Below are 49660 nucleotides of genomic sequence, written 5' to 3'. Positions count from 1 at the left end.
GGGCGGGGCCGGTGGCCGGGCCGGTTACCTGTTGGGCACCGGGGGTAACGGTGGTGCCGGCGGCGAGGGCGCTACGACCGGCGGGGCCGGCGGCGCCGGCGGCAATGCGGTGTTCATCGGCACCGGCGGCAACGGCGGCAACGGCGGCTTTGGCCCGGTCATCGGCAAGGCGGGCGCAGCTGGATCCGGCGGACCACTGCAACCGTTATATGACATCGTCAACGCGCCCACCCAAGCCCTGCTGGGGCGTCCGCTGATCGGCAACGGCATCAATGGCGATCCGGGCAGTGGGCACAGCGGCACGGCCGGCGGGATATTGCTCGGCAACGGTGGCGCGGGCGGGTCCGGCCCCGCCGGCGCGGCCGGTGGCGCCGGCGGGGCCGCCGGGTTGATGGGCACCGGCGGCGCCGGTGGTGCCGGTGGCAACGCGTCGGCCGGTGGCACGGCCGGAGCCGGCGGACTCGGCGGGGCCGGCGGCTACCTGTCGGGTAGCGGCGGCAACGGTGGCGGTGGCGGCATTGCGACCGGCCCGGCCTCCGGCGACGGCGGCCTCGGCGGCAACGGCGGAGCCGGCGGACTGTTCGGCGCCGGCGGTGGTGGCGGGGCAGGCGGGGCCAGCAATGCCGCTGCCGCCGGGATGGGCGGGCGCGGCGGGAACGCCGGGCTGCTCAGCGGCTTCGTCGGCGCCGGCGGCGGCGACGGTGGCGCCGGCGGAACGGGTGGCACCGCAGGCGGCGGTGTCGGTGGCGCCGGCGGCAACGGCGGCATGCTTGCGGGGTCCGGAGGTGCCGGCGGGGTCGGCGGATTCAACCTGGGCGCCGGCGTCGGCTCGGCCGGTGGAGCCGGCGGCAACGCCGGTGCACTGTTCGGTACCGGTGGCTCCGGTGGTGACGGCGGCGCCGGCGGTATCGGTGGTATCGGCGGCAATGGCGGTGCCGGCGGCACCGGCGGCTACCTGTTCTCGGGCGGCGGGGTCGGCGGGACCGGCGGATTCGGCGCCAACGGCGGCGGGATGGGCGGCGCCGGCGGCGATGCCTTGTTCCTCGGCAACGGCGGCAGCGGCGGAGCCGGCGGAACCAGCATTGGCAAGGGCGGTGGCATCGGCGGGGCCGGCGGCAAGGGCGGTCAGCTGCTGGGCACCGGCGGCGCCGGCGGCGCCGGCGGTGAGGGCGTCACCGCCGGCGGCGAAGGCGGCCGCGGCGGCGACGCCGTAATGATCGGCGACGGCGGCAACGGGGGCAACGGCGGCAACGGCGGTACCGGTGCCGGCGGCAAGGGTGGCGCCCCAGGCGTGCTCTTGGGCCAGCCCGGAAACGACGGCTTGGCTTAAGGCGCGTACCGGCGGACGGTTAGCGCGCTTTCCAGACCGGCTCGCGTTTCTCGGCAAAAGCCAGCGGTCCCTCTGTGGCGTCCTCGGAGCGGATCAGGGTGCGCATTTCGCGTACCGTGCGGTCCCAGCCCGCTTCCTCGTCGGCGATGACGCCATCGTCCACGCCGTAGGCGATGCGCTTGCTGGCCTGCACCGACAGCGGCGCGTTCACCGTCACGCGGGCGGCCAGCGCCACCGCCGCGTCCAGCACCGAACCGTCGGTGACCACCTGGTTGATCAGGCCCCACTCCAAGGCGTCGGACGCGGTGAGCGGCTCGCCGGTCAGCAGCAGCTCCAGGGCCACTTTGCGGGGCAGCTGGTTCATGATCCGGAAAACACCGCCGGCCGCGGCGATCAAACCGCGTTTGACTTCTGGCAGACCGAATTTGGCGCGCTCGCCGGCCACCACCAGATCGCTGGCCAGCGCCAGTTCGGTACCGCCGCCCAGGGCCGTGCCGTTGACCGCTGCGATGGTGGGCTTGTCGACGAAGTGGTGCACGTAACCGGCGAAACCCCACTCGCTGTGCTCGGGGTGGTAGATGTTCTCCCGCCGGGATATGGCCTTGAGGTCGGCCCCGGCGCAGAACGACTTGTCGCCGGCGCCGGTGATCACCACCGCCCGCACCTCGGGGTCGTTCTGCCCTTCTTCCAGCGCATCCCCCACCGCGATGCTGACGGCTGCGTTGACCGCGTTGCGCGCCTCCGGCCGGTTGATGGTGATGACCATGACATTGCCGCGGCGCTCGACGAGCGCCGCGGGCTGACCGTCACCGCTTGCTGTCACAGCAGCTCCAGGATGGTGGCGTTGGCCTGACCGCCGCCCTCACACATGGTCTGCAGTCCGTAGCGAATTCCCTTGTCCCGCATGTGATACAGCAGCGTGGTCATCAGCCGCGCGCCCGAGCCGCCCAGCGGGTGCCCGAGCGCGATCGCGCCGCCGTTGGGGTTGAGCTTCTTCTCGTCGGCTCCGATGTCCTTGAGCCAGGCCAGCGGAACCGGCGCGAACGCCTCGTTGACTTCGTAGGCCCCGATGTCGCCGATGCTCAGGCCGGACCGCTTGAGCACCTTCTGAGTCGCCGGGATGGGCGCGGTCAGCATGATCACCGGGTCGGCGCCGGCCAGGGTTGCGGTGTGCACCTTGGCGATTGGGTTGAGCCCCAACGACTTCGCCTTCTCGGCGGACATGAACAGCAGCGCGGCCGAGCCGTCGGAGATCTGCGAGGAGTTACCCGCGTGGATCACCCCGTCCTCCTTGAAGGCGGGCTTGAGCGAGGCCATCTTCTCCATCGGGGTGCCGCGGCGAATGCCCTCGTCTTTGAGAATCATGTTGCCGTCTTGATCCTTGATGCCCACGATCTGGTCGTCGAAGGCACCGGAATCCTGTGCAGCCGCGGCCTTTTCGTGAGATGCCAGCGAGAACTCATCCAGCGCGAGCCGATCCAGTCCCCACTGCTCGGCGATCATCTCCGCCCCCAGACCCTGGTTGGGAATCCGGCCTTCGTAACGGGTCAGGAACCGCTCCGGATACGGGCGCCCGCCGTTGGCCAGCGACGCACCCATCGGCGTACGTGACATCGACTCCACACCACCGGCGACCACGACGTCGTAGTGCCCGGCGACCACGCCGGCCGCGGCGAAGTGCACCGACTGCTGGCTCGAACCACACTGGCGGTCCACGGTCACGCCCGGCACGGTCTCCGGCCAGCCGGCCGTCAGCAGCGCGGTGCGGCCGATATCGAGGGCCTGTTCGCCGGCCTGCATGACGCAGCCCCAGATGACGTCGTCGACGATCTCAGGGTCGATGCCGGCCTTGTCGGCCAGCCCGTTCAGTACCTGTGCGGACAGCTCCGCCGGGTGTACGCCGGACAATCCGCCGTTGCGCTTGCCGATCGGGGAACGCACTGCCTCGACGATGACGGCTTCAGCCATGACGATGTCTCCTTTGACATTTGTTTGGGCTTCGAACGAAGCGACCTTGCCTCGATTGTCAACCAACGCGTTGGGCGGTCGCCTAGCGGGGGGTGGTTCGGCCTGGTCAGCGGGCGGATCCGGCGCGCGCGCCCCGGTTGACGTCCGCGGTGACGTCGCCGCGGACGATCCGCTCGGCCAGCCGTGACGCCAGCGCCATGATGGTCAGCGCCGGGTTGGCGCTGCCCTGGGTGGGACACACCGAACCGTCGGTCAAAAACAGGTTGGGCACCGCCCAGGTGCGCTGATCGGAGTCGACGACGCTGGTCTCGGGGTCGCTGCCCATCCGGGCACCGCCGATCAGGTGGGCGAAGCGCTGAATGGTGAGCACGTCCTGGGCTTCGGCGGCATGCAGGATGTTGGTGATCACCTTGGTGGAGTACTCGATGTTGGCCTTGTCGTTGTCCGACAGTGCGTAGTCGAATCGGGCGACGGGAATGCCGTAGGGGTCGGTTTCCTCGGCGAGGCTGACCCGGTTTTCCGGGTGTGGCAGGAGCTCGTTGAGGACGCCGATGGTGGCCCAGTGGTTGTAATCGCGCATGTATTCGCGCAGTGCGGCACCCCAATGCCCGTCGGCGAGTACATGTTCGGCCCAGCCGATAGGCAACGGTGAAACGGTCTGGAGGGAGAAGCCGCGCGCGAACCCGCGATCGTGATCGGTTTCGTAGAACTGTTCGGACGAGACCTCCGGTGGCGGCGCCTTGTACATCCGGATCTCTTCGGGCCAGCGCCCCGCGGTTTGCGATGCGCCTTGGACCATCACATAGCGGCCGACCTGATCGTTGTCGTTGCACAATCCGTTGGGAAACTGGCGGCTCTGCGAATTGAGCAGCAGCCGGGGCGTTTCTATCGAATAGCACGCTACCGCAACCACTTTCGCGTGCTGATGGCGTTCCTTGCCGTCGCCTTCCGCGAAATAGGTGACGCCCGTGGCGTTTCCGGATTCGTCGAGTTCGACGCGGCTGGCCATGGAGTTGGCCCGGATCTCCACGCCGTGAGCCAGCGCGTCGGGCAGATGAGTGACGTACGGGCTGGCCTTGGCGTTGACCTTGCAGCCTTGCAAGCAGTAGCCGCGATAGATGCAATGCGGCCGATTCCCGAAGGTGCCGTTGACGATTCCCACCGGGCCGACCTTCATTTCGATGCCCAGCTTGATGGCGCCTTCCCACAGTTTCATCGCGGCACCCGACACCGGATGTGGAGCGAACGGATACTTGTGCGGATAGCCCCACGGCCAATCCTGGCCGGCCACCGGCAGTTCGGCCTCCAGCCGCTCGTAGTGCGGCCGCAGATCGGCGTAGCTGATCGGCCAGTCGGCCCCGACCCGGTCGCGGGTGAAGGTCTCGAAATCGCTGGGGTGGAAACGCGGTGTGTATCCGGCGTAGTGCACCATGGAGCCGCCCACCCCGCGACCGGAGTTGTTCTTGCCCAGCTCGATTGGGTCAGAGCCGCCGATGATGCGTTTCTGGGTCCAGTACAGCTGATGGGAGCCGGCCTCGTCGGAAACCCAGTCCTGGTCGGGATGCCAGAACGGGCCGGCCTCGAGAATGACGATTCGCCAGCCGGCCCGCGCCAGTCGTTGGGCCAGTACCGAACCGCCCGCGCCGGCGCCGACGACAACCAGGTCGACCTCCTCGTCGTGGTAGCGGCGCATCGTTGCCTCACCCGGCAGGTCACGGGAGTGCACGTCGAGCAGGAACCGCGAATCGTTGTCGGGTGGTCCCACTGCCCCTTTGAGCAGTCCGCGCCAGAAGTCACCCATCGATGTGTTCCTTCTCGACGGTCTGGACCGGATCTTCGTCTGTGGCGCCGGGCTTTTCGAACGGCTCCCGAGAGCCGACACCGCCGAGGCGCATGAAACCGCGCGGATACGCCGGGCCACCGAAACCGATTTCGTTCCAAGACCACGGGTGACTGTAGAACGCGCTCAGAACCATCCTCATCACCACCGACCAGGCGCGCGAAACGTTCAACCGATCCCAGCTGCCGCCGGACAGTTCGGAGTTCGCGAATCGCCCGACGATGGCTTCGCAGGTTTTGGCGTCGGCGTCGGCGAAGGACCCCACCCCGGCTTCCCGGGCCGCCTCGTCCAAACCACGCAGCACCAGGTGCCAGGTGTCTCTGTCGTCGGGCATGTCGGCGTATTGGTATCCGTCCAGCTGGGCGTCGGCGAGCTTGCCGTCGACGACCTCGGGCACCGGGATCCGCGGCTCGGCATCCTGGGCCAGCACGGTGTCGCAGAACAACCGCAACGTCGGCTCCTCGGCGGAATCGAAAAAGCGCAACGGTCCCGGCTTTTCCAGCCGCGCCAGCACCACGCTCTTCGTTGCGTCGTCCCAACTGTCGGAGGTGGACAGTACGTCGTAGTCCGGGTAGCGCCCGATCATCTGCGGGGTGACCCCGCGACGTTGCCGCGGCAACCATGAGGGGTGTAGCGGCTTGCCGTCGGGGCGCAATTTCGGCAGATGCTCGCCGCGGGACATATCCGGCATTGCGATCCGGCTCACTTCTCGCGGCGCAGGACCGCGGCCAGCAAGCCCATGCCGCCGACGATGCTCATCAGGCCGGGGGCGGCGATGGGCGGGCCCATCGGCACGTTATAGCTGGCCAATCGCCAGCCGCCGGGCCGGCGGCTCACCCCGCGCGCATGCAGGTATTGGCCTAGTAGGCCATTGGCCGCGTAGACCGCTGAGGTGGCGGGCAGCCACCGCTTGGCCCAGCGCCGGGAGAAGACGCCGGCGACGCCGGCGACGACGACTGGCGGGGTGACCAGAATGGGGCTCCACATCAGCTTGTTGCCGAAGCTGGCGCGGTAGTGCTCCAGATAAATTTCCGCGGTCGTCACCAGCGCGGCGAACGCCGTCAGACCCGACAGCGACCGTTCGAACCGGCCGTGCGAGACGTTACGCAGCGCGTGGTCGACGAAGTGCTCCACCTCGCCTACCCACTCGCCATGGCTTCCCGAGTCGCCCGTCAACAACATCAGCCTTTTCCTTTCCCGCATGGGTCCCGAAGGGGTCCTGAGGGCGCATTCCCCGAAACCAGGCGGTACACACCTTTTCTTGCCCGCGAGCGTGCGCAGAATGCCGCTCGCGACGGCGTGTCACTGCACAGACACGCACGCTCGCGCCTAGGAGGTGGGGGGGTGGAAGAGGACGGGTAGGGAGGTGGGTGAGCGGAAGACTTGGCCGCGGATGTGGGGATCGTCGCCTTCGGGATCCAGCCGCAGGTTGGGCAGCCGGTCGAACAGCAGATTGAGCGCGACCCGCATCTCCAGCCGGGCCAGATGCATTCCCAGACAGACATGCACACCGTGACCGAAGCCGATATGCGCTCTGGCCGACCGGAAGACATCGAAGCGGTCCGGGTCGGGATAACGGTCCTCCTGCCGATTGGCAGAGCCCAGCATCGGCATCACCGACGAACCGGCCGGAATGGACACGCCCGCCAGTTCGGTGTCCCGGGTGGCGACGCGGGTGATAGTCAGCAGCGGCGGTTCCCAGCGCACCGCCTCCTCGATCGCCTGCGGCAGCAGCGTGCGGTCATCCCGGACCGCATCGAGTTGCATTGTGTCGCTGAGCAATCCGAACAGCATATTGCCCAAGGAGCGATAGGTGGTTTCCACGCCCGCCGGCAGCAACAGCCGCAGGAAGGAAAAGATCTCCTCATCGGAGAGCCGCTCGCCGTCGATCTCGGCCTGGGCCAGACCGCTGATCAGATCGTCGCGCGGCTCTTTTCGCCGGGCCGCGAGGATCGGCGCGAAGTACTCCTGCAACGCCTGCGAGGCCGCACGGCCGCGCTCGGGGTTGATGGTGAAACTCAGCAACGAGATCGACCAGCGCTGAAACTGCGGATAGTCCTCGCGCGGCAGACCAAGCAGCCCCGCGATGATCTGTGTCGGATAGGGGAAGGTGAACTCTTTGACCAGATCGGCGCTGCCGCGGGGGGCGAACTGGTCGATCAGCTCGTTGCCGACCCTGCCGACCAGTTCGTCCTCCCAACGCGCTAACGCCTTCTGCGAGAATGCCTTTGACACCAATGCGCGGTGCCGGCCGTGCTCGGGCTCATCCATGCCGAGCATGACGTGGCGGCCCAGCACGTCGCCGAACGCGTCGATGATGATCCCCGACGAAAAGGTCTCGTTGTCGCGCAGCATCTGCTGCACTTCTTCATGCCGGTAGACGATGAACACCGGCTTGGACTCCTCGTGCGGCAGAACCGACATGTCGATGCGCTGTACGGGTTCCTCACGCCGCAACCGGGCCAACTCGGTGTAGGGATCGCGGACGTCACCGGATACCACGTCGTCGAAGGCGCCGAAATCCTCCAGATCATCGAACAGCTGCACGCATGCCCCCTTCGTTAGCCAGCCGGGTAGGCCACCGACTTGATCTCGGTGTACTGGTCGAAGCCGGCCACTCCGTTCTGGCGTCCCACCCCGCTGTATTTGTAGCCGCCGAACGGTGTGTCGGCGCCGTACGGGGCGCCGCCGTTGACGCCCATGAAGCCGGCCCGGATCCGGCGGGCCACCGCCAGCGAACGCTCCAGCGAACCCGACATGACGTTGCCGGCCAAGCCGTACCTGCTGTCGTTGGCGATCCGGATCGCCTCCTCCTCGTCGTCGAACGGAATGACGGCCAGCACCGGCCCGAAGATCTCCTCCTGGGCGATCGTCATCGAGTTGTCGACGTCGACGAAAAGCGTTGGCCGCACGAAGAATCCCTTGTCGAAGCCGGTTTCGGCGTCGGGTCCGCCGACCAGCGCGGTGGCGCCCTCTTCGACGCCCTTGCGGATATAACCGAGCACCCGCTGGCGCTGCCGGTCGGAAATGACTGGGCCGCAAAGGGTTCCGGGGTCCTGAGGGTCGCCACACGTCACGTTGTCGTAGATGCTCTTGAGGATCGCCACCCCCTCGTCGTAGCGAGACCGCGGCAGCAGCATCCGCGTCGGGTTGGCGCAGCCCTGCCCGGCGTGCATGCAGGGCGCGATTCCGATTGCGCAGGCCAGCCCGAAGTCGGCGTCCTCCAAGACGATGGTGGCCGATTTGCCGCCGAGCTCCAGGAAGAGCCGCTTCATGGTCTGCGCGCCTTTTTCCATGATCCGCTGGCCGACCGCGGTGGATCCGGTGAACGAGATCAGGTCGACCTTCGGCGACAGCGTCAGCTCCTCGCCCACCAGGTGATCCGACGCGGTGACGACGTTGACGACACCCGGTGGGATGTCGGTCTTTTCGGCGATCAGCCGGCCCAGCCGGGTGGCGTTGAACGGGGTGTCCGGCGCCGGCTTGAGGACCACGGTGTTGCCGGTGGCCAGGGCCTGGCCGATCTTGTTAATGGTGACCTCGAACGGGAAGTTCCACGGCACGATCGCGCCCACCACACCGACCGGTTCCCGCCACACCTTGCGGGTGGTCAGCGTGCCGGTGAGGCTGATCACCTTGTCGCCCAGGTCGGTTTCCCAGGCGTACTCGTCGATCAGCCTGGCCGGGTAGCGCAGCCCGTCTTCCAGCGGCGCATCCAGCTGGGGACCGAAGGTGATCGCGCGCGGCGCGCCGACCTCCAGGATGAGCTCCTCGCGCAGCTCTTCGCGTTCGGCGTCGATGGCGTCGTGCAATTGCAGCAGGCAGCGCTTGCGCAACTCACGATTGGTGGACCAGTCGGTCTCGTCGAAGGCGCGGCGGGCGGCATCGATCGCGCGGTGCATGTCCTCTTTGGAAGCGTCGGCCACCTCACCCAGCGTCTCCTCGGTCGCCGGATTGATATTGGTGAAGCTGCCGGCCTGGCCGTCGACGAGCTTGCCGTCGATCATCATCCTCGGCTCGAACCGGACCTTTACAGTGTCAGCCATCTTTGTTCAGCTCTCTTTCGATGAAGCGCTGCTCAGAGCGCCATAGCGCGGAATGCCCATCGCCAGACGGGTCACCCTATGGAGAGCCTTACTGGAAAGTAGCCGGTTGGCAATAAGCAACATGCGCGCGTCAGGTCCGACGGCGTGGCGGGCATACGGCGCGTCGTCGTCGACGACCTTGACCAGGCGCCGGGCGAAGCGCTCGGGTGACGCGGCGAAGCGCATCGCGAAACGGCCCCGGCGGTCGACGCTGCTGTGCAGCCCGGCGTACGGCCCGGTGAAGTCGCGCAGGTCCGAGGTCCCGGCGTCGGTGATGATGTCGGTGTCGAACATTCCGGTGACCACGACCGTCACCCCCAGGCCGAATGGCGCCACCTCACCGGCCAGCGATTCGGCCCACCGTTCCAGCGCACCCTTGGCGGCCGAGTAGGCCGCCGTCTCCGGCATGCCGCGCACCCCGCCCTGGCTGGAGATCACCACGATGCGGCCCCGCCCCGCGGCGCGCATGCCGGGCAGCAAGGCCTGGGTCAGCCGTACCGGCCCGAAGACGCTGGTGGCAAACATCTGCTCCCACAGCTCCATCGGCGTCTCTTCCAGGGTTCCGGCCGCCGATATCCCCGCGTTGTGCACCAGCGCGTGCGGTGCGCCGACGGCCGCTTCGATGGCCTTGGCGGCCGCCGTCACCGACGCGGCGTCGGTAAGGTCGAGCGCAACGGCGATCAGTCGCGGATCATCCTCGGCTGCACCGGTTTTCGCGCGCAACAGAGCAAGCCCGGCTTCGGGTGCGCGCATGGCCGCCACCACCTGCCAGCCTTGCCGATACAGCTGCGTCGCTGACGCCAGCCCCAGCCCGCGCGACGCGCCGGTGATGACGATGCTGCGGGCCTGGGTCATGGGTTGGGTGCGCACCTATTGCCGTTCGCGCCCAGCTGGACGTCGGGGCGCCCGTTGGGCTGCGCGCTCATCCAGGTCGACCAGATGCCTACCGAGTAGGGTCCGGTTTGGCCATTGCGCTCGTAGAAGCCTTGCGGGTCATACACTTTGGCCTCCGGGTACGGCCACGCGCAGGCCACCGAGGTGGCGGTCCGAGTCCACTTGATGATCGCGAACCCGGTGCCGTAGGCGAAATACGCGAGGTTGATCAAGACGAACATCACCGCGAACATGCCCAGTGCCGGGCGGCGCGGGAAGATGCGCACCCGCTGGGCCAGTTTCTCGGCCACCGTGCGGCCGGTGTCGTCGCGGTACAGCAGCACCCCCGCCGGGATCATCACGAAGGTGACCATCACGGTTTCCCAGATGAACGGGAACTGGTAGGTCTGGCCGACGAAGGCCGACCCGAACGGAATGACCTGGGAGTAGATGTAGAAACCGGTGCGCACCAACGTCATCTCCAGCATGGCGTCGATGAGAATGCCCACCGGCAGGATGATCAAAGCCAGGCAGATCAGCGGGTGGCGCCAGACGAATGCGTCAACGGGCCTGCGCGCCTGGATCTTTCGCATGATCCAGATCGCCGGAAAATAGGGGCCGAGGTAGAACATGATGTACCCGATCACCAGAAACGGCTCCACCGTGGGCGACAGCGACACCAGCGGCCAGTCTTCGGGCCAGTGCCACAGTTGCGGGTTGTACACGGCGTAGGGCGACCAGTTCATGATCGGGTCCTGCCAGACGATCAGCGTGGTGACGATGCCCATCAGCAGTACGGGATGCGCGCCGTGCCGCCGCCATGCCACCACGTAGACGGCGATGATGATGGACATCGAGATGATCGTGAAGATCTGGAACAGGTCCAGCCAGTGCTGGTAGCCGAACAGCGGCTCGACCGGGCGCGGTGCGCCGGTGACTTCCGGGTTGCGAATCCGGTCGGAGACAGCGCCTTTGCGGGCGTAGTAGGCGATGACGCCAAGGACCGCGACGGCGAGCGCAAGCCATATCGCGGCCCTGACGGACGTCCCCTTGTGCTCGGTGGGCGTGGCTGCCTCCGACGTCCGCTGGGTTGTCGTCATGGGTCACTCCTGGCCGAACCGGTCGACGAGGTGAGAGTTGACGCCGTCGGCATCCAGGCGGCGGGCCACCAGGTAGCCCGCCCCCATCCAGGCCCGCCGGGTCCACTTGCCCAGCGACACCCGGGTGCCGGGCGCACCGGATGCCGCCGGCAGCATCTTCACCCGCTCCAGCGCCTCTTTCACTCCGCGGGGGCTCAACGGATGGGCGTCGGCGAAGGCGTGCAGCAAGGTGGTGGCGACGTCGCGGTTGACCACCGGCACGCAATACTGCGGGCGCCGGCCGTAAGCCTGCTCGAACTGGTCCAGGAACGCTTGGCCCACGCTGTTGCCCTCGTCGTACTGGTCGATGCCGGTCCAGCCCATGAACGCCTGCCACATGATCGGATTGATCCAGGCGTTCTGAAACGCGGTACTGGTGAACCGGGGCGGGTCCCAATTTAGTTCTGCCAGAGCGGGATTGATGAATACGATGCCAAAGCCGAAACCGCAGTGCACCAGGGCGCTGGGCTTCGCTTCGTGCAGCGTGCGAACCGCCTCGCCGACGTCCTGCGCGGTCTGCGCGACCTGCGCCTCGGCGACGATGCGAAGGCCTTTGCGCCGGGCGGCGTTTCGGAAGTTCTTCAGATAACTCTCGCCGACCAGCGACTTCTCCACCAGCACGCCGACTTGCTCGTGACCGCCCTTGGCGAGCAGGTCCGCCCAGAAGATCGGCTCGTCGGTCATCGACCCCTGCGGAAACGCGAAGGTCCACTCCCCCAGCCAGTCGTCGCTGCCGCAGACGTTGACCGCCGGAACCCGGAAGCGCTCCTCGATCGCCTCCCGCAGCGGTACCGCGTTCTCGCTGATGTGCGGTCCGAACACCACCAGGCAACCCTCGTCGACCAGCTGGCCGTAGGCGTCGATGACCGCCTTGACGGTGCCCTTGGGCAGACCCTCCACCTCGCGGTAGACGATTTCCACCGGCCGGTCGATAACGCCCTGGCTCATTCCGTCGGCGAACACCAGGTCAAACGGCCTCGTCAGATCCTCCCGCATCTCCTGCGGGTAGAACTCCGGGAGCAGGAAGTCGAACAGGTAACCGATCTTGATGGGCTGCGCTTTGCTCTCGTAGGACAATCTCACCCTCCGTTAGCGCGGGCATCCGCTTCGGTGAAAACCTAACATTTGTTCCCACGTTATCGTGCGGGATATATCGTCGTCAATGACCGGCCTGCGGGCCGGGCAGATAAACGTCGATCATTTCGGCCAGTCCGCTCGCGGCGTACGCGTCGTCGGTCAGCGGACCCGCAATCGCGGCCCGGGCGGCCTCGCGCGCGCTGAGGCCCTCTGCGGTCAGCCGCCCCGCCGCGATGAGCACCCGGGTCGACGCCACCTCGCGCAGCCCGCCGCTTTCCAGCCGCCGGATCGCCTGTGCCAATCGCACCAATTCAGCGGCCACGTCGGACCCGATGCCGGCCTCGTGGGCGACGATCTTCTCCTCGACATCGGCTGTGGGAAAAGTGAACTCGATGGCGACCATGCGCTGCCGGGTCGAGTCCTTGAGATCCTTCAGGACGCTTTGATAACCGGGGTTATACGACACCACCAGGCAAAACCCTTCCGCTGCAGCAAGAGTCACGCCGAGCCGTTCCAGCGGAAGCTGCCTGCGGTGATCGGCCAGCGGATGCAACACCACAGTGGTGTCCTGCCGGGCCTCGACGACTTCGTCGAGATAGCAGATCGCACCCTCACGCACCGCCCGGGTCAACGGGCCGTCCACCCATTCGGTTTCACCGCCGCGCAACAGATAACGACCGACCAGATCCGCGGTGGTGAGGTCGTCGTGGCAGGCCACCGTGATCAGTGGGCGCCCCACGTCGTAGGCCATCGCCTCCAGAAACCGAGTCTTCCCGCAGCCGGTGGGACCCTTGAGCAGAACCGAGAGTCCTTGGCGGAAGGCAGCCTTGAACACCTGTTCCTCGTTGCCGACCGACACGTAGAAGGGGCGGGTCACGGTTTCCCTAGCCTCCATGGGCGCCATGGGCGCCAGCCTAACGCGGAACAGATATTTGTCTCAAGTTCCGTTGGGTCTCGGGCCGACGGACTTCGGCGGCGCGCAACGCGGTGCGGAACAGCCGTCCCACCACCTGACTCAGTTCTTCGGGTCGCGCGATGGTGGCGTGCGCGGCGCTGCCGAACACCCGTTGCAACTCCACGGGATCGGTGCCCGCGCCGATCGTCAGGCACACACATCCGGTGCCGCGCCCGCGCGCTTCGGCCAGGGCTCGCCGGGCGTCGGCGGCGCCATACTCGCGTTCATAGCCGTGGTCGTAGGCCAAGCCATCGGAGACCACGATGAGCAACCGGCGCGTGGTGCCGCCGCGGCTTTCCAGCACCGCGGCGCCGTGTCGGATCGCCGCACCCAGGCGTGAATAGGCGCCGGGCACCAGGCCAGCCAGCCGGCGCAACGCCCGTACGTCGAGCGCATCGTCGAACCTCTTGAGCGGCATGAATTGCACCGACTGCCGGCCTTGAGAGTGAAATGCGTACAGCGCCAGGCGGTCTCCGATCTCGTACAGCGCGACGGCCAGCGCCGCCGCGGCACTGCGCTGTTGCTCGTGCACGGACTTGCCCGACGCACCCGCCTCGGCTACCGAGCCGGACACATCCAGCAGCAGGAGCACAGCGAGGTCGCGCCCCCGGCGCAGGCTCTCGACGTACACCGCCTCGTCGGGTGCGGACCCGGCCGCGAGTTGCACCCGCGCTTCGATGGCGGCGTCGATGTCGAGGTCGTCGCCCTGGACTTGACGATGGAACCAATCCGGACCCAGGCCTAAGCGGGCCAGCGGTCGCCGCAACGCATACCCGTCCAACGGATCCGGGTTCGCGACGTCCTTGACGCGGGGCTGCTCCACACGCACGGTGCACCAGTTCGGCCGATACGCCTGGCGATGAATGTCCCACTCCGGATAGGTGATTCCCGCGCCGGCGTCACCAGCGCCGCCGATCAGACCCGCGGGCGCGGTGGATAGCACCGCGGTCGCGACGCCCCGCCCACCGGAGCGGCTCCGGTGGGTGGGTGCGTCCGCGCCGGGTTGGCCGCCCTCGCCGAGCTTGCGCACCGGCCGCAGCATTTTCCGCAGCAGCTTGCCCAGTGCCCCACCGCCGCCTACCGGGCTGGTGAACATGTCGCCGGCCGCGTCGCCCTCATCGGTGTCGTCCTCGTCGAGTTCGGGCAGGTCCTTGCTTCGTAAATCCCCGGCCGCCAACAGCTTCCGGGGGCGGATCGTGCCAAAGCTCGCGGGCGGGCCGTCGATAGGCCGGCGGCCGCGCGCCAGCGCGAGCGAGGCGGCCGGCGAATCGCTGCGCACTTCTCCCGCGACGAGCGTGCGCAGCGATGACGGAAGCTCGTTTGCGGCTAGCGCCCGGTGGCCTTCAATCGCCAGGTAGCGAGCGGCCAGGGTGGGACGCCGCTTGAGTCTGCGCAGTATGGCGGGCTCCAGGCTGCCGGCCGCCAGTAACGAGGCTTGCACTGCCAACGCCTCGAGCCGTTGGCGCGCAGTGCCGTCGGCGTCGAGGAAGATCGTCGCGCCATCGGTCCACGGCGGGTCGCCGGGTTCGGCCGCCGCCACTTGCAGGGTTCGGCCGGACAGCGCCGAAGCCAGCATGCCCAATCGGGCCAGCCGATCGGAGTTCACCCGGTCGCCCCTCAATACCCGCGATCTCGATTGACCAAATATCTGTTCCAACGTAAAGTCCGGCGTGAGCACAGTCAATCGCGCAGAGGTAACCGGACGCACGTGGATTTCTCATACCCGGCCGAAGTAGAGCGGTTTCGAGGCGACCTGCGCGCGTGGCTATCGGCCAATCTGACCGACGAGTTGATCGCCGCCCGCCGCCATCCCGGCCGTGACGCGGAATTCGAGCTGCTGCGGCAGTGGAATGCGACGCTGGCCGACGCGGGCTGGGCGGCGGTCTCCTGGCCCCGGGAGTACGGCGGTCGCGGCGCGACCGTGCTCGAGCAGCTGGTGTACACCGAGGAAACCACTCGGGCCCGGGCGCCGTTGCCGCTCAACGTCATTGGCATGAACAACATCGCCCCGGCGATCATGCAGTACGGCACCGAAAACCAGAAGACGACGCTGCTCCCCCGCATGATGCGCGCCGACGACATCTGGTGCCAGGGTATGTCGGAACCCGAAGCCGGATCCGATCTGGCCGCGCTGCGCACCCGCGCGGTGCGCGATGGTGACGAATTCGTGGTGACCGGACAGAAGATCTGGACCTCACTCGGGCATCGAGCGAAGTGGTGTCAGCTGTATGTCCGCACCGATCCCGACGCGCCCAAGCACCAGGGCATCTCCTGTCTGATCGTCGACATGAGCCTGCCCGGCATCGAGGTCCGTCCGCTCGTCACGCTCAACGGCGAGACCGATTTCGCCGAGGTGTTCCTGCACGATGTGCGCGTGCCCGCCACCGCTCTGCTCGGTCCGCTGGACGGCGGCTGGCAGGTCGCCACCACCACGCTCAGCCACGAGCGTGCCGGGGCCGCACGGCTCTATGCCGAACTGCAGGTGCGGCTGCAGGAACTGGTGGCCGACTTGCGCACGGCCGGGGCGCTCGATGATCCGGTGACGCTGCGCCGCCTCGGTGAGCTTGCAGTCGACATCAAGTATCTCGAAGTGCTCTGCCAGCGCTCGATTTCGGCGACACTGCACGGCGGTGACCCGCTCGGGTCGGCCAGCCTCGCCAAAACCGTGTGGGGTCAGATCGGACAGGACCTGGCGGCGCTGGCCTTCGACACGCTGGGCACCGGCCGGTGGGCCGACTACCGGTTGACCTCGCGGTCGCTGACCATCGCGGGCGGCACCACACAGATCAACAAGAACATCACCGCCCATCGCGTGCTGGGGTTGCCCCGCCGATGAACCTCGAACTCACCGACGAACAGGTCGCGTTGCGAGATACCCTGCGCCGCTTTCTTTCTGAGAAGGCATCGATCTCGGGCCATGTGCGGGCACTGCTCGACGACCCCACCGGTAGCACCGGAGCCGTTTGGCGCGGTCTCGCCGATCTCGGCGCGACCGGGCTGTTGGTACCGGCCGAATACGGTGGCGCCGGGATGACGATGGTCGAGGCCGGCGTCGTCGCCGAAGAGCTGGGGGCCGCGCTGTACCCGGGACCGTGGCTGTCCAGCGCGGTGGCGGCCGTGCGGGCGCTGGCCCGGTTCGGTGCCAAAGCACCCGGGCTGTTGACCGGGATCGCCGACGGCACCACGATCGCCACCGTGGCGCTCGATCAGGCGGCTGGTACTTCGCGTGCAGTTGGGATCGTGCTGACCGGCGCTCTTAGCGCCGTACCCGACGCCGCGGCCGCCGACGTGCTGCTTGTGCTCGCCGAAACAGCCGGTGACACAGCGCTTTTCGCAGTCGATACCAGCGCCCCGGGCGTGTCGGTGACGTCGGAGCGTGGTATCGACCAGACCCGCAAGGAGTTTCGTGTCGAATTGGACGGCGTGGCCGCTCAACGCCTGGCCGACGCGCCACCGGATGCTGTCGCGGCGCTGGCCGACGACGTACTGATCGCCCGCGCCGCCGACGCGCTCGGCGCCGCACGCGCCGTCCTGCATCTGGCCGTCGACTACGCAAAGGTGCGAAAACAGTTCGGACAGGCCATCGGATCGTTTCAGGCGATCCAGCACTTGTGTGTCGACATGTACGAAACGGTCGAGCTGGCCCGCAGCGGGGTGATCCACGCGCTATGGGCCGCCGATGAGGCGGACCCGGCCGAACGTCATCTGGCCTCGGTGCGGGCCAAGGCCTTCTCCGGGCGACTGGCGACGGTGGCCGACACCGCGATTCAGGTGTTCGGCGGAATCGGCTACACCTGGGAGCACGACGCGCACCTCTACCTCAAGCGCCTGCTCGGCTGGAGCGCATTTCGCGGCGGTCCGGACCGCTATCTCACCGAACTCGGTGCCGGGCTGGCCAAATCGGGTCTGTCGTGATCAGGCCGCGCAACCACGCGGAATAGTCTGCGGCGCGGCGTCGCGGGCAACGGATCTGCGTTGATCGGCGCCCAGCCCACCCGCGCCAGCATCTGCGGCCACCCGCGGGTACCAAACGCGCAGCGGATCGCATCGCGTAGCCATTGAGGCGATCGCATCCGCGGGCACTTCCCACGGACTGTAATGCCGGCGATCGGTTCGCCGTCGTGGGATGGCCGCTGCCAACACGACATCGATCTGATCGGCGGTTTGTGGGTACACGTCGATCGCAGCAAGGTAGTTGGGGTCAAGATCAGGTCCCGTTCGTCGGGATCGGCGTTGCGCAATTGCATGCTCGGGTCGGCATACAGACCTAACCTGGCGTTGCCGACCCGCCAATGCCACGGTTGCGTGTTGTAGATGGACGGCGCGCGAGTGGCCAGTGCCAGGACCGTCCACAGTGTCTCGGCATCCGGAAATTGCGCATTCATCGTTTCGGCTGCCTCACCTCGACAACTGTTGTCACGTCAAGGCTACCGCGATCGCATCGCATCTGCTGACGACAGCCGGTGCCGTGACTCCTGTTCTCGTGGTGGTGTGGCGGCTCGGCCAGGCTGCTGCGGTGGGCGTAATGCGCCACCTTCGTTCTCCCAGCGGTGCTGCGCTGTCAGCGCGATGCGACGATCCTCGGCCTCATCCGCACCGATACTCGTCAGTTTGTCAGTGGTCGAAACGTCGTCCGGATTAGCCGCGGCCGTCACGGCCCGGTAGCCGCGGGTCGGGTCAGTGTGAGGAGGAATCACCAGCGTCCGTGGGGCATTCGGGTGCAGAGTCGGTGTAGACATAAACGGCCTCCCGCCTTCGATCGTCGTTGACCCGAATCCCCCTGGGATTGCGCAAACACTTGGTAAACAGCGACTTTCGCCGCTGAATCGTCGTTGCCTTTCCGGATGGGTGGGTTAATATAAAGGAAGTATATCCGTTAAATAGTCGAGATGGAAGTCGGCGAGTTGAACGAGGCGACAGACACCCGGGCCGGGCGGCAGCGACAAGATCGCCTGCCGCGCAACCGGCAACGCGAACGGGTACTTGCGATGGTGCGCGAGCACGACGGTGGGATAGATGCCGTCGAACTTGCCTCACAGATGGGATTGCATGTCACGACCGTGCGGTTTCATCTGGACGGGCTCTGCGACGAGGACGTGATCGTTCGCACCAGAATCAACCGCCCCGGGCGCGGTCGGCCACGCACCGGTTATCGGGCCGTCGGGGCGCGGGTGGACTATCGGGCTCTGGCCGAGGTCCTTGCGATGGAACTGGGTCGGACGGAGGAAACACGTGCGCGTCGCGCACAGCACGCCGGGCATAAGTGGGCCGCCCGGATAGCCTCTCCCCGGGCGATCGGCATCGATGTTGCCGAAGATGCGTCGCACGCCGACGACGTCGACGCGCTCGATCGAGCGGCGATGGACACCACCGCGACTTTCGCTGGGATGGGGTTCGCCCCGGAGCTTGCCGCCACCGCAGAACCACGACCCTCGTCGGCTGAGAGTGGGTCGGCGCTCGGGGCGGAGCGGATCATTCGGCTGCACGCCTGCCCGGTGCGGGAGCTGGCGCGGTCACGCCCCGAGGTGGTGTGCGCAATACATCTGGGTTTGCTGCAGGGTCTGGTCGACAAGTCACCGGCCGGGGGCGAAGGCGGGCCCAAATCCGTACGCCCGGCAATGACGGCACACCTCGAGCCGCTGGTCGAGCCCGACCTCTGTGTAGCCAGGCTGGTGGCTGGGTGAGTGAAATGTCCGCTACGTACCGGTCGCAAGACCATGCCAACAAAGGAGGGGCAATGCGCCGACAACGACACGTCAAGGTGGGCCGAATCTATGATTCGGCAACACCCGACGATGGCACGCGGGTTCTGGTGGACCGGATCTGGCCGCGCGGCATGAGCAAAGACAGGGCCCAACTGGATGAGTGGTGCAAGCAGGTCGCGCCGTCGACCGAACTGCGGAAGTGGTACCGCCACGACCCAAAGTTGTTCGACGAGTTCGCCCGTCGGTACCGTGCGGAGTTGACCGAGTCCGACCGCGCGGACGCACTAGCGCATCTGGGTGACTTGGCGGAGAAGCAGATGCTGACACTGCTGACCGCGTCCAAAGCTGCCGATATCAGCGAAGCCGCTGTCCTCGCCGATCTCGTGGCCCACGGCACACACTCCGGCGGGGACTGACCGAGCTCACGAAAAGGCCGGGCCGCCAACGCAAGCCGCACACTTTCGCACGGCAGGCCGCCACGTAGCCGCCCATGGCTACCGGGCGGCTCAACCGCCGCCAACACGCGGCACGATCAGCTCCCTGGACATCACACCCGGGAGCCTCTCCAAAATGCGGAGGTGGACGAACCCCAGCGGATCCGGCCGCACGCGGCGGTCAACGCGACAATGCCAGCACCGGCACGCTGAGGCTGACCAGCATCAGGGTTAAAAGGAACCATCCAGCGCCATGCCAGATCGGCCATACACCTTCGGCCCGCCACACGCAGTAAGTCTTCAAGAACGCGCCGACCCCTCCCGCGAAGAGAAGAACGGGTACTCCGAGCGCGCCTATTGGTGCGCGCGTCATGCCGAACACGAAAAACGACAGGCCGGCCATGACCACAACGACAACGACGTAGATCGCCGCCGCGCGAAAGGTGGGTGGGTCGTTCCAGCGTTTCTCGACGTCATTGACCATGAGGCCTGCGTTCCCCGTGGTGCGACGCGCACCGGAGGGACACCGGGACCATCGGGACACACCGCACCACGAGCCGCCTCCACAACACTATTTACGGGATTATATCCCTCTAAATGGTCCAGCACAGGCCGGCGGATTGCAGGCGGTTTGCCCCGCGAAACGCAAGGCTCAGTTGCCAGGGGATGCACGGCCCGTCGGATTCAGAACTCTATTTATACAAGTGCAATTGTATTAATGTATGAGTATGTGGTCTCTGTGTGCCACAGCAGGCGCGGGAGCAACGACGCATCCGACCGATCGCTGCTACCCCAGGCATCCCGGTGTTCGGGTCGAAAGCCCTGCCCGGCAATCGATGCCGGCGCGAACGCGGACCGAATTGCACGTTGGCGGGCTGATTCGCCAGCCAGTCCTGGCGCTCCGCCCATGCCGGAGATCCGCGGAACACAGGACAACACAAGAGAATTAGGAGATTCACAATGCAGAACATCGAAACCCCGCAAGTCGAATCGCTTGGCGATCACGATTACCTCGTGCACGTCACTCAGGACGGCGACCTGGTCACCATCCGAATGCGAGCCACGCCAGAGGTCGTGGCTCGCATCGGCGGGCCCGGCGCCGACGAAACTCGCATCATCACCGCGACGATGGCCTTTCTGACCGCGCGGCAGCGCCCCGATGACCTTCCCGGGCAACTGGACCTTGAGGACATCGTCGCGGCGTACGACGACTATCTCGACGACCTCCACCTTGAGATCGGCAACCCGCGCTGAACACACGCGGGGCGGCGGCCGATCACTACGACGCGGCCGATCATCAACGGATTCGGCGGCCGGCGACCGCGACATAGACCCCATCTTCAGCACCGGCGCTATCGCATCGCGACAACGGACCGCCGCGCAGTTGTCCGGTTCCGGCAAACGCTAGGCCGCCCGCCTGCTCCACCATGGAGGTAGCGGGGAACTGTCAACCCCAGTTCCAACTGTGGAGGTGTGATGATCGGCGTCGTGTCCCGCGATGTCTACGTAGCGGGCGGACACGGCATGTGGAGATTGGCGCACAGCCCGGTGACCGGTCGCCTGTCGGCCGAACAGATCACCACGAACTTGCCGCGCTGCGCACCGGCCGCAGCATGGAGGTTACGGATGACTTCATGGATCACAACCCCAATCTCACCCCGCGCCGTTCAATGCGACCCACCCGCATCCGCAAGATTCAGGATCTGCTGACCAATGCGGTCGTCAGTGAGAATCCTGTCGACGGGCGAACAACGCATCTACTCAATCCCTAACGAATCGGGGCGCCTCGTGACGCTGCTAGATGCCGTGCCCTACGGACTGAGTGCGGCGAAACGCACACGGCCAGAAAGAAAGCGAAGGGTTCACCGAATCGCGACTAGCCCAGCTGGCGCGTCGGTGCTTACCACCGCGCCGTAATGGAAGGAGCAGAAATGACCACTACGCAAAGCGTATGGATGTCGCCGCAGGCCTACCGGCGGCTGCAAAGCGAACTTGGCAGCATTCGCAAATCGCGTGCCGCCGCAGTTGCCGCAGTCGCCGACGGCGATATCGATGAAAGCAACGGGACCGTCCAACGGGCTTGGCAGACAAGGATTCAACGGATTAATGACCTATTGGTCAATGCCGTCGTCGGCCGGCAACCCCCCGACGACGGGGTTGCCGAACCCGGCATGGTTTTGTCGGTCCGCTACGACGGCACCGGTGAGACCGAAACATTCCTACTGGGTGTGCGCGACGCCGAGTACGGCGATTTGGAGGTCTATTCGACCCAATCCCCGTTAGGCGCCGCGATTACAGGCGCCCGCCCTGGTGAACGACGCACCTACACCCTGCCCAGCGGCGACGTCCTGAGCGTCACGCTCCTCAAAGCCGTGCCATACGGCATTTGCCAGGCTGACGGGTAGTGCCGGGCTGGGCCCGGCGACAAAGGCCCGAAATAGTCACGTAAATAGGTCAATTGCAAGATATTGCCTATGCGTCGCATTTATCGGCGCTTCCCTTGCCGACACGAACAGACGACTTTCGATGCCGCTGCCTCCAGGTTGGTGCCGGGCTCGATCTTCGAGGAAGTGTTCGGAGTCTGCGAGCAGCTCGGGGTAACGTCCTAAGCAGGGCCTTTGTCGCGGGTGGTCTGATAACCTCTAACAAAGATTTGGTTCAGCGGGGAGGACAAGCAGCCGGCCATGGCCAAAGCCGACACCGCGAACGACACCGGAACCCGCCGCGCCGAGATCCTGCAGACCGCGGCGTCGCTGATCGCGTCGTCAGGACTGCGCACTTCCCTGCAGGAGATCGCCGATGCGGCAGGCATTCTGCCGGGCAGCCTGTATCACCACTTCGAATCCAAAGAAGCCATCCTCATCGAACTGATCCGCCGCTACCAGGCCGATCTGGATCGGATCGGGCACGCGGCGCAGGCGCGTTTGGATGAGCCCGATTCGCGGCCGGCGGACGAACAGATCGGCGACCTGGGGGCCGCGATCGCCAATTGCGCCGTGCGGCATCGTGCGGCGCTGCAGATGTCGTTCTATGAAGGGCCCAGCGCGGATCCCGAACTGGTGACGCTGACCCAGCAGCGACCGGCCGCGGTCCAGCAGGCGATGCTGCAAACGCTGCGCGCGGCCCGGTGGAGTGGCTACATCAACGACGAGGTCGACCTCCCCATACTCGCCGACCGGATCTGCCAATCCATGCTGCAGGTCGGGCTCGACGTCATCCGGCACAACTCTTCGGCCGACCAGGTGGCCGGCCTCATGTGCCGAATCATCCTGCAGGGCTTGGCTGCCCAACCGCCGGCCGATTCGGTGCTGGACGGTTCCAGCGCCTTCGCGGCGGCCAGTGACGTCATCGCATCGTGGGCCGACGACAGCGCGGCCGACCCCAGCGATAAGGCGGCTCAACTGCGCGCAGTGGCGCGAACTGAGTTTGGCCGCAAGGGATATGAGGTGACCACCATCCGCGACATCGCCGCCGCGGCCGGGCTCGGCACCGGGACCGTGTATCGGGTGATCGGATCCAAGGATGAACTGCTCGCCTCGATCATGCGTTCCTTCGGGCAGAAGGTCGAGGCCGGCTGGGTCAGTGTGCTGCGCTGCGACGCCACGCCCATCGCCAAACTGGACGCCCTGAGCTGGGTCAATGTCAATGCGCTGGACCGGTTTTCCGACGAATTCCGGATTCAGCTGGCCTGGATGCGGCAATCGCCGCCCGACACGGCCAATCCCGGCTGGCTGTACACGACGCGGCTGCGCCAGATGAAAACGCTGCTGTCCGAAGGCGTCCGGTCCGGCGAGATCCGGATCGACGCGCCCTCGACGGTGATGCTGGCAAGGTCCATCATCGGCATGCAGTGGATCCCGGAGAACATCCTGCGCGCGGTCGGCACCCGGACCTCGCTCATCCTGGCGCGGGATACGGTGCTGCGCGGCGTTGCGGTCCGCCCGTGACGCGCGTCGCGGTGATCGGCGGCCACGGCAAGGTCGCATTGCAGCTGGCCCGGATCCTCACCGAGCGTGGCGACGAGGTGAGTGCTGTCTTCCGCAATCCTGACCACACCCAGGACGTGGCCGCCACCGGCGCCGCGCCCGTCGTCGCCGACATCGAGCGACTCGACACCGGCGCGCTGTCGGATCTGCTGGCCGGACACGAGGCGGTGGTCTTTTCCGCCGGGGCCGGCGGCGGCAACCCGACACGCACCTACGCCGTCGACCGGGACGCCGCGATCCGGGTGATCGACGCCGCCGTAAGTGCGGGAGTCAACCGCTTCGTCATGGTGTCCTACTTCGGTGCGGGGCCGGGTCATGGTGTGCCACAAGATGATCCGTTCTTCGCCTACGCGGAGGCAAAGGCCGCCGCCGACGCGCATCTGCGCGACAGCGAACTTTATTGGACCGTGCTGGGCCCCAGCCGGCTCACCCTGGAGCCGGCCACCGGCCGGATCGCCGTCGGCGCGGGCAAGGGCAGCGTTTCGCGCGCCGATGTCGCGCTGGTCATCGCCGCCGCGCTGAGCGACGACTCGACGATCGGCCGAACCATCGACTTCAACAACGGCGACGTGCCGATCGCCGACGCGCTGGCCGGATAGCCGTGGCGGCCGAGTAGCCTCGACAGCGCAGCTGGTCTGCCGTCGCCGCGCCGCGGCGCCGGCATCGAGCGAAGCAGAAGATGCGACGCGAGAGGGAATCCGGTGCGAATCCGGGACTGTCCCGCAGCGGTATGCAGGAACGAACACCGTCTCGTCAGTAGACAAGCACTGGTCTCAAACAGATTGGGACTGGGAAGCGACGGTCAGTAGGAGCACCGGCAGGTGCGCGCCTGCGAGTCCGAAGACCTGCCAACTGTGCCGGGCGCGCCGCGCCCGGCGGGCTCATCGCCTCGTGGAATGGGCGTTTGGCCGTACGTGTTGCGGTTACGTAGTTATGGTGCCTACCGCGACCCGGATCGGCTGCGCGTCCGCGGGCGGTGACCAACACCGTCGATTGAAGGACCGATCGTGACCGCTGAACCCTTTACCGCAACCATCACCGGCTCTCCCCGGATCGGGCCGCGCCGTGAACTCAAACGCGCGACCGAAGGCTACTGGGCCGGGCGCACCAGCCGATCAGAGCTCGAGACCGTTGCCGCCACGCTGCGCCGCGACAACTGGTCGGCCCTGGCCGCGGCCGGCCTGGACTCGGTGCCGGTGAACACCTTCTCCTACTACGACCAGATGCTCGACACCGCGGTGCTGCTGGGCGCGCTGCCGGCCCGGGTGGGCGGCATTTCCGACGAGCTGGACCGGTACTTCGCCGCCGCGCGCGGCACCAATGACATTTGGGACGTCGCGCCGTTGGAGATGACGAAGTGGTTCGACACCAACTATCACTACCTGGTTCCAGAAATCGAGCCCGCGACCCGATTCGCCCTCAACCCGGACAAGGTGCTCTCCGAGTTGAAAGAGGCTCTGGAGCAAGGGATTCCAGCGCGCCCGGTCGTCATCGGGCCGGTCACGTTCCTGTTGCTGAGCAAGGCCGTCAACGGCGGTGCGGCTCCCATCGAACGGCTCCGGGAGCTGGTGCCGATCTACTCCGAGCTGTTGTCGCTGCTCGCCGATGACGGCGCCGCGTGGGTGCAGTTCGACGAGCCCGCGCTGGTCACCGACATCTCCGCGGACGCTCCCGCGCTGGCCGAGGCCGTCTATACCGCGCTGGGCTCGGTGCACAACCGTCCCGCCATCTATGTCGCCACCTACTTCGGCGACCCGGGCAGCGCCCTGGCGGGGCTGGCCCGCACACCCGTCGAGGCGATCGGCGTCGACCTGGTGGCCGGCGCCAGTACCGCCGTCGCCGCCATACCCGAGTTGGCCGGCAAGACACTGGTGGCCGGCATCGTGGACGGACGCAACATTTGGCGGACCGACCTGGAGGCCGCACTGGACAAGCTGACCACCCTGCTGGGTTCGGTTGGCGCCGTTGCCGTTTCGACGTCATGCTCCACCATGCACGTGCCGTACTCGCTGGAACCCGAGACCGATCTGGACGACGCGCTGCACAGCTGGCTGGCGTTCGGCGCCGAAAAGGTGAGCGAGGTCGTCGTCCTGGCCCGCGCTTTGCATGACGGGCGCGAAACAGTCGCCGACGAGATCGCGGCATCCAACGCCGCCGTCGCATCCCGCAAGCGCGATCCGCGCCTGCACAACGGGCAGATCCGGGCCCGCATCGATTCGATCGTGGCCTCCGGCGCCCACCGCGGCGACCCCGCGCAGCGCCGCGCCAGCCAGGACGCACGGCTGCAGCTGCCGCCGCTGCCGACCACGACGATCGGCTCCTACCCGCAGACATCGGCGATCCGCAAGGCGCGCGCGGCGCTGCGCGCCCGCGAGATCGATTCGGACGAATACGTGCGCCGGATGAAGTCCGAGATCGCCGACGTCGTCAAGCTGCAGGAGGACCTGGGTCTGGATGTGCTGGTGCACGGTGAACCGGAGCGCAACGACATGGTCCAGTACTTCGCCGAGCAGCTGGACGGCTTCTTCGCCACCCAGAACGGCTGGGTCCAGTCCTACGGCAGCCGCTGCGTGCGCCCGCCGATCCTCTACGGCGACGTCGCCCGGCCCCACGCGATGACGGTCGGGTGGATCACCTATGCGCAGTCGCTGACAGACAAGCCGGTCAAGGGCATGCTGACCGGTCCGGTGACGATTCTGGCGTGGTCGTTCGTGCGTGACGACCAGCCGCTGGCCGACACCGCCAACCAGGTGGCGCTGGCCATTCGCGACGAGACCGTGGACCTGCAGTCCGCCGGCATCGCGGTCATCCAGGTCGACGAGCCGGCGCTGCGGGAGCTGCTGCCGTTGCGTCGCGCCGATCAGGACGAGTACTTGCGTTGGGCCGTAGCGTCTTTCCGCTTGGCGACCTCCGGCGTCGCCGACTCGACGCAGATCCACACCCACTTGTGCTACTCGGAGTTCGGCGAGGTGATCGGCGCCATTGCCGATCTGGACGCCGACGTGACGTCCATCGAAGCGGCCCGGTCCCACATGGAAGTGCTGGACGATCTGAATGCGATCGGGTTTGCCAACAGCGTGGGACCGGGGGTCTATGACATTCATTCGCCTCGGGTGCCCAGCGCCGGCGAGATGGCCGAGTCATTGCGGGCCGCGTTGCGGGCCGTTCCCGCCGAGCGGCTGTGGGTCAACCCGGACTGCGGGCTGAAGACCCGCAACGTGGACCAGGTGACCGCGTCGCTGCGCAACATGGTGGCCGCGGCGCGGGAGGTGCGCGTAGGGGTCTGACTGTGGCCGCGAGCGTAACGCCACTGCGACTTTCGGTGCTGAATTTCGCGGTGGCGTTACGCTCGCGGCGCGTCCGATTCGACGTGTACCGGCACGTCGTCGGCCCAGGGCTGGCGGGTCACCATATCGGCAACCCGGACGTAGCCGCGCTCGAACTCGCCGGTGGCCGCGTCCACCAACCGGTAGGCCTGCGTCTGCTTGTGGATGGGCTGCGCGTCGAGCAGCACGATGCGCACCTCGCCGGGCTCGAAGCGGCAGCGCTGTTGCATGGCCTGGATCAGCTGCTCGTTGTGCATGTGGCCGTCGCCGAAGTTCCAGCCGATGGCGGTGCTGCAGATCCGTTCGCCGTCGGTGATGACGTAGTCGTCCTCGTTCTGGCCGGCCATCGCCCGGTGCGCCAGCGTGAACAGCGCCCGGCCGTGGGTGTTCATGGCGCGAAACGCATATCCCAGATACATCGGGATCTGTGCTCGATCCTTGCCGTAGAAACGCTCCAGCTGGGCCTGCGGCATGCTCGCGATCGCGACGATGCCGCGGGTGATCTTGTCCGCACCCGAGGGTTTGATGCACCACAGCGTGGTGTCCCAATTGCCGGCGTAGTAGCGCATGCCGGGCAGAAACGAGATCTTGCGCGGAAACAGGTTGCCCAGTATCACGGTTCCGGCCACCACGGCGAACAGAATCGCTACTGGCACAGGGTTTTTCACATCCGTCAGACCCAGACGCGCATGGCCGACGAACAGCGACAGCACGCCGAAGATCATGAAGACGTTCCACTCCAGCGGCACGCCCATCGGGATGGCCGTCAGGATGCCCAAGTGGAAGCACACCATCACGATCGCCGCCACGGTGGTGGGCCAGCCGCCGTGCGCGAAGAACAAGACGACGGGCACACACATCTCGATGAAGGTGCTGACGTGGGCGAAGATCCGCGACAACAGCCCGGGCCGCAGATCGTCGGGGAACTTCTCGAAGAACAGCCGCTTGATGAACCGCGGCCGAAACAACGGGTTGTTGGACATCATCGTGGAGATCACGAACGGGAAGTGCTTGTTGAGCTTGGAGGTCGCCGCGCCCATCCAGATCACCAGAAACACCAGTTTGGCGGCGACGATCATGTCTATCCCGCCGAACAAGAACGTCACCGTCAACGATGCGTATACCTCGCCGCGGGCGGCCAGGAAGATGACTTTGTCCCGCAGCCCGGCCACCCCGAGCAGCACCAGAATCAACACAATCTGCCACGTCGGCAGCAGCCCGACCGTGCTGCCCAGCTCGGGTACCGGCCCGGTGCCGTCGGTGAACAGCGCCGCCACCAATGCGATCAGCAGCAGTGCGTACAGCGCCACATCGACCGGCTTGCGCTTCGTGCCGTGAGTCATCGGGACCCGATCCGGCCACGGAGGCAGCCGGATGGTGCCGAACCGCAGCCAATACAGAATCGAGCCCATGGGCGGAAAGAACCGGTTGTTCAGCGGCCCGAAGCCGCAGCCCAGCCCGACGACCTCGAAGAGCATCGTGTACAGCACGACCTTCTCGAACACGATCGGCTCGGCGTACCACGCCCGGACGTTGGTGAAGCCGTCGATTCCCTTGGTGCTCAGCACGATCAGCCACGCGAACAGGATGTAGAGCAGGATCTTGGCGACGTAGAACAGATGCAGTACCACCGGCGTTCCGAAACCGACCTCGGCCCAGTGTCTGGCCATCGGCCGGATCTTTTCGCTGCGGGTGCCCTTGCTCCACTCGGCTACGTCGATCTGGGGCAGTTCGGGCTTCAGAAATCCCATGGTTTGACAGATTAGAACGTGTTCTAAGCGCGCGCTCGGTCCGTCCGCCGAATCCTTTACCGGCGGGTCGTTGCGGGGCTACCGTGAAGCTTCGGGTGCTCAGCTCCGGCTTCCTGCTCAGCGTTGAGGAGATGCCATCGTGACAAGATTTCGGCTCGCCGTGCTGGCGATGATCGCCACTGCCGCATCGTTCGGCTTCGTCCTCGCCGCCCCCGTCGCACTCGCCAACCCGCCCGGGCCGGGTGATCCGTGCACCGTCTGGCACGCCACCACGCAGGACGCCAACGGCCAGACGATGTGGTGCAACCACATGATGACCGGTACCCACGGCCTGGTCTGGCAGTACGGCGGACCGGATTAGCCGGGCAGCACTCGTTGTTCGCACCCTGAGTAGGCGCTCAGCGGCCGGCCCAGGGTGTTGGCCGCCGCCTGTTCCATGATGTGTGCCGTCCAGCCGGTGATCCTGCCCATCACGAAAATCGGTGTGAAGCTGGCGATGTCGAAACCCATCAGGTGATAGGCGGGCCCGATGGGAAAGTCGAGGTTGGGCCTGATCCCGGTGCTTATCGCCATCTCCGCCTCGAGCACCTGGTAGATGTCCAGCCAGCGCCGGCCGCCGCGCAGCGCGGCGACACGGGCCAGCGCCTGGCGCATGGCCGGCACCCTGGAGTCGCCGTTGCGGTATACCCGGTGCCCGAACCCCATGATCTTCTCGTGCCGAGCGAGCTTGCCGCGCAACCACTCTCGCGTGGTCGGGTTCTGCGATCTCGAGCATGTCGCGCATGACGGCCTCGTTGACGCCGCCGTGCAGCCGGCCTGACTGAACAGCGCCAGCTCGGCGTCGGTGGGCAGCTCCCCCCGCCAGAGCAGGAACGCAACCTGTTCGAAGCTGCAGCGAGCAGCCAGCTCCTGCACCGGATATCGGCGGTAGGTCAGCGAATTGGTTTCGGGCACCACTTTGGAGATGGCCGTGGTGCCACCACCACGCCGGCCAGACCCTTGCGGATTTCGGTTGCCGCGGTCATGACTTGAAGATCCCGTCCGGAATCACCGGCGCCCCGTCCAGCACCCGCGCATTGACCACTATGTTCAGCGCACCGGTATCGGTGAGTTCGGCCAGGCCGTCCGCCGCGGTCAAAAACCGTTGCTGCTCAACGGGTTCCACCACACCCTCGGCGTGTTCGGTGAACTTCTCCAGGTACTGCTTGCGCTCGAACGGTCTGGCGCCCAGCGGATGTGCGTCGGCCATCGCGAGTTCGTCGACGATCACCGCACCGCTGCGCAGCCGCACCTCGGCGCGCGCGCCGAACGCCCGCTGCGCCGGGTCGGCCGAGTGGTAGCGGCGGGTCCACTCCGGATCCTCGACCGTGCTGATCTTTGCCACAGCGCGATGGTGTCGGGCCGGTGCGCCCGCTCGGATGTGTAGGAGCGTTCGTGGTGCCAGGCGCCGTCCTGCAGCGCAACCGCGAAGATGTAGGGCAGCGAGTGGTCCAGGGTTTCCCGCGACGCGTCGGGGTCGAACTTCTGCGGGTCACCCGAGCCGGTGCCGATCACCACATGGGTGTGGTGGCTGGTGTGCAACACGATGGTGGCGACCTGGTCGAGATCCCCGATGCGCTGACGCAATCGGCAGGCCAGGTCGATGGGCGCCTGGCTCTGGTATTCCGCGGAGTGCTGCTTGGTGTAGCTGTCCAGGATGGCCCGCTTGGGCTCGCCGGCGGCGGGCAACGGCACCCGGTAGGTGCGGTCGGGTCCGCCGAGCAGCCAGGCGATGACGCCGTCCCGGCCGCATCGAGGAATTCGTCGCCCGCATGCCCGAGGTAGGGCGCAGCCTGGTCGCCGTCCACCGTCGATTGCGCGATGCCACCGAGGAATTGGACGGCTACCGCTCTCGCGCAACCGCGGACAACGGGCCGGCGCCCGACCGGCCGATGCCGTTCGAGGAGGTCCGCGATTTCTTCTACGACCGCAACAACTACATCGGCGACCTGGATGCGGCGGCGGAAAAGATGTTCAACGACAACGGGATGCGGGTTGGTGAGCTCGACATCGAGCTGACCTCGCTGCTGCGCGATCAGTTCGGCATCACCGTGGTGATCGACGACGGCCTGCCCGAGGCCACCAAGCGCCGCTACCACCCGGAAACCAAGATGCTTCGCGTTGCCCACTGGCTGCGGCCCGGCCAGCGCGCCTTCCAGATCGCCACTCAACTCGGACTGCTCAGCCAATCGGAGCTGATCTCGGCGATCGTGGCCACCGACGACCAGCTGAGCAGCGAAGCCCGCGGCGTCGCGCGGATCGGGCTGGCCAACTACTTCGCCGGCGCCTTTCTGTTGCCGTATCGCGAATTTCACTGTGCCGCAGCCGAATTGCGCTATGACATCGACCTGTTGGGCCGCCGGTTCGGGGTCGGGTTCGAGACCGTGTGCCACCGGCTCTCCACGCTGCAGCGCCCGCAGCAGCACGGGGTCCCGTTCATCTTCGTGCGCACCGACAAGGCAGGTAACATCTCGAAACGTCAGTTCACCAAGGCATTTCATTTCAGCCGGGTGGGCGGCAGCTGCCCGCTGTGGGTGGTGCACGACGCATCCGCCCAACCCGGGCGCATAGTTGTTCAGGTGGCGCAGATGCCCGACGGCAGATCGTACTTCTAGGTGGCCAAAACGATTGCGCCCGAGGGCCGCGGCTACCGCGGGCAGCAGCAGAGCTTTGCCGTCGGATTGGGCTGCGAGCTGGCCTACGCCGACAAACTCGTCTACTCCAGCGGAGTCGTCCTCGACGCTCCGGGCACGGCCGTGCCCATCGGTGCGGGTTGCAAGATCTGCAACCGGCCCGCGTGCGCGCAGCGCGCGTTCCCCTTCCTCGGTGGACACGTCACGGTCGACGAGAACACCGGCAGCAGTTTTCCGTATTCGTCGACCGGCCAATCGGTGTAGCTTGCAGCTGAGGCGGCAACCGCAACTGAGGAGCCTGGCGTGACAGATGTCGATTTTTGCGTGGTCGGTGCCGGATTCGCGGGTTTGACGGCCGCGCTCCGGTTGAAACAGGCGGGTCGCTCGGTGGCCGTGCTGGAGGCCCGCGACCGGGTGGGCGGTCGCACCTTTACCGTTACCCGCGACGACGGGCTGTGGATCGATCGCGGCGGCGCCTGGATCGGGCCGGGCCAGGACCGGATCTATGCGCTGATGCAGGAATTCGGCGTGCCGGAGTACAAGCAGCACAACGACGGCGACGCCATGATGGTGGTCGACGGCAAGAAGCACCGCTACGGCGGCAAGTTGCCGTGGACGATGAGCCCGTGGGCCGTCGCCAATGTGGGCATGGGTCTGATGAGTGTGGAGCAGATGTGCAAATCGCTTCCGCGCGAAGCCCCTTGGGAGGCCAAGGAGGCCGCCGAGTGGGACCGGATGAGCCTGGGCGACTGGCTCGAACGCAACGTGTTGTCCAGGCCGGCGCGCGAGATGCTGGACATGGCCTTGGCCGGCCCGTATACCTGTGCGCCGGCTGAGGTTTCGATGCTGTGGATGCTGCTGCAGATGGCATCGGCCGGCAGTTCCACCATCGGCGGTCCCAGCTTCGTCATCAGTGGTAAGGGCGGCGCTCAGGACGCCCGCCCGGTCGGCGGCATGGGCGCCATCTATCGCCCGATCGTCGCCCACCTGGGCGATGCCCTGCAGTTGTCTCAGCCGGTCCGGCAGATCGGTCAGGACGCCGACGGCGTTACCGTCCGCTCGGATGGTTTGACGGTGCGGGCACAGCGGGTCATCGTCACGATTCCGATGGCCATTGCCGGCTCCATCGACTATGAGCCCATGTTGCCGGCGGATCGGACGTTGCTGAACCAGCGGATGCCCGGCGGCGCGATCATCAAGACGTCGATCATCTATGACGAAGCGTTCTGGCGTGCCGACGGATTGTCCGGGCAGTCGGCGGCACCGGGTACCCCGGCCACGCTGACCATCGACGCCTGCACCGACACCGGAAACCCGGGCATCATGTGCGTCATCACCGAAGGGGTCGCCGCGCGTCAACTCGCCCGCCTCGACGAAGCCGACCGCAAGGCCGCGGTCGTCGGCCAACTCGTCGACCGGTTCGGCGACAAGGCGGCCCGGCTCCTCGAATACCACGAGCAGAACTGGACCACCGAGCGCTACTCCGGCGGCGGAATGATCAGCCACACCCCAACAGGCGTACTTACCGAATACGGCCACGCACTGCGCGCGCCTTGCGGCCGGGTGCACTGGGCCGGCACCGAGAGCTCGGCCACCATGTGCGGGTGGGTCGACGGCGCGATTCGTTCCGGCGAGCGGGCCGCGTCGGAAGTGCTGGCGGCTGTGACCGAAACCGCAACGGCCGCAACGACTTAGCGCTAGCCGATTCCGGTGCGCGGCACCACGCTGGGGCGCTGCTGCGTCACATGCGGATTGGCGCCGCCGCGGCCCATCATCCCGCCGGGCATACCGGCGCCGCCGGCGCCGGCACCCATCGGCATGGGCATCATCGGCATACCACCGCCGGTAGGCGCCGTCTGAGCCATCGGCGCCGCGGCCGGCAGGGCGCCCATTCCGCGCATCGCGGAACTGGCCATCCCGGCCGGCGTCGACCCCTGCCAGTTCGGGGGCACCGACATCGCACCCACCAGCCGGGAATGACCGAGGGCCGCTGACATTCCGCCGCCCAGTCCCCCGCCGCCGAGGCCCTTCATGCCCGGAGCGGCGCTACCGACGAACTTCGGCGCATCGGCCAACCCAGCGGCGGCGCCGGTCGCTCCGGCCGTGCCCGTGCGCGCAACGTTCGCCAGCTGCATCATCGGAGACATCAGCATGCTGGCCGGATACATGCCGATCTGCGCCACCGATATCACTGACTGCAATGGAATGGCCGAAGCGGCGGATTGGACCGCCGTCACCGCCCCCGACAGCGGAGCCACCGCGCTCTGAATGGCCGGTGACACCGCTGCCGTCGCTGTCGAGGCCAACCCCGCGAGATTCAGCCCCGCCAGATTCAGTGGTGGCATGCTGAACGGCGTCAGCATGGACGCCACCGAGGTGGCTCCGCTGTAATAGCCGACCATGGCAGCCACATCCTGGGCCCACATTTCGACGTAGTCGAACTCGGCGGCCGCGATCGCCGGTGTGTTCTGGCCCAGGAAATTCGTCGCGATCAGCGAGAGCAGCGATGTTCGATTCGCGGCCACGGCCGCCGGATGGACGGTGGCCGTCATCGCCGTCTCGAACGCCGTCGCCGCCGCCCGGGCCTGACCGGCCGCCGACTCCGCCTGCCCGGCCGCGCCGCTCAGCCACCCCGAATATGGGGCCGCTGCCGCGGCCATCGAGACCGACGCCGGACCCGCCCACGGCCCGCCCGTCAGCGCGGTGATCACCGATTCGAACGACGACGCCGAGGCCCGCAACTCGCTGGCCAGCCCGTCCCAGGCCGACGCCGCGGTGAACAACGGCCCCGACCCCGCGCCGGAAAAGATTCGCGCCGAGTTGATCTCCGGCGGCAACCACGCAAAGTCCAGAATCATTCGCAACCCCCAACCAGGTAGCGCAATCCGATGATTTAGATCACATCAGAGGTCGGGCCGCTCATAGCTTTGATTCAGGAGTCACTCAGGAAGTCAGCAGGCGCTGCCCAGCTTCGCGAACGGATACCGGCGGCGTTGTTCGCCGGCTAGGCCCAGCTGGAACCGACACTGGAGTCCGTTTGCGCCATGTTGGCGCCGGCGGCCTGCACCTGCTGGCCGTGGGTGTTGGCCTGCTGATAGATCACCGCGAAATTGCGGCCCAACTGCGTGATGAACTCCTGGCAAGCCGCTGAGCCGGCGCCACCCCAGAAATCCCCGGCGGCCAGCACATCACGCACGATCGCCTGGTGCTCGGCCTCCAGCGAGGCAGCCTGCGCACGAATCAATGCCCCGTGGGCATCCACATCACCGAACTGGTAATTGATCGTCATCGCTGAATTCCTAACTGCTCAGTGCTTGCTGCGACGTTTGTTCTTGCTGCTCATAGTTATTGGCGTCGCGGACCAGGCCGTCGCGCACGCCGTGCAGCATGCTCACGATGTTGCGAAACGCCTGATTCATCTGGCTCATCGTGTCCAGCGATGTCGCCTGCGCCATCCCGCTCCAGCCGGCGCCGGAGATGTTCTGCGACGACGCCCACATCCGGCGCGCCTCGTCCTCGACCGTCTGAGCGTGTAGCTCGAAACGTCCCGCCATTGCCCGCATTGAGTGCGGGTCGGTCATAAACCGAGTAGCCATTACCTATTTCCTTTCACTGCAATACAATTGGTTCACCTTTGTGGCTGACGATCCCGGCCGATCACCCCCGCTCTAGCCGACCCCGGTGCGCGGAATCACGCTGGGCCGCTGTTGGACCACATGTGGATTCGCGCCGCCGCGACCCAGCATGCCCCCGGGCATACCCGCGCCCGGCCCGCCTATACCGCCAGAGCCCATCGGCATCGGCATCATCGGCATGCCGCCGGCCGCCGCCGCCTGGGATGTCTCGCCGACGCCGGACAACGCCGCCAATCCCGAAACAACCGAACTGGCAACGCCTTTCGGCATCGACCCCGGCCAGCTCGGCGGCACCGACACCGCTCCCACCAACCGGGCCTTGCCCAAGTCGGCCGCGGCACCCAAACCCATGCCGCCCTTCAGCGCCGGAGCGGTGTCGCCGACCATCTTCGGCGCGTCGGCGAGCCCGGTCAGTCCCGTGCCGGCCACCCCGGCGCCGTTGGCGCCCTGTGCCAACGACATCATGGGCGACATCAGCATGCTGACCGGAGTGGCCGCGACCTGCGCCACCGAGGTCAGCGACTGCAGCGACTGCAGCGACGATCCGGACAGCAGCGACTGCGCCGCAGCCGTCGCGGCCTGGGTCAGCGGAGTCAGCGCGTCGGCCAGCGTCCCGACCGTGGCAGCCAAGCCCGGCAAATCGATCGGCGGCAGCGCGAACGGCGTCAACGCCGAGGCCACCGAGGCCGCACCGGCGTGATACCCCAGCATCGCGGCCACATCCTGCGCCCACATCTCCGCGTAGTCGAACTCGGTGGCCGCGATCGCGGGCGTGTTCTGACCGATGAAATTGGTTGCCACCAAAGACATTAACGAGAGCCGGTTGGCGGTGACGGCCGCGGGATGCACGGTCGCGGTCTGCGCAGTTTCAAACGCCGTCGCCGCGGCCTGGGCCTGGCCCGCCGTCCCCGCCGCCTGCGCCGCCGCCGACGACAGCCACGACACATACGTCGCGGCGGCCGCGGCCATCGCCGTCGCCGCCGCACCCGACCAGGGCCCGGTGGCCAGCGCGGTGACCACGGAGTCGAACGACGAGGCCGAGGCGTGCAAGTCGGCGGCCAACCCCTGCCACGCCGTGGCTGCCAGAACCAGTGGGCCCGCACCTGCCCCGGCATACATCAGCGCGGAGTTGACTTCCGGTGGTAAAACGAGGAATTCCATAACCGTGTCCGTTCTCACCCTGCACCGATCGCCTGAGCAAGCTGCTCGGGCAGCAAGGTCAGCAGGGCCGGGAGGAGTCCTCCGAAGGCCGTACCGGTGAGGGGGATGGTCCCTGTCGTGCCGAAGATTTCGAGTGTCAGCGAAGCGGTCTGAGCGGGAGTCAGGAGCCCGCCGAGAGGGATGTTCGTCGTGGTCGTCAGGTCACCGAGCGAAACCGAAAGCGGCAGTGTGGCTTGGCCGTTGAGGAAACCGTTCAGAATGTTGGCGGGTGCGTCGAACAGCGCCGCGGTGGCGCCCAGGGCGTCGCCGGTTTGCAGCGCACCCACAACAGCGCTGCCGCTGGAGCCGAACGCGTTCAGGCCGGTCACCACCGGACCTATCGCGTCAAGCCCCAGCGTCAACGGCAACCCCACGTGCAGCTCGCCGGTCGTCAGGTCCAGCGTCTGCGAGGTGTCGGTCAGCGTATTGATCGCATTGGTGAGGTGCTGGGAAATCTGAGCGGGAATGGAACCGGCGGGCATCAGATCGGTGAAGTTCTGCGCCATCTGGCCGGGAATGGCGAAGATCGGCAACAAATCGCCCAGAGTTCCCGTCGGCGTGATGTTGATGAGGAGCGTCGTCATGTCCTGGTTGGCAGCCAGGCCCGTTACAAACAGGCTTCCGAAGCCCGTCGCGACACCGCGCGCCGCCCCGGTGACGTCTCCGGCCGCCAGCTGCTGGAAGGCCGTTTGCAACGTCGCCGGCAAGGCATTCGCCGCGGCCCGGAAGTCCTGGCCGGCGGCGCCCAGCGCGGTGGAGATGGTCTGGCCGTAGCCGGTTTGCTGGTTGACGATCCCCTGCAGCAGCCCCGCCGGATCGGGCGGGAAAAGCTGTTGGGGGGCCGGGAAATTCTGCAGGCCGCCGCCGAGTGCGGCGGCGATTGTCTGCTCGTAGCCCATCTGGTTTTTGATGAACTGCTGTAGCAGCGGCGCCGGGTTTGCCGCGACGGCGCTTTGCAGAGTCTGGAGATTGGCGCCGGTATTCGCGAAAAGCGTTTGGTAGGCCGGTGATTCGCCGAGCAGAAGCTGCTCGACATTGGCGGCCTCGGCGCTCGCATAGGCGCCGGCACCCGCGTTCATCACGGCGACGAATTGTTCGTGAAATGCTTGCGCTTGGACGTGCAGGGCCTGGAAATCTGCCCCGAAGCTGCCGAACATGGAGGCGATCGCCATCGATATCTCGTCTTGAGCCGCTGCGGCTATCCCGGTAGTGGGGCCGGCCACGGTAGCGGCGGCCTGGGTCAGCGAGGCGCGAATGCCCGCCAAATCCTGGGCCGCTCCCTGCAGCAGTTCCGGCATGGCGATCACAAACGACATATTTTCTCCCTCGACAAATGGTTAGCGATGCCCGATGAACGCGGGGCTTAGTTGAAGAAGCCGGACTTCGCGTCCGCCTTGTTGAAGAACCCCGAGTCGTCATTGCCCGAGTTACCGAATCCCGAGTTGAAGACGTTCGAATTGGCGATGCCGATATTGTCGAAGCCGGTGTTGTTGATGCCAGCCAGGAAGCTGCCGTGGTTGTTGATGCCCACATTGTTTCCGTTGCCGGAGTTGCCGAATCCGGACTCGAAGGCCAGTCCCGTGTTCTGGAATCCGGAGGTGTCGCCGCCGGAGTTGAAGAAGCCCGAGGTGTCCAGGCCAGTGCTGCCGAAGCCCGAGTTCTTGACGCCGACGGGCGTGATCGCGCTGCCGAAGCCGGTGTTCAGCTTGCCCGCGTTGAAGCCGCCGGTGTTGCTGCCGCCCGAGTTCGCCCAGCCGGTATTGATGTCGCCGGAGTTGAAATCACCGGTGTTGATCGAGCCGGCGTTCATGCTGCCGGTGTTCTGGAACCCCGCGTTCCCGTAACCCATGTTCTGGGAGCCGCCGTTGTCCATTCCGAAGTTGTTCGCGCCCGCGTTTCCGAATCCCACATTGTTGAAGCCGCCATTGAAAAAGCCGGTATTGCCCTGACCGGAGTTGGTGAATCCGGTATTGAAGCTGCCCGAGTTCTCGAAGCCGAAGCTGTGGTTGCCGGAGTTGAAGAAGCCGACGTTTCCGGTGCCCGAGTTGAAGAACCCGATGTTGCCAGTGCCCGAGTTGCCGAAGCCGATATTCCCGGTTCCGGAGTTGAGCGCGCCGAAACCCACTTGGTTGTCGCCGGTCAGCCCGAAACCGATGTTGTTGTTGCCCGTGTTGCCGAAGCCGAAGTTGTGGTTGCCGGTATTGCCGGCGCCGACGTTGTTGCTGCCGCGGTTGCCGAAGCCCATGTTGGCGTCGCCGCGATTTGCATTGCCCAGGTTGGCGTTGCCGAGGTTCGCGTTGCCGGTGTTGGCGTCGCCGTGGTTTCCCAGGCCGACGTTGCCGTTTCCGACGTTTCCGCTGCCGCTGTTCTTGGTTCCGGCATTACCGCTGCCGATGTTCTGGTCGCCGCGGTTGCCGTTTCCGACGTTGCCGATCCCGTTGTTCCCGCTGCCCAGGTTGGTGTTGCCGATGTTGCCGTTGCCGACGTTCTGGTTGCCGTTGTTGCCGCTGCCCAGGTTCCCGCTGCCGTGATTACCGCCGCCCGCGTTCGAGCTGCCGATGTTGCCCGCGCCCAGGTTCGCGGGCAACCCCGGTATGCCTGCCAATGCCTGCTGCAACGTCTGGAAGGGCGTCAACTGCGCCACCGCCGCGGCCGCCCCGCCGTGGTAGCCCACCATCGCGGCCACATCCTGGGCCCACATCAGCTCGTAGGAAGCCTCGGCCGCGGCGATTGCGGGCGCGTTCTGACCGAACAGGTTGGACAGCACCAGTGACACCAGCTGATTGCGGTTCGCCGCGACCAATCCGGGGTGCACCGTCGCCGACACCGCGGACTCGAACGCCGAGACCGCCGCGCGGGCTTGCCCGGCCGACCCCTGCGCCTGGGCCGCCGCGGCCGATAGCCACCCCACGTAGGGCGCGGCCGCGGCCGTCATCGCGGTGGCCGCCGGGCCCTGCCACGCCGTGCCCGCCAGGCCCGAGGCGACCGACCCGAACGAACTCGCCGCCTCGCCCAGCTCACCGGCCAACCCCTCCCAGGCCGCTGCCGCCGACAACAGCGGCGCCGATCCCGCCCCCAGAAACATCCGCGCCGAATTGATCTCCGGCGGTAATACCAAGAAATTCATGGCCAAAGAATGCGCGGCGGCGGGCCGATGAACGTCGGTCACAACGCGTAAATAGGCCGGGTAAGGGGGTCGTAGATGGGCGCCCCACGGGGGTCGTAGCGCCCGCGGACAGAACTTTTTTGTACTCATGTTGAACCGTCGGCGCCCCGGGTGCGTGACACTGAGTTAGTCACGAAGAGATCGCCATGAAAGCGGAGTGACATGTGCGTGAGCGAGTTTCTGCCGACTTCACGGCCACTGCCGCCGGTAACCCTGTTGCTCGCCGACGCGGAATGCTCGACGCCGCTCGCGCGACTTGATCGAATGGCAGCCGAGATCATTGCGGCCAATGACGGGGTGGGGCCGGTCAAACTCGGCGACGAGAACGGCTTCGTGGCGATGTTCCCGCGTACCACCGACGCCCTGGCGTGTGCCATCGATTTGCAGCAGGCGCCGCTGGCACCCGTCCAGCTGCGCGTCGCGGTACACACCGGCGAGGTGCAGGCTGGTCACTCGGGCGACTATTCGGGACCCACCCTGCACCGCGCGGCGCGGTTACGGGAACTGGCGCATGGCGGCCAGATCGTGGTGTCGGGCACCACCCACGATCTGGTCGTCGACCAATTGCCCGCCGACGTCTGGCTGACCGACCTCGGCACCCACCGGCTGCGCGACCTGCCTCGCCCCGAACGGGTGGCGCAGTTGTGCCATCCCGATCTGCGGGTCGAGTTCCCGCCGCTACATGATCTGAATATCGTTGCGCCACACGGTGTTCCGGCGCAGCTGACCCGATTCGTCGGCCGCAGCGAACAGATCACCGACGTGCGCAAGTTCCTGGCCGACAACCGGCTGGTGACCATGGCCGGCGCCGGCGGCGTCGGTAAGACGCGGCTGGCGGTGCAGATCGCGGCGCAGTCCGCGGCCGAGTTCGGCGGCGGCGCGTGGTTTGTCGATCTGGCGCCCGTCAGTGACCCCGAGGTCGTCCCGGTAGCGGTGTTGCGCGCCCTCGACCTGCCGGATCAGCCAGGCCGCACCGCGCTGGACACGCTGGTGCGCTTCCTCGGCGACCGCGACGTGCTGATGGTGCTGGACAACTGTGAGCACCTGATCGACGCGTGTGCCGCCCTGACCGGCGAACTCCTGGGCGCCTGCCCGCGGCTGACGATCCTGGCCACCAGCCGCGCACCGATCGGGGTGCCCGGCGAGCTGACCTGGCGAGTGCCCTCGCTGTCGCTGGCCGACGAAGCGATCGAGCTGTTCGTCGACCGCGCGCGGCTGGCACGCCCGGACTTCAGTATCAGCGCCGCCGACACCGCCGCCGTGGCCGATATCTGCGGCCGCCTGGACGGCTTGCCGCTCGGGATAGAGCTGGCGGCGGCGGCCGTGCGGGTGATGTCGCTGACGGAGATCCTCGACGGCCTGCGGCACCGTTTCCGGTTGCTGACTGGCGACGGCCCCACCGCGTTGCGCCGCCGGCAAACGCTGGGTGCATCCGTCGACTGGTCGCACGCCCTGCTCAGCGAACCCGAACGGGTGTTGTTCCGCAGGCTGGCCGCGTTCAGCGGCGGCTTCGACCTGGAGGCGGCGCGAGTTGTGTGCGGCGACGATGATCTGGCACCGCAGCTGGTGATCGATCAACTCACCCGGCTGGTGGACAAGTCGCTGGTGGTGGCAGAAGTCGCCGGAGACCGCACCCGCTACCGAATGCTGGAGACGGTGCGCCACTACGCGACGGACAAGCTGCGCGAGTCGGCTGACGCCGAGGCGGTTCGGGCGCGCCACCGCGATCACTACACCCAGATGGCCGCGCTGCTGGACAACCCATCGGACGGCGATCACCAGCGCCGCATCGAACAGGTCGAGATCGAGATCGACAACCTGCGCGCGGCGTTCGCGTGCAGCCGCGAAGACGGCGAGGTTCAGGCGGCGCTCGAGCTCACGTCGTCCCTGCAGCCGCTGTGGCTGACCCGCGGCCGCATTCAGGAGGGGCTGGCCTGGTTCGACGCCGTGCTCACCGACCAAAACGCACGCCCCGGCGACGTCTCGGCCGTGGTACGCGGACGGGCGCTGGCCGACAAGGCGTCCCTGGACGCCTCACGCAGCATCCACGACAACCTCGACCAGGCGCAGCAGGCAGTGGCGATCGCGCGTGATATCGACGACCCGGCGCTGCTGGCCCGCGCCCTCACCGCATGCGGTGCCATCAGTTCCTACAGCGCCGAAGCGGCGCGCCCGTACCTGGCCGAGGCAATCGGCATTGCCCGCGAGCTGGGCGACCGGTGGCGGCTCACCCAGATCCTGACCTGGCAGGCCTACGGCGCCTTCTATGCGGGTGATCCGGTCCAGGCGTACGCGGCCTCCCAAGAAGGCCGCGAGCTGGGTGAGGCGATCGGCGATCGGTTCCACGCGCGCTCGTGCCGCTGGACGCTCGGGTTGGCGCAGATGATGAAAGGCGCTCTGCCCGATGCGATTACGCAATTCCGTGCCGTCACCGGGGACGCCGACGCCGCTCACGACGCGCTGTTCAGCTGGGGCAGCCGGCTTGCGCTGGCCAATGCGCTTGCGTTGCACGGCGATACGCACGCCGCGATGGGTGCGGCCAACGCGTCGCTGGCGGCAGCCTCGGATTTGTGGCCGTTCAATGAAGGCTTCAGCTATGCCGTGCTGGCCACCGCGGCGGTGGCCGCCGGCGATGTGCCCGCAGCGGCGCAGGCCAGTGCGGCCGCACAGCAGCTGTTGGGCGAGCAGGGTGAGCTGGCCGCTACGGTAACCAATCCGATGGCCGAGATCGCTTTGGCACAAGGCGATTTGGTAGCCGCCGGAGTCTCTGCGGAGCACGAGGTATCGGTGTCGGCCGGCTGGCATCTGGCCCGCGCGCTGACCACGCGGGCCCGCATAGCGATCGCCAAAGGCGAACCCGAACAAGCCGAGCGCGACGCACACAAGGCGCTTGCCTGCGCCGCCGAATACGAGGCACACTCGGCCATTCCCGATGTTCTCGAGTGCCTCGGGCGGCTGGCCGCCGACGGCTTGAGCTATCGGGATGCGGTGCGGCTCTTCGGTGCGGCGAACGAGTTTCGGCGGCAGATGGGTGTGGTCCGGTTCAAGATCTACGACGCCGACTACGAGGCAATGGCGACCGCGCTTCGGAATGCCATGGGACAGCAGGACTTTGACAGTGCGTGGGCCGAGGGTGCCGGCCTGTCCGTCGATGAGGCGGTCGCCTACGTGCGGCGCGGCCGGGGCGAACGCAAACGCCCGAGCAGCGGCTGGGCGTCGCTGACCCCCACCGAGCGCGACGTCGTGCGACTGGTGGCTGACGGGTTGGCCAACAACGAGATAGCGGCCCGGCTGTTCGTTTCCCGGCGCACTGTGCAGACTCACCTCACGCACGTGTACGCAAAGCTGGGCCTCACCTCTCGCGTGCAGTTGGCTCATGAAGGAGCCAGCCGCAGCTAAGCCCTGGCGGCGGGTCAATCTACGACCCCCACCGCGCGAAATCTACGTCTCCTGACCGACGTTCTCACCCCCCTTCACCTCGCATCCTTGACCCGATTCAAGTGACGAGCGGGAGGGCAGCGATGTCTTTTGTGATAGTGACCCCCGAGCTGCTGACGTCGGCGGCAACGGATTTGCAAAGCATCGGATCGGCGTTGAGCACGGCCCATGCCGCGGCAGCGGCTCCGACCACCGCATTGCTGGCCGCCGGCGCTGACGAGGTGTCGGCGACGATCGCGGCGATGTTCGGCGCGCACGGTCAGGCCTATCAGGTGCTCAGCGCCGAAGCGGCAATGTTTCACCAGCAGTTCGTGCAGACGATGAACACCGGCGGGGCGATGTTCGCGGCCGCCGAGGCCGCCAACGCGTCTCCGCTGCAGAGCCTGCTCGACGGGATCAACGCGCCCATTCAGGCTGCGACCGGACGTCCGCTGATCGGCAACGGCGTCAACGGCGTCGCGGAGACCGGCCAAAACGGTACGGACGCTGGGTGGTTGATCGGCAACGGCGGCGCTGGCGGTTCCGGCACCAACGGCGGCCTCAACGGCGGCAACGGCGGCAACGGCGGCAACGCCGGGGTGATCGGCAACGGCGGTGCCGGCGGCGCCGGCGGGGGCAGTGAAGGCAGCAAGGGCGGAAACGGCGGAAACGGCGGCAACGCGGTGTCCGTCGGCGACGGCGGTAACGGCGGCAATGGCGGGGCCGGTACGCCGCCCGGCACATCCGGAACCGGCGGCACCGCCGGGCAGCTGCTCGGCGAGAACGGAAACGCCGGAAGGTCGTAGATCGTCCACGCGTCTCGGGTGACCGAACCCCTTCGGCGGCACCCCCGCATCCTCATCCCAACTCCACAAAAAATTCCTTCGGGAGGACAGCGATGTCGTATCTAGTAGTAGTCCCCGAGATGCTGGGGGCGGCCGCAACCGATTTGGACAGCATCGGGTCGGCACACCATGCAGCAGCAGACCCTCAACGCGATCAATAGTCCCGTCCAGGCGTTGACCGGGCGCCCGCTGATCGGCAACGGCAGCAACGGCGCGGCCGGCACCGGGGCTCCCGGCGGCGACGGCGGCTGGCTGTTCGGTAACGGCGGGGTCGGCGGATCCGGCGCGGCCGGCGCAACCGGCGGCACCGGCGGAACCGGCGGCGCCGGCGGAATCCTGTTCGGCTCGGGCGGGACGGGCGGCGCCGGCGGACCCGGCGCCACCACCGGCGGAGCCGCGGGCGCCGGTGGGTCAGCCGTCCTGATCGGATCCGGTGGCAGCGGCGGAACCGGCGGCACGGCGGTGGCCCCGGCCGGCACCCCCGGTCCCTTCACCGGCGGGGCCGGTGGGCGCGGCGGCAACGCGGGCGCCCTGTTCGGCGCCGCCGGAACCGGTGGGGCCGGCGGCGGGCCCGGCACCGGCGGATCCGGTGGGGCCGGCGGTACCGGTGGGCTGTTCAGTGGCGGCGGAGTCGGCGGTTACGGCGGGTCCGCCGGAATCGGCGGGGCAGGCGGGGCCGGCGGCGCCGGCGGACTGTTCGCCGACGGCGGCGACGGCGGGTCTGGCGGGTTCGGCACCACTTCCGGCGGGACCGGCGGGGCCGGCGGCACCGGCGGGCTGTTCGGTGGCGGCGGCAATGGCGGAGCCGGCGGATACAGCCTTACCACCGGCGGGACCGGCGGCCACGGCGGAAACGCCGGGTTCCTCGCCGCCGGTCCAGCCGGCGGCGCGGGCGGCAGCGGCGGCGGCGCCACCACCGGCGCCGGCGGCAACGGCGGAATCGGCGGCAACGGCGGCCTGCTCTTCGGCTCCGGCGGGGCCGGCGGCAACGGTGGCGAGGGCCTGTCCAACTCCACCGGCGGGGCCGGCGGCGCGGGCGGCAACGCCGGGCTGCTGAACGGCTCCGGTGGCGCCGGCGGTGCCGGAGGCGCCGGCGGCCCCAACGCGAATACCACCGGCGGCGCTGGCGGGGCGGGCGGAAAGGCCGGAGTCAACGGCAACGGCGGTAACGGCGGTAACGGCGGGGCCGGCACCGCGACCGGAGGTAACGGCGGTAACGGCGGCTCGAACGGTGGGACCGTGCTGATCGGCGACGGCGGTAACGGCGGAAACGGCGGCACCGGCACCACACCCGGCAAGGCCGGCACCCGCGGCACCGGGGGGCTGCTGCTCGGGGCGGACGGGCGCAACGGCTTGCCCTAGCTTAGCTAACCGATCGCCGGGTCAGCCGTAGTTGTCCCACCACGTGTGCAGTTCCTCGACGCTGGCCGGATCGCCGGCTACGTCGCTGAGCATCAGCTTTTCGTCGATGGTCCAGATCACGTTCGGGTGGCTGTTGTATGTCCCGCACGCGATCATGCCCGCCATGTCGTTGGGCGTTTGGTCGTAGTGCCAGCTCACCGGCGAGGCACCCTCGCCCGGGCAGTTCACCAGGCTGACGTTGGCGATGTCGTCTTTGAAGGCCTTCTTCAGCGTGGCCGTGTTGGGGAACAACCCATAGGTCGCCTTGCTCGGGCCGCCCGGCTGCGTGTTCGGCCCGCAGGTCACCAACGCCACCGCCGGCGTCCAGATGCTGTCGGAATCGGGTGTGGCCGGCGTACAGGTGCCGGCCACGTAGCCGGGCGGCAGCAGGCTGAGCAGCCGGGCTTCGGCGTCCGACGGTGCCGAGGTGGCTGGTGGCGCCGTCTTCCCCGAACTCGCTTTCGGCTTGCTGGAGGCGGGTGCAGGCGACGGTTTCATGGCCAGCCAAATTCCGATGCCGGCGACGGCGACGACGACCACCGCGGCGGCTGCAGCCACGATCGGCCAGCGCTTGCGGGCCGGACCCGAGCGGGCCGGACCCGAGGGGGCCGGACCCGAGGGGTCCGGACTCGAGGCGGCCGGACTCGAGGGGGCCGAGCCGCCGCCATCGGCCGCCGCCACGGCCTGGACACCGGTACCCGGTACCGTCACCGCCGGCGGGCCGGCCGGAACGTCGGCCGGCCGCTGCGCGGTCGGCGCGCCGTCGGTGCGCCGCACTATGGTTTGGACCTGTTTGCGCTCGGAGCTGTTGAGGGCTTCGTGAGCGGCCGCTGCCAGCGCACCGGCACTGGCGTAGCGCTCCTCCGGAAGCTTGGCCATGCCGCACTCGATTACCGCGTCGAAGGCCGGCGGTACACCGGCGTCCTCCACACTGGGCAGCGGAATCGGATCCATCATGTGCGAGGCGATCAGCACACCGGTGCTGTCGGCGCGGTACGGCGGCGCCCCGGTCAAGCACTCGTACAGCACGCAAGCCAACGAGTAGACATCGGAGCGGGGAGTCACCTCCTCGTTGGTGAACCGCTCGGGCGCCATGTATTTCCAGGTCCCCACCGCGGTACCCAACTGGGTGAGTTTCTCGTCGCTGCGGGCGCTGGCGATACCGAAGTCCACAAGGTAGGCGAAGTCGTCGCGGGTGATCAGGATGTTGGGTGGTTTGACATCGCGATGCGTCACCCCGGCGGCATGCGCGGCGTCCAGCGCCGAGGCGATCTGATGGATGATGGCCACCGCGCGTGACGGTGGTAGCCGCCCGTTTTCCTTGAGCACGGTTTCCAGATCGGTGCCCTCGATGAGGCGCATCTCCACGAACAGCTGGCCGTCGATCTCGCCGTAGTCGTGGATGGGCACCACATGGGGTTCCAGCAAAGCACCGGTGATGCGGGCTTCGCGTTCCATTCGCTTGCGAAAGACCGGGTCCTGGCTGAACGCCTGCGACATCAGTTTCAGAGCGACCGTGAACTTCTTGACGGTGTGCTCGGCTTCATACACCTCGCCCATGCCGCCGCGGCCCAGCAGCCGCTTCAAGTAGTAGGGCCCGAACATGGTGTCCACCCGCGAGCCCTGCGGTGCACTCATCGCTGACTCCTTTGTCGAGACTCCGCCCGCGCGTTCACCGGTGTAGCAGAGCGAGTATTTGCGGCAACGCCTCGCGCGTCGCAGCACGCCCTGCTTCGCGGGCCTGGTCGATCTGATGAAACTCCAGGAGTCCCACGCCCCGGCTGCCGGGCCGGATCACGACGTCGGCTTCGGCCATCGTCGACGCGGCCGCAGACCGGCTGCCCATCATCATCGTGCGCATCAGCGTTTCCGCGATCCCGGGAATGCGTGGCGGACCCGAAGATTCCTGCACACGCGCAGACGCGGTCTCGCCACCGAAACCGATCGCTACCGCCACCAGCGGGCCCTCTTCTCCCGACAGCGCTGAAACGGGAAGATTGTCGAGCACGCCGCCGTCGACATGCAGGGTTCCGTTATAGGCGTACGGCGGAAAGATTCCGGGCAGCCGCAGCGAACAGCCCACAGCATCCGCGAGCGGGCCGCGCCGGTGCACGACGGCCTGCCGGGCCAGGAGGTCCACGCTTACGCAACGGAACTCCTTGGGCAGCTCCTCCACCAACAGGTCGCCATACGCCCGGCGCAGCAGCGCGGGGGCGCGACGTCCCCGGATCAGGCCCCTGACCGGGACGGTGTAGTCGGCGACCGGGTTGTTGCGGATGAAGTACTCGTAGACGTAGGCGTCCACCCCCGCCGCGTCCAGTCCGGTGGCGGCCAGCGCGGCAATGATCGCGCCCATACTGGTGCCGGCGAATCGGTCCACCGCCACCCCGGCCGCTTCCAGCTCTTCCAGCACGCCGAGGTGAGCGAATGCCCGCGCGCCGCCACCGCCGAATACCAAACCGATGGACCGGCCGGCCAGGCGTGCGGCGAGCGGTCGCACATCGTCGGTGCAGGTTGCCGCGTTGACGGTGTGCACCGACCGGGGCGTGATCCGCTCCTCCCAGGCGCGGCGGTGCTCCCGCGTGGCCGGCGCGCCGGCCAGCACCAGGTCCGCGCCGAACGCCCGCTCGGGCAGCTCTTCGGGTGGGGCGGGGTTTCCCGCGACGAGCACGATTCGGTCGGCGACGCGCAGACAGAACTTCCGCCAGTCCACGTCGTCAGCGCTCTGGGATGCGTGCAGCACGACTTTGTCCGCGGACCCCTCGGCGCGCTCCAGCCCGTCGCGGTCGACCCGGCCGGGGTCCACCGCCCGGACGTACGTCGACAGCTGGGACAGCAACTCGCTGGCCACCATTGACACCGGCGCGGCGGCGTCGATGCCTACGACGGCGACCACCACCTCCGTCGATGTGGACCGGGACACCGGGGGCGGTGGGGTTTTGTGCAACCGGGTGGCCAGCTCTTCGAGCAGCGCACCGAGCACGCGGGCGTCAGCGATCTTGTTGAACTGATCCTTGGTCAGCCGAACCAGCGTGGTGTCGCGGACCGCGCGAATCGACGCGGAACGGGGCGCATTGATGAGCAACCCGAGCTCGCCGATCACCTCGCCTCGGCCCACCTCCCGGACCACCACCTGGGCGCCCGCCAGGCTCTGGATCGCCTGCACCCGGCCGTCCCGCACGACGTACAGGGAGTCGGCCGGATCACCTTCGCGGAACAGGTATGAACCGGCCTCGAGCTCGATCTCCTCGGCGCTGCGTCGCAGGTCGGCAAGGGTTTCGTCGTCCAGCCCGGCGAACAGCGGCAGGTTCTTCAGCGGGTCGCCCTCGCGGGCTGCCGGTTCGGCTTGCAGATGGGCGGCCATCGGCCTGGACTGCCGTGGTTCGAACTGCGGCGGGGCTTCGGGTTCGACGTCGGCGCTGGCGACGTGACCGGTGCGGCCCAGGAACACGGCGCCCAGGGCGACGGCGACGAAGCAGATTGCCGCCATCACCCAGCCGCGGCGCAGCGCATCCACCGCCTCATTGCGCTGCGGGGTCCCGATCAACACGACCAGCAACGCGATGCCGATGACGGCACCTAGCTGGCGGCAACTGCTCACCACCGCCGACGCCGTCGCGTAGCTGCCGCCCTTGGCTATCCGGGCCAGGGCGGCGCTGCCCAGCACCGGCAACGTGGCGCCGACGCCGAGGCCCTGCAGCAGCTGGCCGGGCAGCCAGGCACCGAGGAAGTCCGGCTCGACGTGAACGCGCTTGAGATACCAGACCAGGCTGCCGGCCCAGATCAGCGCGCCGAAGAAGATGATGAGCCGATGGCCGCGCCGGTCGGCGATCCTGCCGAGCACGGCTGCGACGACGGCCGCGACGAGCGCCGCCGGGGCCACGGCCAGGCCGGTCTCCAGCAGGTTGTAGCGCCACACGTAGTTGAGGAACAGCACGTGGGTCAGCAGGTAGCCGTAGAAGCCCGCGCCCGCGATGATGGTCAGCGCGTTGCCGGCGACGAATGACTGGATGCGTAGATAGGCGGGCTCGATCAGCGGCGCCGGATGGGATCGGGAGCTCAGCACAAACCCGACCAGGGTGAGTGCGGAACCCACGAACGAGGCCAGGGTGCCGAAACTCGACCAGCCCCAGTCCGGACCCTTGATCAGGCCGAGGGTCAGCAGCCCGAGTGCGAGTGCCAGCAGCGCCGCGCCCCGTAGGTCGGGCACGCGGCGCCGCCCGGGCGCGCGGCTCTCGACCAGTGCGCGCCGGGCCGCGATCACCGCCACGATGCCCAGCGGCAGGTTCACCAGGAACGCCCACCGCCAGTCGGACACCTGCACGATGGCCCCGCCGATCGGCGGGCCCAGCCCCGACGCGATGGCCGCCGCCGCACCCCACAAACCGACCCCGTGCGCGCGGTGTGCGGGATCGAAGCCCTCCACTACCAGTGCCAGCGACGCCGGAACCAGCAGCGCCGCGCCAATGCCCTGCAGCACCCGGAACGCGACCAACTGCTCGACACTGGCAGCGGCCGCGCACAACACCGACGCCAGGGTGAACAGCACGACGCCGTAGACGAACATCCGCTTGCGGCCGAGCAGGTCGGCGAGTTTGCCCGCGGCTACCAGGAACGCCGCGAAGATGATGTTGTAGGCGTTGAGCACCCAGGACAAGCTGCTGATGCTGTAGGTCGGGAACGACTTCTGGATGTTGGGGAATGCGACGTTGACGATCGTGGAGTCGAGAAAGGCGAGGAACGCGCCGAACGCCGCGACCAACAGCACGGCCGTCGACGACGGTTGCCGGCGCACCGCGAGCAGCGCCGCCGGACGTGTGCTGACGGCCGGACTCTGCGCGCGGGGTTTGGGGTC

Annotated in this window: 37 protein-coding genes, 5 pseudogenes and 1 riboswitch; of the genes and pseudogenes, 17 read left to right on the top strand and 25 right to left on the bottom strand. The window is 67.4% G+C overall.

Going from position 1 to position 49660, the window contains the following annotated elements; all coding sequences use genetic code 11:
- Positions 1–1330, top strand: a 1330-nt coding sequence (locus BST12_RS32895) for a PGRS repeat-containing protein (protein WP_211281313.1), incomplete at its 5' end; no start/stop codon positions are given.
- A 19-nt stretch (positions 1331–1349) separates the two neighbouring features.
- On the opposite strand, the gene BST12_RS19945 is transcribed toward BST12_RS32895, so the two are convergent.
- From BST12_RS19945 to BST12_RS19890, 12 genes are all read right to left on the bottom strand, one after another.
- Complete coding sequence (locus BST12_RS19945; RefSeq protein ID WP_083114858.1) at positions 1350–2153, bottom strand: crotonase/enoyl-CoA hydratase family protein; 804 nt, start codon at positions 2151–2153, stop codon at positions 1350–1352.
- Positions 2150–3298: a thiolase family protein gene (locus tag BST12_RS19940; protein ID WP_083114857.1), complete on the bottom strand. Its 1149-nt coding sequence runs from the start codon at positions 3296–3298 to the stop codon at positions 2150–2152. The genes BST12_RS19945 and BST12_RS19940 overlap by 4 nt, the downstream gene beginning before the upstream one ends.
- A 106-nt stretch (positions 3299–3404) precedes the next feature.
- Entirely contained in the window at positions 3405–5099 is a 1695-nt protein-coding gene (locus BST12_RS19935; protein WP_083114856.1) for a GMC family oxidoreductase, read from the bottom strand.
- Positions 5092–5829 (bottom strand): gluconate 2-dehydrogenase subunit 3 family protein, encoded by a 738-nt coding sequence (locus BST12_RS19930; RefSeq protein ID WP_083114863.1) that lies wholly within the window; start codon positions 5827–5829, stop codon positions 5092–5094. Before BST12_RS19930 ends, BST12_RS19935 begins: the two co-directional genes overlap by 8 nt.
- A gap of 11 nt (positions 5830–5840) precedes the next feature.
- Positions 5841–6320, bottom strand: a complete 480-nt coding sequence (locus tag BST12_RS19925) for a hypothetical protein (protein WP_083114855.1) — start codon at positions 6318–6320, stop codon at positions 5841–5843.
- A gap of 147 nt (positions 6321–6467) precedes the next feature.
- The gene (locus BST12_RS19920; protein WP_083114854.1) at positions 6468–7685 is read right to left on the bottom strand and encodes a cytochrome P450; all 1218 of its coding nucleotides are present in this window, start codon (positions 7683–7685) and stop codon (positions 6468–6470) included.
- A 14-nt stretch (positions 7686–7699) separates the two neighbouring features.
- Positions 7700–9184, bottom strand: coding sequence for an aldehyde dehydrogenase family protein (locus BST12_RS19915; protein WP_083114853.1), 1485 nt, complete (start codon positions 9182–9184; stop codon positions 7700–7702).
- Between the two features lie 6 nt (positions 9185–9190).
- Complete coding sequence (locus BST12_RS19910) at positions 9191–10078, bottom strand: SDR family oxidoreductase (RefSeq protein ID WP_083114852.1); 888 nt, start codon at positions 10076–10078, stop codon at positions 9191–9193.
- Positions 10075–11196, bottom strand: a complete 1122-nt coding sequence (locus tag BST12_RS19905; RefSeq protein WP_083114851.1) for a spirocyclase AveC family protein — start codon at positions 11194–11196, stop codon at positions 10075–10077. The genes BST12_RS19910 and BST12_RS19905 overlap by 4 nt, the downstream gene beginning before the upstream one ends.
- 3 nt (positions 11197–11199) lie before the next feature.
- Complete coding sequence (locus BST12_RS19900) at positions 11200–12312, bottom strand: ABC transporter substrate-binding protein (RefSeq protein ID WP_083114862.1); 1113 nt, start codon at positions 12310–12312, stop codon at positions 11200–11202.
- Between the two features lie 82 nt (positions 12313–12394).
- Entirely contained in the window at positions 12395–13216 is an 822-nt protein-coding gene (locus BST12_RS19895; RefSeq protein ID WP_211281312.1) for a CbbQ/NirQ/NorQ/GpvN family protein, read from the bottom strand.
- Positions 13217–13226: 10 nt separating this feature from the next.
- Positions 13227–14843 carry a nitric oxide reductase activation protein NorD gene (locus BST12_RS19890; RefSeq protein WP_083114860.1) on the bottom strand — a complete coding sequence of 539 codons (1617 nt, stop codon included), beginning with the start codon at positions 14841–14843 and terminating at the stop codon, positions 13227–13229.
- Positions 14844–14975: 132 nt separating this feature from the next.
- Between BST12_RS19890 and BST12_RS19885 the strand changes: the two genes are divergently transcribed.
- Entirely contained in the window at positions 14976–16103 is a 1128-nt protein-coding gene (locus BST12_RS19885; protein ID WP_083114850.1) for an acyl-CoA dehydrogenase family protein, read from the top strand.
- Positions 16100–17182: an acyl-CoA dehydrogenase family protein gene (locus BST12_RS19880; protein ID WP_083114849.1), complete on the top strand. Its 1083-nt coding sequence runs from the start codon at positions 16100–16102 to the stop codon at positions 17180–17182. Before BST12_RS19885 ends, BST12_RS19880 begins: the two co-directional genes overlap by 4 nt.
- A gap of 132 nt (positions 17183–17314) precedes the next feature.
- Here BST12_RS19880 and BST12_RS33540 read toward each other — a convergent pair.
- A pseudogene (locus tag BST12_RS33540) lies at positions 17315–17652 on the bottom strand (Acg family FMN-binding oxidoreductase); the annotation flags it as partial.
- A gap of 504 nt (positions 17653–18156) precedes the next feature.
- Between BST12_RS33540 and BST12_RS19870 the strand changes: the two are divergent.
- Both BST12_RS19870 and BST12_RS19865 read left to right on the top strand, forming a co-directional pair.
- Positions 18157–18951 carry a helix-turn-helix transcriptional regulator gene (locus BST12_RS19870; protein ID WP_083114848.1) on the top strand — a complete coding sequence of 265 codons (795 nt, stop codon included), beginning with the start codon at positions 18157–18159 and terminating at the stop codon, positions 18949–18951.
- Between the two features lie 53 nt (positions 18952–19004).
- Positions 19005–19388, top strand: a complete 384-nt coding sequence (locus BST12_RS19865) for a DUF488 domain-containing protein (RefSeq protein WP_083114847.1) — start codon at positions 19005–19007, stop codon at positions 19386–19388.
- Between the two features lie 199 nt (positions 19389–19587).
- Here the strand turns inward: BST12_RS19865 and BST12_RS19860 are convergent, their stop codons facing one another.
- A complete protein-coding gene (locus tag BST12_RS19860; protein ID WP_083114846.1) occupies positions 19588–19890 on the bottom strand; it encodes a hypothetical protein in 303 nt (100 codons plus the stop codon).
- A gap of 476 nt (positions 19891–20366) precedes the next feature.
- Here BST12_RS19860 and BST12_RS19855 point away from each other — a divergent pair, with 476 nt between their 5' ends.
- The 6 genes from BST12_RS19855 to metE all read left to right on the top strand — a co-directional run bounded on the left by BST12_RS19855 (position 20367) and on the right by metE (position 26679).
- Positions 20367–20660 carry a hypothetical protein gene (locus tag BST12_RS19855; RefSeq protein WP_083114845.1) on the top strand — a complete coding sequence of 98 codons (294 nt, stop codon included), beginning with the start codon at positions 20367–20369 and terminating at the stop codon, positions 20658–20660.
- A gap of 272 nt (positions 20661–20932) precedes the next feature.
- Positions 20933–21178 carry a hypothetical protein gene (locus tag BST12_RS19850; RefSeq protein ID WP_245850448.1) on the top strand — a complete coding sequence of 82 codons (246 nt, stop codon included), beginning with the start codon at positions 20933–20935 and terminating at the stop codon, positions 21176–21178.
- Between the two features lie 159 nt (positions 21179–21337).
- Positions 21338–21811 carry a GreA/GreB family elongation factor gene (locus BST12_RS19845; RefSeq protein ID WP_083114844.1) on the top strand — a complete coding sequence of 158 codons (474 nt, stop codon included), beginning with the start codon at positions 21338–21340 and terminating at the stop codon, positions 21809–21811.
- Positions 21812–22090: 279 nt separating this feature from the next.
- Positions 22091–23353, top strand: a complete 1263-nt coding sequence (locus tag BST12_RS19840) for a TetR/AcrR family transcriptional regulator (RefSeq protein ID WP_083114843.1) — start codon at positions 22091–22093, stop codon at positions 23351–23353.
- Positions 23350–23991, top strand: coding sequence for an SDR family oxidoreductase (locus tag BST12_RS19835; protein WP_083114842.1), 642 nt, complete (start codon positions 23350–23352; stop codon positions 23989–23991). Before BST12_RS19840 ends, BST12_RS19835 begins: the two co-directional genes overlap by 4 nt.
- A gap of 25 nt (positions 23992–24016) precedes the next feature.
- Positions 24017–24250: riboswitch (cobalamin riboswitch) on the top strand.
- Positions 24251–24399: 149 nt separating this feature from the next.
- Positions 24400–26679: a 5-methyltetrahydropteroyltriglutamate--homocysteine S-methyltransferase gene (gene metE / locus BST12_RS19830; RefSeq protein ID WP_083114841.1), complete on the top strand. Its 2280-nt coding sequence runs from the start codon at positions 24400–24402 to the stop codon at positions 26677–26679.
- Positions 26680–26735: 56 nt separating this feature from the next.
- Here the strand turns inward: metE and BST12_RS19825 are convergent, their stop codons facing one another.
- A complete protein-coding gene (locus BST12_RS19825) occupies positions 26736–28469 on the bottom strand; it encodes a DUF3556 domain-containing protein (RefSeq protein WP_083114840.1) in 1734 nt (577 codons plus the stop codon).
- A 139-nt stretch (positions 28470–28608) separates the two neighbouring features.
- Between BST12_RS19825 and BST12_RS19820 the strand changes: the two genes are divergently transcribed.
- Complete coding sequence (locus BST12_RS19820) at positions 28609–28830, top strand: hypothetical protein (protein ID WP_083114839.1); 222 nt, start codon at positions 28609–28611, stop codon at positions 28828–28830.
- Here BST12_RS19820 and BST12_RS19815 read toward each other — a convergent pair.
- Positions 28827–29494, bottom strand: a pseudogene (locus BST12_RS19815) (citrate/2-methylcitrate synthase). The gene BST12_RS19820 and the pseudogene BST12_RS19815 sit on opposite strands and share 4 nt — an antisense overlap.
- Positions 29491–30257, bottom strand: a pseudogene (locus tag BST12_RS19810) (MmgE/PrpD family protein); the annotation flags it as partial. The pseudogenes BST12_RS19815 and BST12_RS19810, both read right to left, overlap by 4 nt.
- On the opposite strand from BST12_RS19810, the pseudogene BST12_RS19805 reads away from it, so the two are divergent.
- Together BST12_RS19805 and BST12_RS19800 are read left to right on the top strand one after the other, a co-directional pair.
- A pseudogene (locus BST12_RS19805) lies at positions 30257–31405 on the top strand (helix-turn-helix domain-containing protein); the annotation flags it as partial. The pseudogenes BST12_RS19810 and BST12_RS19805 sit on opposite strands and share 1 nt — an antisense overlap.
- A 39-nt stretch (positions 31406–31444) precedes the next feature.
- The gene (locus BST12_RS19800; protein ID WP_083114838.1) at positions 31445–32836 is read left to right on the top strand and encodes a flavin monoamine oxidase family protein; all 1392 of its coding nucleotides are present in this window, start codon (positions 31445–31447) and stop codon (positions 32834–32836) included.
- 2 nt (positions 32837–32838) lie between these two features.
- Here the strand turns inward: BST12_RS19800 and BST12_RS19795 are convergent, their stop codons facing one another.
- The 6 genes from BST12_RS19795 to BST12_RS19770 form a co-directional block, all read right to left on the bottom strand.
- The gene (locus tag BST12_RS19795) at positions 32839–33999 is read right to left on the bottom strand and encodes a PPE family protein (protein WP_083114837.1); all 1161 of its coding nucleotides are present in this window, start codon (positions 33997–33999) and stop codon (positions 32839–32841) included.
- A gap of 146 nt (positions 34000–34145) precedes the next feature.
- The gene (locus BST12_RS19790) at positions 34146–34430 is read right to left on the bottom strand and encodes a WXG100 family type VII secretion target (RefSeq protein ID WP_083114836.1); all 285 of its coding nucleotides are present in this window, start codon (positions 34428–34430) and stop codon (positions 34146–34148) included.
- Between the two features lie 10 nt (positions 34431–34440).
- Positions 34441–34737 (bottom strand): WXG100 family type VII secretion target, encoded by a 297-nt coding sequence (locus tag BST12_RS19785; protein ID WP_083114835.1) that lies wholly within the window; start codon positions 34735–34737, stop codon positions 34441–34443.
- Between the two features lie 72 nt (positions 34738–34809).
- Positions 34810–35937, bottom strand: a complete 1128-nt coding sequence (locus BST12_RS19780; RefSeq protein ID WP_083114834.1) for a PPE family protein — start codon at positions 35935–35937, stop codon at positions 34810–34812.
- Positions 35938–35951: 14 nt separating this feature from the next.
- Positions 35952–37292 (bottom strand): PE family protein, encoded by a 1341-nt coding sequence (locus BST12_RS19775; RefSeq protein WP_083114833.1) that lies wholly within the window; start codon positions 37290–37292, stop codon positions 35952–35954.
- Between the two features lie 47 nt (positions 37293–37339).
- Positions 37340–39103, bottom strand: a complete 1764-nt coding sequence (locus BST12_RS19770) for a PPE family protein (protein WP_083114832.1) — start codon at positions 39101–39103, stop codon at positions 37340–37342.
- Between the two features lie 207 nt (positions 39104–39310).
- Between BST12_RS19770 and BST12_RS19765 the strand changes: the two genes are divergently transcribed.
- From BST12_RS19765 to BST12_RS34930, 3 genes and pseudogenes are all read left to right on the top strand, one after another.
- A complete protein-coding gene (locus tag BST12_RS19765; RefSeq protein ID WP_372510895.1) occupies positions 39311–42541 on the top strand; it encodes a helix-turn-helix transcriptional regulator in 3231 nt (1076 codons plus the stop codon).
- A 122-nt stretch (positions 42542–42663) separates the two neighbouring features.
- Positions 42664–43356, top strand: a pseudogene (locus tag BST12_RS34935) (PE family protein); the annotation flags it as partial.
- A gap of 510 nt (positions 43357–43866) precedes the next feature.
- A complete protein-coding gene (locus tag BST12_RS34930; protein WP_425437405.1) occupies positions 43867–44766 on the top strand; it encodes a hypothetical protein in 900 nt (299 codons plus the stop codon).
- A 21-nt stretch (positions 44767–44787) separates the two neighbouring features.
- On the opposite strand, the gene BST12_RS19755 is transcribed toward BST12_RS34930, so the two are convergent.
- The gene (locus BST12_RS19755) at positions 44788–46443 is read right to left on the bottom strand and encodes a serine/threonine-protein kinase (RefSeq protein ID WP_083114830.1); all 1656 of its coding nucleotides are present in this window, start codon (positions 46441–46443) and stop codon (positions 44788–44790) included.
- Positions 46444–46477: 34 nt separating this feature from the next.
- Positions 46478–49609, bottom strand: coding sequence for an MFS transporter (locus BST12_RS19750; RefSeq protein WP_083114859.1), 3132 nt, complete (start codon positions 49607–49609; stop codon positions 46478–46480).
- Positions 49610–49660 lie beyond the last annotated feature (51 nt).

Source organism: Mycobacterium angelicum, from assembly GCF_002086155.1.
GTDB classification, from domain to species: Bacteria; Actinomycetota; Actinomycetes; order Mycobacteriales; family Mycobacteriaceae; genus Mycobacterium; species Mycobacterium angelicum.
Note: the sequence above shows the minus strand (reverse complement) of the source record. Positions and strands in the feature narration are given on the sequence as shown.

Excerpts from the sequence above, each read along its gene's own strand:
- BST12_RS19910 (WP_083114852.1), bottom strand. The coding sequence starts at position 10,078 with ATGACCCAGGCCCGCAGCATCGTCATCACCGGCGCGTCGCGCGGGCTG.
- BST12_RS19790 (WP_083114836.1), bottom strand. The coding sequence starts at position 34,430 with ATGACGATCAATTACCAGTTCGGTGATGTGGATGCCCACGGGGCATTG.
- BST12_RS19775 (WP_083114833.1), bottom strand. The coding sequence starts at position 37,292 with ATGTCGTTTGTGATCGCCATGCCGGAACTGCTGCAGGGAGCGGCCCAG.
- BST12_RS19840 (WP_083114843.1), top strand. The coding sequence starts at position 22,091 with ATGGCCAAAGCCGACACCGCGAACGACACCGGAACCCGCCGCGCCGAG.
- BST12_RS19905 (WP_083114851.1), bottom strand. The coding sequence starts at position 11,196 with ATGACGACAACCCAGCGGACGTCGGAGGCAGCCACGCCCACCGAGCAC.
- BST12_RS19915 (WP_083114853.1), bottom strand. The coding sequence starts at position 9,184 with ATGGCTGACACTGTAAAGGTCCGGTTCGAGCCGAGGATGATGATCGAC.
- BST12_RS19935 (WP_083114856.1), bottom strand. The coding sequence starts at position 5,099 with ATGGGTGACTTCTGGCGCGGACTGCTCAAAGGGGCAGTGGGACCACCC.
- BST12_RS19770 (WP_083114832.1), bottom strand. The coding sequence starts at position 39,103 with ATGAATTTCTTGGTATTACCGCCGGAGATCAATTCGGCGCGGATGTTT.
- BST12_RS19755 (WP_083114830.1), bottom strand. The coding sequence starts at position 46,443 with ATGAGTGCACCGCAGGGCTCGCGGGTGGACACCATGTTCGGGCCCTAC.
- BST12_RS19845 (WP_083114844.1), top strand. The coding sequence starts at position 21,338 with ATGACCACTACGCAAAGCGTATGGATGTCGCCGCAGGCCTACCGGCGG.
- BST12_RS19890 (WP_083114860.1), bottom strand. The coding sequence starts at position 14,843 with ATGCTGGCTTCGGCGCTGTCCGGCCGAACCCTGCAAGTGGCGGCGGCC.
- BST12_RS19940 (WP_083114857.1), bottom strand. The coding sequence starts at position 3,298 with ATGGCTGAAGCCGTCATCGTCGAGGCAGTGCGTTCCCCGATCGGCAAG.
- BST12_RS19930 (WP_083114863.1), bottom strand. The coding sequence starts at position 5,829 with ATGCCGGATATGTCCCGCGGCGAGCATCTGCCGAAATTGCGCCCCGAC.
- BST12_RS19855 (WP_083114845.1), top strand. The coding sequence starts at position 20,367 with ATGCAGAACATCGAAACCCCGCAAGTCGAATCGCTTGGCGATCACGAT.
- BST12_RS19895 (WP_211281312.1), bottom strand. The coding sequence starts at position 13,216 with ATGGCGCCCATGGAGGCTAGGGAAACCGTGACCCGCCCCTTCTACGTG.
- BST12_RS19825 (WP_083114840.1), bottom strand. The coding sequence starts at position 28,469 with ATGGGATTTCTGAAGCCCGAACTGCCCCAGATCGACGTAGCCGAGTGG.
- BST12_RS19785 (WP_083114835.1), bottom strand. The coding sequence starts at position 34,737 with ATGGCTACTCGGTTTATGACCGACCCGCACTCAATGCGGGCAATGGCG.
- BST12_RS19780 (WP_083114834.1), bottom strand. The coding sequence starts at position 35,937 with ATGGAATTCCTCGTTTTACCACCGGAAGTCAACTCCGCGCTGATGTAT.
- BST12_RS19860 (WP_083114846.1), bottom strand. The coding sequence starts at position 19,890 with ATGGTCAATGACGTCGAGAAACGCTGGAACGACCCACCCACCTTTCGC.
- BST12_RS19925 (WP_083114855.1), bottom strand. The coding sequence starts at position 6,320 with ATGTTGTTGACGGGCGACTCGGGAAGCCATGGCGAGTGGGTAGGCGAG.
- BST12_RS19795 (WP_083114837.1), bottom strand. The coding sequence starts at position 33,999 with ATGATTCTGGACTTTGCGTGGTTGCCGCCGGAGATCAACTCGGCGCGA.
- BST12_RS19865 (WP_083114847.1), top strand. The coding sequence starts at position 19,005 with ATGCGCCGACAACGACACGTCAAGGTGGGCCGAATCTATGATTCGGCA.
- BST12_RS19880 (WP_083114849.1), top strand. The coding sequence starts at position 16,100 with ATGAACCTCGAACTCACCGACGAACAGGTCGCGTTGCGAGATACCCTG.
- BST12_RS19870 (WP_083114848.1), top strand. The coding sequence starts at position 18,157 with ATGGAAGTCGGCGAGTTGAACGAGGCGACAGACACCCGGGCCGGGCGG.